The organism is Micromonospora sp. AMSO1212t, assembly GCF_008868145.1.
Lineage (GTDB): Bacteria > Actinomycetota > Actinomycetes > Mycobacteriales > Micromonosporaceae > Micromonospora > Micromonospora tulbaghiae.
Window position 1 is genome coordinate 1 of sequence record NZ_WBKS01000040.1, and the last position, 41203, is coordinate 41203.

Annotated in this window: 40 protein-coding genes and 1 tRNA gene; 15 read left to right on the forward strand and 26 right to left on the reverse strand. The window is 72.7% G+C overall.

The features are described 5' to 3' along the window. Positions 1-154: 154 nt before the first annotated feature. Complete coding sequence (locus F8279_RS13180) at positions 155-1789, forward strand: glycoside hydrolase family 13 protein (protein WP_151500076.1); 1635 nt, start codon at positions 155-157, stop codon at positions 1787-1789. A gap of 150 nt (positions 1790-1939) precedes the next feature. Here the strand turns inward: F8279_RS13180 and F8279_RS13185 are convergent, their stop codons facing one another. The 6 genes from F8279_RS13185 to F8279_RS13210 form a co-directional block, all read right to left on the reverse strand. Next, entirely contained in the window at positions 1940-2383 is a 444-nt protein-coding gene (locus F8279_RS13185; RefSeq protein WP_175438614.1) for a hypothetical protein, read from the reverse strand. A gap of 73 nt (positions 2384-2456) precedes the next feature. Continuing rightward, complete coding sequence (locus F8279_RS13190; protein ID WP_013283968.1) at positions 2457-2831, reverse strand: GntR family transcriptional regulator; 375 nt, start codon at positions 2829-2831, stop codon at positions 2457-2459. After that, positions 2828-3769, reverse strand: coding sequence for a YhjD/YihY/BrkB family envelope integrity protein (locus F8279_RS13195; protein WP_151500078.1), 942 nt, complete (start codon positions 3767-3769; stop codon positions 2828-2830). The genes F8279_RS13190 and F8279_RS13195 overlap by 4 nt, the downstream gene beginning before the upstream one ends. 56 nt (positions 3770-3825) lie before the next feature. Beyond that, on the reverse strand, positions 3826-4401 hold the full coding sequence (locus F8279_RS13200) for a 2'-5' RNA ligase family protein (RefSeq protein WP_225853260.1): 576 nt from the start codon (positions 4399-4401) through the stop codon (positions 3826-3828). 34 nt (positions 4402-4435) lie between these two features. After that, positions 4436-5461: a tryptophan--tRNA ligase gene (gene trpS, locus F8279_RS13205; RefSeq protein ID WP_151500080.1), complete on the reverse strand. Its 1026-nt coding sequence runs from the start codon at positions 5459-5461 to the stop codon at positions 4436-4438. Positions 5462-5494: 33 nt separating this feature from the next. After that, positions 5495-6511, reverse strand: a complete 1017-nt coding sequence (locus F8279_RS13210; protein WP_192580690.1) for a hemolysin family protein — start codon at positions 6509-6511, stop codon at positions 5495-5497. Positions 6512-6688: 177 nt separating this feature from the next. Here F8279_RS13210 and galE point away from each other — a divergent pair, with 177 nt between their 5' ends. Then, complete coding sequence (galE, locus tag F8279_RS13215; RefSeq protein WP_151500081.1) at positions 6689-7675, forward strand: UDP-glucose 4-epimerase GalE; 987 nt, start codon at positions 6689-6691, stop codon at positions 7673-7675. Further along, positions 7672-8826 (forward strand): galactokinase, encoded by a 1155-nt coding sequence (gene galK, locus F8279_RS13220; RefSeq protein WP_151500082.1) that lies wholly within the window; start codon positions 7672-7674, stop codon positions 8824-8826. The genes galE and galK overlap by 4 nt, the downstream gene beginning before the upstream one ends. Positions 8827-8874: 48 nt before the next feature. On the opposite strand, the gene F8279_RS13225 is transcribed toward galK, so the two are convergent. The 9 genes from F8279_RS13225 to F8279_RS13265 all read right to left on the reverse strand — a co-directional run bounded on the left by F8279_RS13225 (position 8875) and on the right by F8279_RS13265 (position 17734). Continuing rightward, positions 8875-10176 carry a sulfate adenylyltransferase subunit 1 gene (locus F8279_RS13225; RefSeq protein ID WP_091415305.1) on the reverse strand — a complete coding sequence of 434 codons (1302 nt, stop codon included), beginning with the start codon at positions 10174-10176 and terminating at the stop codon, positions 8875-8877. Next, positions 10176-11087: a sulfate adenylyltransferase subunit CysD gene (gene cysD, locus F8279_RS13230; RefSeq protein ID WP_151500083.1), complete on the reverse strand. Its 912-nt coding sequence runs from the start codon at positions 11085-11087 to the stop codon at positions 10176-10178. The genes F8279_RS13225 and cysD overlap by 1 nt, the downstream gene beginning before the upstream one ends. A 79-nt stretch (positions 11088-11166) precedes the next feature. Then, positions 11167-12000 (reverse strand): inositol monophosphatase family protein, encoded by an 834-nt coding sequence (locus F8279_RS13235; RefSeq protein ID WP_151500084.1) that lies wholly within the window; start codon positions 11998-12000, stop codon positions 11167-11169. A gap of 59 nt (positions 12001-12059) precedes the next feature. After that, on the reverse strand, positions 12060-12650 hold the full coding sequence (gene pth / locus F8279_RS13240) for an aminoacyl-tRNA hydrolase (RefSeq protein WP_091415293.1): 591 nt from the start codon (positions 12648-12650) through the stop codon (positions 12060-12062). 97 nt (positions 12651-12747) lie between these two features. Further along, on the reverse strand, positions 12748-13443 hold the full coding sequence (locus F8279_RS13245; RefSeq protein WP_151500085.1) for a 50S ribosomal protein L25/general stress protein Ctc: 696 nt from the start codon (positions 13441-13443) through the stop codon (positions 12748-12750). A gap of 288 nt (positions 13444-13731) precedes the next feature. Next, a complete protein-coding gene (locus F8279_RS13250) occupies positions 13732-14712 on the reverse strand; it encodes a ribose-phosphate diphosphokinase (protein WP_030501163.1) in 981 nt (326 codons plus the stop codon). A 115-nt stretch (positions 14713-14827) separates the two neighbouring features. Continuing rightward, positions 14828-16333 (reverse strand): bifunctional UDP-N-acetylglucosamine diphosphorylase/glucosamine-1-phosphate N-acetyltransferase GlmU, encoded by a 1506-nt coding sequence (gene glmU / locus F8279_RS13255; protein ID WP_225853258.1) that lies wholly within the window; start codon positions 16331-16333, stop codon positions 14828-14830. 62 nt (positions 16334-16395) lie between these two features. Then, positions 16396-16467: transfer RNA gene (locus F8279_RS13260), tRNA-Gln, on the reverse strand. Positions 16468-16885: 418 nt separating this feature from the next. Continuing rightward, a complete protein-coding gene (locus F8279_RS13265) occupies positions 16886-17734 on the reverse strand; it encodes a helix-turn-helix domain-containing protein (RefSeq protein ID WP_151500086.1) in 849 nt (282 codons plus the stop codon). A 72-nt stretch (positions 17735-17806) separates the two neighbouring features. Between F8279_RS13265 and F8279_RS13270 the strand changes: the two genes are divergently transcribed. After that, positions 17807-18475 carry a TetR/AcrR family transcriptional regulator gene (locus tag F8279_RS13270; protein WP_091415277.1) on the forward strand — a complete coding sequence of 223 codons (669 nt, stop codon included), beginning with the start codon at positions 17807-17809 and terminating at the stop codon, positions 18473-18475. A gap of 30 nt (positions 18476-18505) precedes the next feature. Here F8279_RS13270 and F8279_RS13275 read toward each other — a convergent pair whose 3' ends face one another. The 6 genes from F8279_RS13275 to F8279_RS13300 all read right to left on the reverse strand — a co-directional run bounded on the left by F8279_RS13275 (position 18506) and on the right by F8279_RS13300 (position 24332). Further along, the gene (locus F8279_RS13275) at positions 18506-18973 is read right to left on the reverse strand and encodes a DUF4383 domain-containing protein (RefSeq protein WP_091415273.1); all 468 of its coding nucleotides are present in this window, start codon (positions 18971-18973) and stop codon (positions 18506-18508) included. A 115-nt stretch (positions 18974-19088) separates the two neighbouring features. After that, positions 19089-19544, reverse strand: a complete 456-nt coding sequence (locus F8279_RS13280) for a DUF4383 domain-containing protein (RefSeq protein WP_091415268.1) — start codon at positions 19542-19544, stop codon at positions 19089-19091. A 97-nt stretch (positions 19545-19641) separates the two neighbouring features. Further along, entirely contained in the window at positions 19642-21441 is a 1800-nt protein-coding gene (locus tag F8279_RS13285; RefSeq protein WP_091415265.1) for an ABC-F family ATP-binding cassette domain-containing protein, read from the reverse strand. Between the two features lie 65 nt (positions 21442-21506). Next, on the reverse strand, positions 21507-22460 hold the full coding sequence (locus tag F8279_RS13290; protein ID WP_091415261.1) for a 4-(cytidine 5'-diphospho)-2-C-methyl-D-erythritol kinase: 954 nt from the start codon (positions 22458-22460) through the stop codon (positions 21507-21509). An 86-nt stretch (positions 22461-22546) separates the two neighbouring features. Continuing rightward, a complete protein-coding gene (gene rsmA / locus F8279_RS13295) occupies positions 22547-23416 on the reverse strand; it encodes a 16S rRNA (adenine(1518)-N(6)/adenine(1519)-N(6))-dimethyltransferase RsmA (protein WP_091415257.1) in 870 nt (289 codons plus the stop codon). A gap of 13 nt (positions 23417-23429) precedes the next feature. Beyond that, entirely contained in the window at positions 23430-24332 is a 903-nt protein-coding gene (locus F8279_RS13300) for a TatD family hydrolase (RefSeq protein ID WP_091416211.1), read from the reverse strand. A gap of 81 nt (positions 24333-24413) precedes the next feature. On the opposite strand from F8279_RS13300, the gene F8279_RS13305 reads away from it, so the two are divergent. Further along, positions 24414-25658, forward strand: a complete 1245-nt coding sequence (locus F8279_RS13305; RefSeq protein WP_151500087.1) for a hypothetical protein — start codon at positions 24414-24416, stop codon at positions 25656-25658. Positions 25659-25719: 61 nt separating this feature from the next. After that, complete coding sequence (locus tag F8279_RS13310) at positions 25720-26571, forward strand: alpha/beta fold hydrolase (RefSeq protein WP_151500088.1); 852 nt, start codon at positions 25720-25722, stop codon at positions 26569-26571. A gap of 58 nt (positions 26572-26629) precedes the next feature. Here F8279_RS13310 and metG read toward each other — a convergent pair whose 3' ends face one another. Next, positions 26630-28462 (reverse strand): methionine--tRNA ligase, encoded by a 1833-nt coding sequence (metG, locus tag F8279_RS13315; RefSeq protein ID WP_151500089.1) that lies wholly within the window; start codon positions 28460-28462, stop codon positions 26630-26632. Between the two features lie 127 nt (positions 28463-28589). Between metG and F8279_RS13320 the strand changes: the two genes are divergently transcribed. Further along, positions 28590-29420 (forward strand): hypothetical protein, encoded by an 831-nt coding sequence (locus tag F8279_RS13320; RefSeq protein WP_225853259.1) that lies wholly within the window; start codon positions 28590-28592, stop codon positions 29418-29420. A 13-nt stretch (positions 29421-29433) separates the two neighbouring features. Here F8279_RS13320 and rsmI read toward each other — a convergent pair whose 3' ends face one another. Further along, positions 29434-30282 (reverse strand): 16S rRNA (cytidine(1402)-2'-O)-methyltransferase, encoded by an 849-nt coding sequence (rsmI, locus tag F8279_RS13325; protein WP_091415245.1) that lies wholly within the window; start codon positions 30280-30282, stop codon positions 29434-29436. A gap of 83 nt (positions 30283-30365) precedes the next feature. Between rsmI and F8279_RS13330 the strand changes: the two genes are divergently transcribed. The 3 genes from F8279_RS13330 (at position 30366) to F8279_RS13340 (ending at position 34409) form a co-directional block, all read left to right on the forward strand. After that, entirely contained in the window at positions 30366-32036 is a 1671-nt protein-coding gene (locus F8279_RS13330) for a dolichyl-phosphate-mannose--protein mannosyltransferase (RefSeq protein ID WP_151500090.1), read from the forward strand. Positions 32037-32340: 304 nt separating this feature from the next. Then, positions 32341-33633 (forward strand): VWA domain-containing protein, encoded by a 1293-nt coding sequence (locus F8279_RS13335; RefSeq protein WP_151500091.1) that lies wholly within the window; start codon positions 32341-32343, stop codon positions 33631-33633. Positions 33634-33635: 2 nt separating this feature from the next. Then, positions 33636-34409, forward strand: coding sequence for a peptidase (locus tag F8279_RS13340; protein WP_151500099.1), 774 nt, complete (start codon positions 33636-33638; stop codon positions 34407-34409). Positions 34410-34461: 52 nt separating this feature from the next. On the opposite strand, the gene F8279_RS13345 is transcribed toward F8279_RS13340, so the two are convergent. Beyond that, on the reverse strand, positions 34462-34737 hold the full coding sequence (locus F8279_RS13345; protein ID WP_091415228.1) for a hypothetical protein: 276 nt from the start codon (positions 34735-34737) through the stop codon (positions 34462-34464). Positions 34738-34864: 127 nt separating this feature from the next. Here F8279_RS13345 and F8279_RS13350 point away from each other — a divergent pair, with 127 nt between their 5' ends. The 5 genes from F8279_RS13350 (at position 34865) to F8279_RS13370 (ending at position 38583) form a co-directional block, all read left to right on the forward strand. Next, complete coding sequence (locus tag F8279_RS13350; protein ID WP_175438612.1) at positions 34865-35521, forward strand: 4'-phosphopantetheinyl transferase; 657 nt, start codon at positions 34865-34867, stop codon at positions 35519-35521. Between the two features lie 75 nt (positions 35522-35596). Further along, positions 35597-36814: a DUF4352 domain-containing protein gene (locus tag F8279_RS13355; protein ID WP_151500092.1), complete on the forward strand. Its 1218-nt coding sequence runs from the start codon at positions 35597-35599 to the stop codon at positions 36812-36814. Between the two features lie 128 nt (positions 36815-36942). Beyond that, the gene (locus F8279_RS13360; protein ID WP_151500093.1) at positions 36943-37659 is read left to right on the forward strand and encodes a VOC family protein; all 717 of its coding nucleotides are present in this window, start codon (positions 36943-36945) and stop codon (positions 37657-37659) included. Between the two features lie 151 nt (positions 37660-37810). Then, entirely contained in the window at positions 37811-38002 is a 192-nt protein-coding gene (locus tag F8279_RS13365) for a general stress protein CsbD (RefSeq protein ID WP_151500094.1), read from the forward strand. Between the two features lie 116 nt (positions 38003-38118). Continuing rightward, positions 38119-38583, forward strand: a complete 465-nt coding sequence (locus tag F8279_RS13370; protein WP_151500095.1) for a hypothetical protein — start codon at positions 38119-38121, stop codon at positions 38581-38583. A gap of 36 nt (positions 38584-38619) precedes the next feature. Here the strand turns inward: F8279_RS13370 and F8279_RS13375 are convergent, their stop codons facing one another. Beyond that, a complete protein-coding gene (locus F8279_RS13375; protein WP_151500096.1) occupies positions 38620-39483 on the reverse strand; it encodes an alpha/beta fold hydrolase in 864 nt (287 codons plus the stop codon). A 110-nt stretch (positions 39484-39593) separates the two neighbouring features. Beyond that, the coding region (locus F8279_RS13380) for a cellulase family glycosylhydrolase (RefSeq protein ID WP_151500097.1) at positions 39594-41203 on the reverse strand (1610 nt) is incomplete at its 5' end.

Below are 41203 nucleotides of genomic sequence, written 5' to 3' on the forward strand. Positions count from 1 at the left end.
GGTCCCGGGATTCGGGAGAGGGTTTCGGGGCGAGGGCGGGTGATGGCTGTCATTTCTTGCGCAAGGAATGCTTGACTCTTGCAGTGCAATGGCGGCATTCTGCTCAGACACCCTGCGCCGCACCAGAAGCCGCCACAGAACGGGATCGACAGCGATGACCTCCGCCCCCAGCACCACCCCACGCACCGCCGACGACGACTGGTGGCGGTCCGCTGTCGTCTACCAGGTGTACGTCCGCAGCTTCGCCGACGCGAACTCCGACGGTGTGGGTGACCTCCAGGGCATCCGGCAGCGTCTGCCGTACCTGCGCGACCTCGGCGTGGACGCGCTCTGGCTGACGCCGTTCTACACCTCGCCGCAGGTCGACGCCGGCTACGACGTGGCCGACTACCGCGACGTCGACCCGCTGTTCGGCAACCTGACCGACTTCGACGAGATGATCACCGACGCGCACGCGCTCGGCCTGCGGATCATCGTGGACATGGTGCCGAACCACACCTCCAGCGCGCACCCGTGGTTCGCCGCCGCGCTCGCCGCCGGACCGGGCTCACCGGAGCGCGAGCGCTACCTGTTCGCCGACGGCAAGGGCGAGCAGGGTGAGCTGCCGCCGAACGACTGGGAGAGCATCTTCGGCGGCCCGGCGTGGACGCGCGTGGTCGACGGCCAGTGGTACCTGCACCTGTTCGACCCGGCCCAGCCCGACCTGAACTGGCGCCATCCGGAGGTGCGGGCCGAGTTCGAGGACGTGCTGCGCTTCTGGCTGGACCGGGGCGTGGACGGCTTCCGGATCGATGTGGCGCACGGGATGATCAAGGCGGAGGGCCTGCCGGACGTCGGCTTCAACTCGATGACCACCGGCCAGCGCCAGTCCGAGCTGCTGGGCAAGGGCCGGCTGCCGTACTTCGACCAGGACGAGGTGCACGACATCTACCGCGCCTGGCGGCCGATCCTGGACAGCTACCCGGGCGGCCGGATGGCGGTCGCCGAGGCGTGGGCCGAGACGCCGCAGCGGCTGGCCCGCTACATCGGCCCGGACGAACTGCACCAGGCGTTCAGCTTCGACTTCCTCGACGCCACCTGGTCGGCCGACTCGTTCCGCAAGGTGATCGACACGGCGCTGGCCGAGTCCACGATCGTGGGCGCGCCGACCACCTGGGTGCTCTCCAACCACGACCGGCAGCGGCACGTCACCCGGTACGGCGACGGCGAGGTCGGCCTGCGCCGCGCCCGCGCCGCCGCGCTGCTGATGTTCGCGCTGCCCGGCTGCGCGTACGTCTACCAGGGCGAGGAACTGGGCCTGCCGGAGGTGCTGGACCTCCCCGACGAGCTGCGCCAGGATCCGGCGTTCCGGCGTACCGGGGAGAGCCGGGACGGCTGCCGCGTGCCGATCCCGTGGGGCGGCGAGCTGCCCCCGTACGGCTTCGGACCGGACGGCAGCGAGCTGAGCTGGCTGCCGGCGCCGGCGACCTGGCGGTCGCTGTCGGTGGCCGCCCAGACCGGGATGCCCGGCTCGACGCTGGAGCTGTACCGGACCGCGCTGCGCATCCGGCACGAGCACCCGGCGCTGGCCGGACTGGACGGCATCACCTGGCTGGAGACCGAGCCCGGTGTCCTGGCGTTCCGCCGCGCCGCCGGGGACGCCGAGGTGACCTGCGTGGTGAACATCAGCGGCGCCGACGTGACGGTGAGCGGCCACGGCCGTCCGCTCGTCGCCAGCGCCGACCTCACCGAGCGGGGCGACGGGTACGTCCTGCCGGTGGACGCGGCTGCGTGGTTCGAACGGCGCTGAGCCGGGTAACCCGCCAACGACCTGGCCGTCCGTTGTGCCCCGCGCCGACGGGCGGCTGGGCTGCCGACCCCTTGTGGTGGGGGGTGAGGTGGTCCCGGCCCCTCGGGAGTGCGCTCCCGGGGGGCCGGCGTCCATCGGGACCGAGCGTTCTCAGCCGCCCTTGGCGGTGAGCAGCGCGGCGATCCGGGCGAACCCGGCCCGGATCTCCTCCCGGTCGGGCGCCTTCGCCGGCTCGGGCTCCGGCTCGCGCTCGGCGGCCAGTTCCAGCTCCTCGTCGATGACGTCCTCGAAGTCGCCGTAGAGATCCGCCTGGTCGACCTGGGCCGCCTCGTCCTCGGCGGCGATCTGCGCGGCCGCGATCTCGCCGCGGATCTCCTCCGGCGTGAGCGCCGGCAGCAGCGGCTCCACCACCGCCATCAACTGCTCGTCTGCCACCACCGCCTCGGCCAGCGCCAGCGCGTGCGGTCGCTCGTACGGGCCGCAGACCACCGGCTCCCAGTCGTCCTCGGCGCCGAGCGGGCCGAACGTGATGATCCACGGCAGGCCCCGGATCGGGGAGTCGTCCGGCAGGTCCAGTGTCACGAGTGCGCCCACCGGCCCATCATGGTCGTCGCGCGTCGGCTCGGGGAACGCAAACATCGGACTCTCCCCGCTTCGGGGACCGCACTCAGCCACGCGTGCCGGCGTCCAGCGCCGCACGGACCAGGGCGACCGCCCGCTCCGGCGCGACGCCCAGGCGACGCGCCTCGGCGGCGTACTCGGCGGCGGCCCGGTGCAGCCGGTCGGTGGCGTCGTCCCGGCCGGGGGCGACCACGGTGCCGTGCCGGCCGCGCGTCTCCACCAGGCCGGCGCCCTCCAGCTCCCGGTACGCCCGCGCCACGGTGTTCACCGCCAGCCCCAGGTCGGCGGCGAGCTGCCGCACCGCCGGCAGCCGGGTGCCCACCGGCAGCCGCCCGTCGCCGATGCGCGCGGCGAACTGCGCCCGCACCTGCTCGTACGGCGGCACCGCCGACTCGGCGTCGATCCGGATGCGCGCGCTCATCCCGCTCCCCCCGGTGTGCCCGGTTCGGTCTCCTCGTCGAGCACGTCCGCCTCCACGTCCACCTCCCGGGCACCGCCCTCGGCCAGGTCCACCACCCGGCCGTACCGGCTGGTGGCGGCCAGCGCGGCGCCGAAGAGCACCAGCTGGTTGAGCAGGTAGAGGTAGAGCAGCAGGCCCACGGCGGTGGCGACCACGGTGTACGCGGGGTTCCGCTCGGTGCGTACCACGTAGTAGCGCCCCACTGTGTTGAGCAGGGTGATCCCGACGGCGATGGTCAGCACCGCCGGGCGCAGCCGGCGCCGGCTCATCCGCAGCCGGGGCACGGCCAGCAGCAGCGCGGCGGCGAGCACGGCGTTGACGAGCACGCTCAGCACCGCGCTGACGGTGGTCAGGCCCACCGAGCCGGTGCTGCGCAGCAGGAAGCGCAGCAGCGACTCCAGCGCGTCCACGGCGGCCACCGAGACGAACAGCAGCACGAAGACCGCAACCAGCACGCCCAGGTCCACCAGACGCCGCACCACCAGGTTGCCGGGCTGCTGGTTGAAGCCGTACATCAGCCGCTGCGAGGAGCGGATCGCCTCCACCCAGCCGATGCCGGTGAAGACCAGGATGACCAGGCCGACCACGCCGACGGTGCCGCTGCTCTCGGCGATCTGCGCCGGGTCGAGGAAGGGCAGGTTCTCCTCCAGGAAGTGGGCCGCGCCGCGGCTGACCTCCTCGTTGTCCCGGAGCACCGCGCCGAAGATCCAGTACGCGACGAGCGCGAGCGCGAACACGGCGAAGAAGCCGTAGTACGCGATGGCGGCGGCGAGCCGCCCGGCGAGCAGGTCGGCGTAGAGCGTCCCGGCCCGCCAGACGTGGTCGAAGACCGACGAGCGGCTCCGGGCCGCGTCGATGCGGCGCCCCACCGCCGCCTCGATCCGGCCGAAGACGTTCACCCCGTCATCCTCGCCGATCTCCGCCCGTGGCGGAGGGGCCCCGGCCGGTCGGATGTTCAGCTCGGGCCGCCGAGCCGGAAGTCGCGGCGGGGCTGCCACCGGGTCGCCCCGCTGTGCGAGAACAGCGTGAACGCGTCCACCTGGAACAACGCGGAGAAGTCGGCCAGATCCTCGTACGCCTTGTCGAGCACCTCGGGCGGCACGTCCTGCGCCACCGTGACGTGCGGGTGGTACGGGAAGCGCAGCTCGCGCCGCAGCTCGGGGGCCGAGTTGATCGCGGCGGCCAGCAGTTCGCACTCGCTGATCCCGGCCGCCACCGCCACGAAGACCACCTGGGTGACCGGACGGAACGTGCCGGTGCCGCGCAGGTGCAGCGTGAACGGCAGGTGCGTGGCGGCGACCCGGCCCAGGTGATCCTCGACGGCGGGCAGTGCGCGTACCGGGATCTCGGTGGGCCCGAGGAGGGTGACGTGTGCGGGGACGGCGAGCGGGTCGCCGGCCTCTACCCTGCGGCGGGTGAGCATCCCGCCCCAGGGCTCGGGGACGTCGACCGCGATCCCGATCTGGATCGTGTCCGCGCCGCCCGGCGCCGTGTCACTGCCCGCCACGTCGCGCGCCACCCCTCCGGCCACCGGCTGCGTCACCCGTTCCCGCCCGTCCGGGCCGTTACTCGAACCGCACGGGCGGGAAGAAGCCGACCCGCTCGTACGCGTCCCGCAGCGTCCCGGCGGCCACCACCCGGGCCTTCTCCGCGCCCCGCACGAGCAGCTTGTCGAGCTGCGCCGGGTCGTTCAGGTAGGCGTTCGTGCGTTCCTGGATCGGCGTGACGAACTCCCGCACCACCTCGGCGAGGTCCTTCTTCAGGTCGCCGTAGCCCTTGCCGTCGTACGCGGCGACCAGGTCGTCGATGCTCCGGCCGGAGAGCGCGGAGTAGATCGTCAGCAGGTTGGTGATGCCCGGCTTGCCCTCGGCGTCGAAGACGATCTCGCGGCCGGTGTCGGTGACCGCCGAGCGGATCTTCTTGGCCGAGCGGGCCGGATCCTCCAGCAGGTCGATGATGCCGGCCGGGGAGGACGACGACTTCGACATCTTCGCCGTCGGATCCTGCAGGTCGGTGATCTTCGCGGTGTCCTTCACGATGTGCGGGGAGGGCACGGTGAAGGTGCGGCCGAACAGCGAGTTGAACCGCTGCGCCAGGTCGCGGGAGAGTTCCAGGTGCTGTCGCTGGTCCTCGCCGACCGGCACCGCGTTCGCCTGGTAGAGCAGGATGTCCGCGGCCTGGAGGATCGGGTACGTGAACAGGCCGACGCTGGCCCGCTCGCTGCCCTGCCTCTGCGACTTGTCCTTGAACTGGGTCATCCGGCCGGCCTCGCCGAAGCCGGTGATGCAGCCGAGCACCCACGCCAGTTGCGAGTGCTCGGGCACCTGCGACTGCACGAACAGCGTGCTGCGCTCCGGGTCCAGGCCGAGCGCGAACAACTGCGCGGCGGCGACCCGGCTGCGGCGCTTGAGCACCTTCGGGTCGTGCCCGGCGGTGATCGCGTGCAGGTCGACGACGCAGTAGTAGGCGTCGTGGCTGTCCTGCAACGCCACCCAGTGCCGCAGCGCGCCCAGGTAGTTGCCGAGGTGGAACGAGTCGGCCGTCGGCTGGATGCCGGAGAAGACGCGCGGGCGGGCGGGTACGTCGGACATGGCGGCAATTCTGTCAGCAAGCCCCGGCGTCCGTCATGACGGGCCGGTGGATCGGGCGGGTACGGGCGGAAGCGGACCGTTCACCTCACGCCGGGGCTCGGGCAGCCGTGCGGCGGAGACCGCCAGGCGGGACACCCGCCGGCCGTCGAGTGTGAGCACCCGCAGCAACCAGCCGGCCGGATCGGCGGGAACCGATCCGGTGGCCGGGTCGACAGCCACCGGCACCTCGTCGCCGGCCACCGGCAGCCGGCCGAGGGCGGCCATCACGAACCCGCCGACCGTCTCGTACGGCCCAGCGGGCAGCGGCACCCCGGTGCGCTCGGCGAAGTCGGTCAGGTTGAGCCGGCCGTCGACGACCGCGGGCAGGCCGGCGGGTTCCGGTTCGAGCGGGCCGTGCTCGTCGTCCCGGATCTCCCCGACCAGTTCCTCGACCAGGTCCTCGCAGGTGACGATGCCGGCGGTGCCGCCGTACTCGTCGACGACGACGGCCAGGTGGTGGCCCTCCCGGCGCATCTCGGTGAGCGCCGCCAGCACGCGTTTGCTGTCCGGCAGGCGCTTCACCTCCCGGATCAGGTCGCCGACCAGCAGCGGCCGGTCCGCCTCCGGGCGCAGCAGCACGTCCCGCAGGTGCACGAGGCCGACCACGTCGTCGTGGGTGCCGTCGACCACCGGGTAGCGGGTGTGCGGGTCGGCCCGGACCAGCCGCTGGGCCTGCGCCAGCGGGAGCGCCGCGCTGAGGAAGACCACCTCGGTGCGGGGCACCATCACCTCGCGGACGAGCCGGGCGCCGGCGACCAGCACCTCGTCGATGATCCGCCGTTCGTCCGGGTCGAGCAGCGTGTTCGCCGCGACCAGGTCACGCAGCTCGGCCTCGCTGATCCGTTCCCGGCCGGCGGTGGGGCTGGCCCCGAGCAGGGCGGTGACCAGGCGGGTGGCGCCGTCGGCGCCGCGCACCACGAGACGGGCCACGGTGCGGGCCAGCGGGCCGGGTTCGCGTCGGGGCCGCCCCGACGGTTTCCGCCGGGGCCCGGGACCACCACCCTCCCGCATGAGAAGGATGGTAGACAGCGGCCACCGCACGCTCGGTCCAATGTTCGGATCTGTTCAATCGTGAAGGATTATGATGGAATAGAGGCGGATTCAACTCGACAGCCGCAACACCACCCCCGGCCGTAGGGTGATCACGGGACGGCCGCCGCGGGACGCGGCCCAGGCAGGAGGACCGACGTGAAACTGCTCGTCACCGGCGGCGCCGGCTACATCGGCAGCGTGGTGACCCGGATGCTGCTCGACCACGGCCACCAGGTGACCGTGCTGGACGACCTGCGCACCGGTCACCGGGAAGCCCTCGCCCCCGAGGCCACCCACGTCGAGCTGCCGGTGCACGAGGCCGCCCGGGTGCTCACCCCCGACGCCGGCTTCGACGGCGTGCTGCACTTCGCCGCCCTGATCGCCGCCGGCGAGTCGATGATCCGTCCCGAGCTGTACTGGCACACCAACACGGTCGGCTCGATCGCGCTCATCGACGCGGTCCGCGCCGCCCGGGTGCCCCGGATGGTCTTCTCCTCCACCGCCGCCGTCTACGGCAACCCCACCGAGCTGCCCATCCCGGAGACCGCCGTCAAGGCCCCCACCAGCACCTACGGCGCCACCAAGCTGGCCGTCGACATGGCGCTCACCTCCGAGGCGATCGCGCACGACCTGGCCGCCGTCTCGCTGCGCTACTTCAACGTCGCCGGGGCGTACCTGCGCGACGGGCTGGCCATCGGCGAGCGGCACGACCCGGAGACCCACCTCATCCCGATCGCGCTCGACGTGGCCGCCGGGCGGCGGGAGAAGCTCCAGCTCTTCGGCGACGACTACCCCACTGTCGACGGCACCTGCGTACGCGACTACATCCACGTCGAGGACCTGGCCCGCGCCCACCTGCTCGCGCTGGACGCGGCCACCCCGGGCCGGCACCGGATCTACAACCTGGGCAACGGCAACGGCTTCACCAACCGGCAGGTGGTCGACGTGGTCCGCGAGGTCACCGGGCACCCGGTGCCGGTCGAGGTGGCCGCCCGCCGCGAGGGCGACCCGGCCGAGCTGGTCGCGTCGTCCGCGCTGGCCCGCGACGAGCTGGGCTGGACGCCGGCCAAGCCGACCCTGCACGACATGGTCGGCGACGCCTGGGCGTTCTACCGCGAGCACGTCGCGGGACAGCCCTCATGAACGTCGCCGACCGCGCCACGGCCGGCTTCCGGCAGCGGTACGGCGCCGAGCCGGCGGGCCGCTGGGCGGCTCCCGGGCGGGTCAACCTGATCGGCGAGCACACCGACTACAACGACGGCTTCGTGCTGCCCTTCGCGCTGCCGCTGCGTACCGTGGTCGCCGCCGCGCCCGCCCCCGACGGACGCTGGACCGTCTGGTCGGAGCTGGACGACGAGCCGGTCGAGTTCGGCGCGGCGGAGGCCGACGAGCCCGGCCGGGTGGACGGCTGGGCCGCCTACGTGGCCGGGGTGGTGTGGGCGCTGCGCGCCGACGGCCACGACGTGCCGGGCGCGCGGCTCGCCGTCGCCTCCGACGTGCCGGTCGGCTCCGGGCTCTCCTCGTCCGCGGCGATCGAGTCGGCGGTGCTGGCCGCCCTGGTCGACCTCGGCGGTCTCGACCTGCCCGCCGGGCGGTGGCCGCGGCTCGCCCAGCGGGCCGAGAACGACTACGTCGGCGCGCCCACCGGGATCATGGACCAGTCCGCGGTGATCCGCGGCCGGGCCGGGCACGCCCTGTTCCTCGACTGCCGCACCGAGGAGATCGAGCAGATCCCGTTCGACCTGGACGGCGCCGGGCTGGCCGTGCTGGTGATCGACAGCCGGGCGCCGCACCGGCACGCGGACGGCGAGTACGCGGCCCGCCGCAAGAGCTGTGAGCGGGCCGCCGCGACGCTCGGGGTGAGCGCACTGCGTGACGTGACGGTGGCCGACCTCGACGCCGCGCTGGCCCGCCTCGACGACGACGAGACCCGCCGCCGGGTGCGGCACGTGGTGACCGAGAACCAGCGGGTCCTCGACACCGTCGCGTTGCTGCGCGCCGGCCGGGTCCGCGACACCGGTCCGCTGCTGACCGCCTCGCACGCCTCCATGCGCGACGACTTCGAGATCACCGTGCCGGAGATCGACACCGCGGTCGAGGCGGCGCTGTCCGCCGGGGCGTACGGCGCGCGGATGACCGGCGGCGGTTTCGGCGGCTGCGTGCTCGCCCTGGTCGACGCCGGCGCCGCCGACGCGGTGGCCGCCGCCGTCACCGACGCGTACGCCCGGGACGGCTTCACCGCCCCCGGCACGCTCACCGTCCTGCCGGCCGGCGGCGTCACCCGCCTGGACTGACCGCGAAAGGCCCCCGGCGTCGCGCCGGGGGCCTTCTCGTCACGTGCGTCAGCCGGCCTCGACGATCATGCCGGCGCCGACGGTACGGTTCGTCGACTCGTCGATGATCACGAAGCCGCCGGTGGTGCGGTTACGGCGGTACTCGTCGGCGAGCAGCGGAACCGTGGTCCGCAGCCGGACCCGGCCGATCTCGTTGAGCTTCAGCTCACCGGCCGTCTCGTCGCGGTGCAGCGAGTTGATGTCCAGCCGGTAGTGCAGCCCGCGCACGATCGCCCGCGCCGAGCGGGTCGTGTGCTTGATCGCGTACCTGCCGCCGACCTGCAACGGCCGGGTCTCGTCCATCCAGCAGACCATCGCCTCGATGTCCTGCACGGCCATCGGGGCGTTGTTCGGCCGGCAGATCATGTCGCCGCGGGAGATGTCCAGCTCGTCGGTCAGCCGGACCGTCACCGACATCGGCGGGAACGCCTCGTCCACCGGGCCGTCGGCGGTCTCCACCGCCGCGATCCGGCTGGTGAAGCCCGACGGCAGCACCATCACCTCGTCGCCCGGCTTGAGCACGCCCGAGGCCACCTGACCCGCGTAACCCCGGTAGTCGGTGACGGTGGTGGACTGCGGCCGGATCACGTACTGCACCGGGAACCGCACGTCGACCAGGTTACGGTCCGAGGCGATGTGCACCCGCTCCAGGTGGTGCAGCAGCGACGGGCCCTCGTACCACGGCATGTTCTCCGAGCGGGTGACGATGTTGTCGCCCTGCAGCGCGGAGACCGGCACCACCGTCAGGTCCGGCACGTCGAGCTTCGCGGCGAACGCGGTGAACTCGTCCGCGATCCGCTCGTAGACCTCCTGCGACCAGTCCACCAGGTCCATCTTGTTCACACACAGGACCAGGTGCGGCACCCGCAGCAGCGAGCAGAGGAACGCGTGCCGGCGGGACTGCTCCACCAGGCCCTTGCGCGCGTCCACCAGGATCAGCGCCAGGTCGGCGGTGGAGGCGCCGGTGACCATGTTCCGGGTGTACTGGGTGTGCCCCGGGGTGTCGGCGATGATGAACTTCCGCCGCGGCGTGGCGAAGTAGCGGTACGCCACGTCGATGGTGATGCCCTGCTCCCGCTCGGCGCGCAGGCCGTCGGTGAGCAGCGCCAGGTTGGTGTACTCGTCGCCCCGGGCGGCGCTGACCGCCTCGACGGCGGCGAGCTGGTCGCTGAACAGCGACTTGGTGTCGTAGAGCAGACGGCCGATCAGCGTCGACTTGCCGTCGTCGACGCTGCCCGCGGTGGCGAACCGCAGCAGGTCCATCGGCCGGGCGGTCTCACTCTCGGCCGGGGCCAGGGTCTCGACGCTCATCAGAAGTAGCCCTCTCGCTTGCGGTCCTCCATGGCGGCCTCGCTGACCCGGTCGTCACCGCGGGTCGCGCCGCGCTCGGTGATCCGCGTGGCGGCCACCTCCTCGATCACCTTCTCCACCGTGTCGGCGTCCGAGCTGACCGCCGCGGTGCAGGAGGCGTCACCCACGGTCCGGTACCGCACCTGGGCCTTGAACGGCTGCTCACCGGCGCGGGCCCGGAAGAACTCGTTGACCGCGTAGAGCATGCCGTCGCGCTCGATCACCTCGCGCTCGTGCGCGTAGTAGATCGACGGCAGCGGGATCCGCTCCCGCGCGATGTAGTGCCAGACGTCCAGCTCGGTCCAGTTCGACAGCGGGAACACCCGGATCGACTCGCCCGGGTGGTGCCGGCCGTTGTAGAGCGCCCACAGCTCCGGACGCTGGTTCTTCGGATCCCACTGGCCGAACTCGTCGCGGAAGCTGAACACCCGCTCCTTGGCCCGCGCCTTCTCCTCGTCGCGGCGGGCGCCGCCGAACAGCGCGTCGAAGCGGTGCTTCTCCACCGCCTCCAGCAGCACCGGCGTCTGGATCCGGTTGCGCGTGCCGTCGGCGGACTCGCGGACCAGGCCCTTGTTCAGCGCCTCCGGCACGCTCGCCACGATGAGCTGAAGGCCCAGCTCGGCCACCCGCCGGTCGCGGTAGTCGAGCACCTCGGGGAAGTTGTGCCCGGTGTCCACGTGCATCACCGGGAAGGGGATGTTGGCCGGCGCGAACGCCTTCTGGGCCAACCGGAGCATCACGATCGAGTCCTTGCCGCCGGAGAACAGCAGCACCGGCCGTTCCATCTCGGCGACGACCTCGCGCATCACGAAGATGCTCTCCGCCTCGAGCGCGTCGAGGTGCGACACCTGGTACGCGGCGGGGGACGTCATGACACGAACTCGATTCGCACGGATCCGTACATCGGATTCCAGACCTTTCAGGTCGGAGTCGTGAAGAAGAACGCTCAGGTTACCCGGAATGCCGCTGCAACGCTGCAAGCAACCGACTCGCGAGATCCTTGCGGCAGACCAGCAGATCCGGTAGACGCGGGTCGGCCCCGTTGTATTTCAGCGCAGAACCGTCGATCCGGGAAGCATGCAGACCGGTGGCCGTCGCCACAGCGACCGGAGCGGCCGAATCCCACTCGTACTGACCGCCCGCGTGGATGTACGCGTCGACCTCACCGGTGACCACGGCGGCGATCTTCGCGCCCGCCGAGCCCATCGGAACCAGATGAGCGCCGACGTCCTCTGCCAGGTCGGTCAGGAAAACCGGCGGACGGCTACGGCTGGCCGCCAACCGGATGACCCGCGCGCCGCCCCCGGTGGCCGCCTCCACAGTCATCGGCGGGTACGCCGGCGGGTGGTCGGTGCCGAGCACCCGGTGCTGGGCCGGCAGGGCCACCGCGCCCGCCACCAGACCGTGCGGCGTCGACGCGTTACGCGACCAGAGCGCCACGTGCACCGCCCAGTCCGCGCGCCCCTCCTCCGCGTACTCGCGGGTGCCGTCCAGCGGGTCGACGATCCAGACCCGGTCCGCGGTCAGGCGCGACAGCGCCTCGTCGGTCGCCTCCGCCGTCCAGGCCAGCCGCGAACCCTCGTCCTCCTCCGACAGCACCGCGTCCGCCGGCCGCCACTTCGCCAGCTCGGTCCGGATCAGGTCGTGCGAGACCTTGTCACCGGCCGACCGGAGCGCGCCCGCGTCGGCGAAGCCCATCTCCGCGCGCAGGGCCGTCAGCGCCTGACCAGCCCGGGACGCCAGCCACCGGGCGAACCCGCCGTCGATCATCGGAGGACTGCCCATGCTGCTCCCGTCACCCGCCTTCGCTCCCGTCACCCGAGGCGCAGACTACCGACCGCCCGTCAGGCCCCGTGGTAGAGGTTCTGCGTCGGCTCCACGCCCTTGAGAACCACCGACTCCACCACGTCCGCCGCGCGGTCCACCAGGAACTCCAGCTCCTTGCGCTCCGCCGACGAGAAATCCGAGAGTACGTAGTCAGCCGGGTCCTGCCGGCCCGGCGGCCGGCCGATGCCGAACCGCACCCGTACGTAGTCCTTCGTGCCGAGCGACTTCGACATCGAGCGCAGGCCGTTGTGCCCGCCCTCGCCGCCGCCGCACTTCACCCGCACCTGCCCGTACGGGATGTCCAGCTCGTCGTGCACCGCGATCACGCGCGCCGGCGGGATCTTGTGGAACTGCGCCAGCCCGGCCACCGGACCACCGGAGAGGTTCATGTACGTCAACGGCTTCAGCAGCACCAGCTTCGGACCGCCGAACCCCAGCCGCCCCTCGGCGGCCTCGGCCATCGCGCGCTTGTGCCGCCCGAACTTCGCGCCCACCCGGGCCGCCAGCAGGTCCGCCACCATGAACCCGACATTGTGCCGGTTGTTCGCGTACTCCCGGCCGGGGTTGCCCAGGCCGACCACCAGCCACGGCCCCGCCTCGTCCGTCACCCGACGCCCCTTCCCGCTCGCTCGCCCGACCAGTCCCGATACGCCGACAGGCGCCCCCGGGAACCGGGGACGCCTGTCGCACAGCCTTGCGGACCGGTCAGGCCTCGGTCTTCGCCTCGGCCTGGGCCTCCTCGCCCTCGGCGGCCGGAGCGCCCTCGGCACCCTCGGCGGTCTCCTCGCCGACCTCGGCCTCGGCCTCCTCGGCGGCCTCCTCGACCTCGGGGAGGGTGGCCTCGAGCTGCTCGGCGGTCGGAGCGGCGGTCACCGAGGCGACAGCGGTCTCCTCGTCGGTGGCCAGCTCGACGCCGGACGGCAGCTCGACGTCGGCAGCGGTGATCGTGGTGCCCGGCTCGGCGCCCTCGATCGACGCCTCCAGGTGGTCCGGCACCTTGGTCGCGTCGGCGGTCACCGACAGCGTGTCGTGGTCGTGCACGATCAGGGTGTCCTTCGCGGCCTCACCGGTCAGCTGGACCGGAACCTCGACGGTGACCTTCTCGCCCCGGCGGACCAGCAGCAGGTCCACGTGCTCGAAGGTGTCCTTGATCGGGTCACGCTGGATCGCCTTCGGCAGCGCCAGCACCTGGGTGCCGTCGCTGACCTCGATCGCGAAGAGCTGGTTCGCACCGCCCTTACGGATCGCGGCGGCGAACTCCCGCGACGGGAGCGCGATGTGCTTGGGCTTCTCGCCGTGGCCGTACAGCACGGCGGGCACCTTGCCGGCCCGGCGGGTACGACGGGCACCACCCTTGCCGAACTCGGTACGGGGCTCGGCGCTGATCTTTACCTCGGACACGGGGAAACTCCTGATGCTTCGCTGCGGCGGCTTGTCGTCTGGCGGTGCTGGGGCGAGGGGCTCGCTGGGGCTAGGGTCATGAACGACCGCCCGGAGCACCGCGTCGATGACGGCGCCTCCGTGCGGTGCTTGTCAGCAGCCCGCCGGGCACCCTCGCCGTGGCAACCGCACCAGTCTACCCGAGGGAATTCCCGGCTCTCCGGCAGTCCCCCGTTATCACCGCCGGGCCGGTTCCGCAGGGCATCGGCCCGGTCGCCGGAGAACTCCCCGGCGACCGGACCGGCGTGCTCAGCTCAGGCCACCGAACAGGGTGGTCACCGACCCGTCGTCGAAGACCTCCCGGATCGCCCGGGCCAGCAGCGGGGCGATCGACAGCACGGTCAGCTTGTCCAGTTGCTTCTCCGACGGCAGCGGCAGCGTGTTCGTCACCACGACCTCGCTGATCGGGCTGTTCTTCAGCCGCTCCGTCGCCGGGTCGGACAGCAGCGCGTGGGTCGAGGCGACCACGATCTCCGCCGCGCCCTGCTCCTTGAGGATGTCAGCCGCCTTGGTGATCGTGCCGCCGGTGTCGATCATGTCGTCCACGATCAGGCACACCCGGCCCTCGACCTCACCGACCACCCGGTTCGCCACCACCTGGTTCGGCTTGAGCGGATCGCGGGTCTTGTGGATGAACGCCAGCGGGCAACCGCCCAGCCGGTCCGTCCACCGCTCGGCCACACGTACCCGGCCAGAGTCCGGCGCGACCACCGTCATCGGCCGGCCCGCGTACTTGTGCTCCACGTACTCGGCCAGCACGTCCATCGCGAACAGGTGGTCCACCGGGCCGTCGAAGAAGCCCTGGATCTGCGCGGTGTGCAGGTCCACGGTCAGGATCCGGTTCGCACCCGCCGTCTTGAGCAGGTCGGCGATCAGCCGCGCCGAGATCGGCTCCCGGCCGCGGTGCTTCTTGTCCTGCCGCGCGTACGGGTAGAACGGCAACACCACTGTGATCCGCTTGGCCGAACCACGCTTCAGCGCGTCGACCATGATCAGGGTCTCCATGACCCAGGTGTTCACGCCGTGTGTCACGGACTGCACCACGAAGGCGTCCGAACCACGGACCGAGTCCTTGTACCGGACGAAGATCTCGCCGTTGGCGAAGTCGTACGCGTCGGCCGGCGTCGGCGCGACGCCGAGCACCTCACCGATCTCCTTGGCCAGCTCCGGAAAACCCCTCCCGGAGAAGAGCATCAGGCTCTTGCGGTTCTCGGCGACGATGCTGCCCATGGGCCCGTCTGCTCCCGTATGTCGGTGGTGCCCGGCGGCGGTGGGCCGGGGACTGTTCGGTTGCAGTATGCCCCCGGTTCAGCGATCCACCCACGGCCCGGCGATCGCCGTGGAGTCAGTCACCTTCGCTTGCGGCGCCGCCCGTGTCCGACGCACCCTCACCGGCCCGCCGCGCCGCCTCCGCGGCGTCCGTGCCGGCCCGCTTGCGCAGCACCCAGCCCTCCACGTTGCGCTGCTGACCACGCGCCACCGCCATCGCGCCCGGCGGCACGTCACCGGTGATCACGGAACCCGCAGCGGTGTACGCGCCGTCGCCCACCCGCACCGGCGCCACGAACATGTTGTCCGCTCCGGTACGCGCGTGACTGCCGATGGTGGTGTGGTGCTTGCGTACCCCGTCGTAGTTGACGAAGACGGTCGCCGCGCCGATGTTGCTGTGCTCGCCGATCGTCGCGTCGCCCACGTACGACAGGTGCGGCACCTTCGACCCGTCACCGATCGACGCCTTCTTGGTCTCCACGAACGTGCCGACCTTCGCCTTGCGGCCCAGCCGCGACTCCGGCCGCAGGTACGCGTACGGGCCGACGCTCGCCTGCGGGCCCACCTCGGCGCCGAGCGCGTGGCTGCGCACGATGCTCGCGCCCGCGCCCACCACCGTGTCGACGAGCGTGGTGTCGGGGCCGACGAGCGCGCCCTCGCCGACCGTCGTGGCGCCCTGGAGCTGCGTGTTCTGGTCGATCACCGCGTCCCGCTCGACGGTCACCGTCACGTCGATCCAGGTGGTGTGGGGGTCGAGGATGCTGACCCCGGTACGCATCCAGCTCTCGTTCACCCGGTCGCGCAGCAGCCCGCGCAGCGCGGCCAGCTCGACCCGGTCGTTGCAGCCGAGCGTCTCCACGTGGTCGGCGGCGCAGTGCACAGCCACCGGCTCCCCCGCGTCGCGCAGCAACGCGAAGACGTCGGTCAGGTACTCCTCGCCCTGGTCGTTGTCGGTGGAGAGCTTGCCCAGCGCCTCCCGCAGGCGAGCCGCGTCGAACGCGTAGATGCCCGCGTTGATCTCGCGCAGCGCGCGCTGCTGGGGGGTGGCGTCGCGCTCCTCGACAATCTGCTCCAGCTGCCCTTGCACGTCCCGCACGATCCGGCCCAGGCCGGTCGGGTCCGGCACCTCGGCGGCGAGCACCGTGGCCGCCGCGGCGGCCTCCTCGTGCGCCTCGACGAGCGCCTGGACCGTCTCCGGCCGCAGCAGCGGCACGTCCCCGTTGATCACCACGACGGTGCCGGAGGCGTCCGGCACCGCGTCCAGCGCGATGCGGACCGCGTGCCCGGTGCCGAGCTGGCGCTCCTGGAGCACCGGCGTGGCGCCGGGGGCGACCTCGGACAGGTGCTCCCGGACCTGGTCGGCGCCGTGGCCGACCACGACCACGGTGCGGTCCGCGCCCAGCGGGCCGGCCGCGGCGAGGACGTGACCGAGCAGGGTACGGCCGAGCAGCGGGTGCAGAACCTTGGGCAGGGACGACTTCATCCGCTTGCCCTCACCGGCGGCGAGCACGACAACGGTGCGGAGGTGGGGCTGGGACACGACGTGGCTCTCCCGTCGGGACGGCGACAGTCTCGCGGTCATGCTAACCAGAGCAGCCCGCAGGTTGCCGCGTACCCCAAGAAGGACACCTATACCTGGATTTGCTCGGCCGCCAGGATTCGAACCTGAAACACAAGAACCAAAATCTTGGGTGTTGCCAGTTACACCACGGCCGAAGGGACGCAGACAGCTTAGCGGGTGCCGTCCGCCTCCGGAGGTCTCGGATCGGGGGCAGACGCCGCGACCATGCCCTCCACCGCGCCGGTCATCCACAGGTACAGGTCGCGCGAGCGCGGCACTCTCACGACGAGACATCCGGTACTCCGCCCCGACGTCGGTCCGCGTGGTCCGGGGATGGTGTCTCTTCAACGTCTTCGTGGATGGCCACGCGATATCTCAGCCCATGGCGGCTTCGCCCTGTCGTCTCGACGAAGCGGACGAACAGTTCCACCAGGCGGATGTCGCTGTTGGTGAACGTCAGGTCGTAACGGGGGTTGCCCGGTTTGCTCTTCGTGCCAGCCCTCCTCGCGCAGCCGATTTGCGGCGCCCTTCAGCGCCCCACGCCGACCGCGGCCGCCGGTGGCATCCGGCTGATCACCCATCTCGCTCCTGTTCCACCGCGCGCCCGACCCCGGCCATCACGCCCTCGATGCGCCAGTAGAGCCACCGGCTGCGCGGAACGGTGATCACCAAACAGCCGCGGTAGTCCGCGCCGTTGTTCCGCCGTACCGTCGCCGGGTTGTGCCGTTTGAGGGTCGCCCGGCCGAACCGCTCCGGCGGAAGGGCCAGCCGTTCCACCCACCAGCGTTCCGCCGCAGGGACATCGGCGGACTCGTGGATCAGGAGCCGATAGGCCGGCACGTCGCGTCCGATCCCGCAGGAGGCCAGGAACGCGAGGAACAGGGCGAGCAGCCCGGGATCGCTGTTGACGAACTCCAACCGGCCCTGGGGCCGCCAGGGCTTGGACTTGGCTCCCTCACACCAGTAGATCGCGGCGCCCAGCATCAGCAGATCCCGCTCGCCGAGACCGCCGACCACACCGGCGGCGCGGGCCTGCTCTGCGGCCTGGGCGGCGTCCCGCGCCTCCCGGTACGCGCTCCAGCGCGCCTCCGTCATCGCCTTCGAGTGCTCGCGGCGCCGCTCGGCCGTCTCATCGTCCGGGTCCAGCGGCAGGTGCCGCACCCACTGGTAGGCGGTCGACTTCGCCACCCCGAGGCGCGCCGCGATCTCGTTGACCGACCGGCCCGCCGCGCGCAGCCGCAGGGCCTCGACACGGGCGTCGTCCCGGGCTCGCGGCCGGCGGGTCCACTCCGGCGGCGGGATGCCGCGCAGCAGCGCGTACACCCGGTCGCGGCCGATGCCCAGGCGAGCCCGGATCTCGGCGACGGAGAGCTGCTCGTCCACACGTAGGCGCCGCGCCTGGGCGGCGAGGGGGTCGGTCACGGGCACACATTAGAACGCGCGTACGACAGCGGCCGGTCTGACCGCGAGCGTCGCGCCTGGCAGGATGGACGGGTGACCGACGTTTCCGGCAGCGAACGCGCCCGTCGGCGGCCCGCGCCGGCGGCGAAGCCCTCCCGGGTGCGGATGTCCGCGACGCAGCGGCGCGAGCAGCTGATCTCGATCGCCCGGCAGATCTTCGCCGAGCGCGGTTTCGACGCGACCTCGATCGAGGAGGTGGCGGCGCGCGCCAAGGTCTCCAAGCCGGTGGTCTACGAGCACTTCGGTGGCAAGGAGGGGCTCTACGCGGTGGTGGTGGACCGGGAGGTCCGCGCCCTGCTGGACCGGATCACCACGGCGTTGACCGCGGGCAACCCGCGGGAGCTGCTGGAGCAGGCCGCGCTGACGCTGCTGACCTACATCGAGGAGGAGACCAGCGGGTTCCGGGTGCTGGTCCGGGAGTCGCCGCTGATGTCGGCGACGGGCAACTTCAGCAGCGTGATGAACGACGTGGCGCACCAGGTGGAGCACATCCTGGCGGGCGAGTTCTCCATCCGGGGGTACGACCCGAAGCTGGCGGAGCTGTACTCCCAGGCGCTGGTGGGCATGGTGGCGCTGACCGGCCGCTGGTGGCTGGAGGTGCGCGAGCCGCGCAAGGAGACGGTGGCGGCACACCTGGTGAACCTGGCCTGGAACGGGTTGTCGCACCTGGAGTCGAAGCCGGGGCCGATCCCCCGGGGCTGACGCCGCTCCGCCACGCGACGGCAGCCGCGCTCAGCGCTCGCCGATGGGGTGGTAGCGGCGCTGCCGTTCCTCCTCGGCGTGCTCAGGTGTGCCGACCTTGTCGTACAGGCCGGTGGCGAGCAGGACCAGCCCGAACAGCAGCGACACGATGACTGTCGACATCGAGAAGTTGAGGAAGTTCGCGGAGGTCTGGAGCACGGACATCATCAGGATGCCGGTGACCAGGAAGACCGCCCCGGCGGTGAGGTTCATGTAGTGGCCGAGGTTGTCGCGGCGGGACGCGCCGACCAGCAGGACCGCGCCGAAGACCACCGAGACCAGCGAGAACGCCAGGTTGGTACGCAGGCCGAGAGCCCAGTCGCTGTCCCGGCCGAACAGTCCTTCGCCCCAGGTCTGGAAGACGCCGAAGACGCCGAAGACCAGGATGTAGAGGCCGATGAGCCCGGACAGCACCCGGTAGAGCGGCCGCGCGGGGTGGTTCACCGGGAAGTGCGCCATGATGCCCTCCAGCCGTGTGACTGATTCGGGGCAATTGTCGCCTGCGGTGTCCGCTCACGTCCGGAAAACACCGAAGGCCCGGCGCGCTGCGCCGGGCCTTCGGTAAGAGGCGGGATCAGAGCACCAGGCGGGCCTTCTGCCAGGCCTCGTGCTCGTCGTCGGAGCCGACCTTGCCGTACATGCCGACCATCAGGAGCACCAGCGCCAGGGTCAGGACCACGACGTCGGTCATGATCGAGAAGTTGAAGATGTTGGCGTCGGTCTGCAGGAACGCCAACGCGGCCAGGCCGATCACCATCAGCGTGTAGGCCAGCCACTGGTTGATCGCCACGTCGAGGTTGCGGCCGATCGCGGTGCCGACCAGGATCACGACGCCGACCAGCACCGACAGCAGCGAGAACGCCATGTTGGTGCCCTGGCCCAGAACCTTGGTGTCGTCCTGGGCGAGGAAGTCGTTGCCGGCGCTGGCAATGATGCCGAGGCCGCCGAAGACGACGAAGTACAGACCAACGATCCCGCCGATCGCCCGGTAGATCGGCCGCGCGGGGTGGTTGACGGGGGTGTGGGCCATCTCTGCGTCTCCAAAAGACCGTTCGGACGAGGGTTCCACCGGTGATTGTCCCGTACGCCGGTCAGTGACGCCGCACACCCCCCACCCCGGCGGCAGGTCAGCCGGCCGGAAGCTCCTCGGCGAGAGCCAGCCAGGTCTCCTCGGTGCGGTCCCGCTCGGCCCGCACCTCCTTGAGCTGGGCGTCCAGCTCGGCGACCCGGGCGTAGTCGGTGGCGTTCGCGGCGAGCTGCTCGTGCAGGCCCGCCTCCTTCTGTTCGAGCTTGGCGATCTGCCGTTCCAGCCGGTTGAGTTCCTTCTTCGCGACGCGTACCTCGGCGGCGGACATGCCCTCGCGCGCCGGGGCCGCCGTGGCCGGGGTGAGGTCGGCGGGCGCCGGGCCGCCGGCCGCGGCGGCGCGGGCCAGGTACTCGTCGACGCCGCCGGGCAGGTGCACCAGCCGGCCGTCACCGAACATGCCGTACGCGACGTCGGTGACCCGCTCGATCAGGTAACGGTCGTGGCTGGCCACCACGATCGTGCCGGGCCACGAGTCGAGCAGGTCCTCCAGCGCGGCGAGCGTGTCGGTGTCCAGGTCGTTGGTGGGTTCGTCGAGCAGGAGCACGTTGGGTTCCCCGGCGAGCAGCCGCAGCATCTGCAGGCGCCGGCGCTCGCCGCCGGACAGATCGCTCACCGGGGTCCAGAGCCGCCTGTCGTCGAAGCCGAAGATCTCGGCGAGCTGGGAGGCGCTGATCTCCCGGTCGCCGAACTGCACCCGGCGGGCGACCTCCTCGACCGCTTCCAGCACACGCAGGTGGCCGGGGAGTTCGGCGAGTTCCTGGGACAGGAACGCGGGCCGGACGGTCTGCCCGGCGGCGAAGCGCCCGCTGTCGGGGCCGGTCACTCCGGCGAGCATCCGCAGCAGGGTGGTCTTGCCGGCGCCGTTGCGGCCGAGGATCGCGACCCGGTCGCCGGGGCCGACCTGCCATGTGGTGTCGTGCAGGATCTCCTTCGGGCCGGCGTGCAGCCGGACGTGTTCGAGGTCGTACACCTGCTTGCCGAGGCGGGCGGTGGCGAGCCGTTGCAGCGACGTGGTGTCGCGGGGTTCCGGCACGTCGGCGATGAGCGCGTTGGCCGCGTCGATACGGAACTTGGGCTTGGAGGTACGCGCCGGCGCGCCGCGGCGCAGCCACGCGATCTCCTTGCGGAGCAGGTTCTGCCGGCGGGCCTCGGTGGCGGCGGCGACGCGTTGCCGCTCGACGCGGGCCAGCGTCCACGCGGCGAAGCCGCCCTCGTACGCCCGGACGGTCTGGTCGGCGACCTCCCAGGTGCTGGTGCAGACGGCGTCGAGGAACCAGCGGTCGTGGGTGACCACCACGAGCGCGCCCTTGCGGGTGACCAGGTGCCGGGCCAGCCAGTCGACGCCGCCGACGTCCAGGTGGTTGGTGGGCTCGTCGAGGACGAGCAGGTCGGCGTCGCGGACCAGCAGGGCGGCGAGCGCGACGCGGCGGCGTTCCCCGCCGGACATCGGGCCGACCGGCGTGTCCAGGCCGAGGTGGGGCATGCCGAGGCCGTCGAGGATGGCGCGCACACCCGCGTCGCCGGCCCACTCGTGCTCGGCGCCCATGCTCTCGCCGAGCCAGGCGGTGCCGAGCACCACGTCCCGCACGGTGAGGTCGGGGGCCAGGTCCAGGCGCTGCGGCAGCCAGGCCACCCGCAGGTCGCGGCGGTGGGTGACGCGGCCGTCGTCGGGTTCCTCGGTGCGGGTGAGCAGCCGCAGCAGCGTCGACTTGCCGGCGCCGTTGAGGCCGACGACGCCGACCCGGTCGGCGTCGTCGAGGCCGAGCGAGACGTCGGTGAGCAGCGGCCCCGCGGCGCCGTACCCCTTGGACACCCGGTCCAGGTTGACGATGTTGGCCACTGACCCACCCTTCACGACTCAGGCGTCCCGGGGGCCCGGGACGCCTGAGTCAAGGGTACGGGGCGTCAGACGACGCGGGCGCCGGCGACCGGGCCGTGCGCGACGCGGGCCTCCCGGCACACCCCGGCGGCGGTGATCTCGGCGGCGATCCGGACGGCGTCGGCCCCGCCGGTGGCGAGGAAGACGCAGGTGGGACCGGAGCCGGAGACGATGCCGGCGAGCGCGCCGGCCGCCTCGCCGGCCTTGAGCGTCTCGGCCAGCGACGGGCGCATGGTCAGCGCGGCGTCCTGGAGGTCGTTGCCGAGTGTGGCGGCGAGCACCCGCGGGTCGCGCTGGCGCAGCGCGGCGAGCAGCGCGTCGGTGCTGCCCAGCGGCGTGCCGGCGGTTCCGGCGTCGCGCAGCCGGTCCAGTTCCCGGTACGCGGCCGGGGTGGACAGGCCGGCGTCGGCGATCGCCACCACCCAGTGCCAGGAGGTGGGGCGGGCCAGCACCGGGCTGACCGCCTCGCCCCGGCCGGTGCCGAGCGCGGTGCCGCCGTGGATGAGGAACGGCACGTCAGAGCCGAGGTCGGCGGCGATGCCGGCCAGTTCGTCGCGGGACAGCCCGGTGCCCCAGAGCGTGTCGCAGGCGACCAGCGCGGCGGCGGCGTCGGCGCTGCCACCGGCGAGCCCGCCGGCGAGCGGGATCTGCTTGCGCAGGTGCAGCCGGGCGTGCGGGGCGACGCCCGCGTAGCCGGCGAGCGCGTGCGCGGCGCGCAGCGCCAGGTTGGTGTCGTCCAGCGCCAGCTCTCCGGCGCCCTCGCCCTCCATGGTGAGGGTGAGCGTGTCGCCGCGGCGGGCGGTCAGCTCGTCGTAGATGGAGATCGCGTGGTAGACGGTGTTCAGCTCGTGGTAGCCGTCACGCCGCAGCGGCCCGACACCGAGATGCAGGTTGACCTTGGCGGGCACCCGCACCTTGACCGGCCCGCTGGCGCCGCGCCGCTGCCCGTCCTCGTCCTCCGGTCGCCATGCCTCGGTCACCGGGTGGACTCCACCGGACGTGGGCGGATGTCGAACGGCTTCGGCACGGTCAGCTCCTCGGCGCAGGGGCGGGCAACGGCGCCAGCCTACTGCTCGGCGCCGGGGGCGTCCGGGGCCGACGCGGCGATGGCGGCGAACTGCTCGACGGTGAGCGATTCGCCCCGGGCGCCCGGGTCGACACCGGCGGCGGTGAGCGCGGCGGCGGCCCGGTCGGCACCGCCGGCCCAGCCGGCCAGGGCGGCGCGCAGCGTCTTGCGGCGCTGCGCGAACGCGGCGTCGACCACCGCGAAGACGGCCCGCCGGGGTACGTCCGGCCGGGGCGGCTCGCGCCGGGTGAACGCGACCAGGCCGGAGTCGACGTTCGGCACCGGCCAGAACACGTTCGGCGGGACCTTGCCGGCGGCGCGGGAGCGGGCGTACCAGGCGAGCTTGACCGACGGGATGCCGTACACCTTGGAGCCGGGACCGGCGACGAGCCGGTCGGCGACCTCCTTCTGCACCATCACCAGGCCGTGGCGCAGCGTGGGCAGTTCGGCGAGCAGGTGAAGCACGACCGGCACGGCGACGTTGTAGGGCAGGTTCGCCACCAGCGCGGTCGGCGCCGGGTCGGCCAGGTCGGCGGCGGTGACCCGCAGCGCGTCGGCCGGGTGGACGGTGAGCCGCTCGGCGGCCGTCCCGGCGAAGCGGGCGGCGGTGTCCGGCAGCGCGGCGGCGAGCGCCGGGTCGAGTTCGACGGCGTGCACGTGCGCGGCGACCGGGAGCAGGGCGAGCGTGAGCGAGCCGAGCCCGGGGCCGACCTCCAGCGCCACGTCGTCGGGGGTGAGCCCGGCGGTGGTAACGATCCGGCGCACGGTGTTGGGGTCGTGCACGAAGTTCTGGCCGAGCTTCTTGGTCGGCGTGACGCCGAGGCGTGCGGCGAGTTCCCGGATCTCCGCCGGGCCGAGGAGTCCGGTCACGCCGGGCATCCTCTCACCACGGCCCGAACGCGCGGTCGCCGGTCGCGGAGATGGTGGCGCAGAGTTCGTCCAGGTCGGTGCCGGTGGTCTCGGCGAGGAAGCGGACGGTCAGCGGGATCAGGTACGACGCGTTGGGCCGTCCCCGGTACGGCATCGGGGTGAGGTAGGGCGCGTCGGTCTCGACGAGCATCTGCTCCGGCGGGGTGACGGCGGCGGCCTCGCGCAGCGCGGCGGCGCTGCCGAACGTGACGGTGCCGGCGAAGCTGAGCAGGAAGCCGCGCCGGACGCACTCACGGGCGAAGTCGGCGTCGCCGGAGAAGCAGTGCATCACCACGGTGTCCGGGGAGCCCTCGTCGTCGACGACGCGCAGCACGTCGGCGTGTGCGTCCCGGTCGTGGATGACGAGCGCCTTGCCGTGCCGCTTCGCGATGGCGATGTGCGCCCGGAAGCTCTCCTCCTGCGCGGCCCGCCCCTCGTCGCCGGTACGGAAGAAGTCCATGCCGGTCTCGCCCACGCCCCGGACGCGGTCCCGCCCGGCGAGCGTCTCGATCTCGCGCAGCGCCTCGTCCAGGTCGGCCAGCCGGGGCGCCTCGTTCGGGTGCAGCGCGACCGTGGCGAGCACCGGGGCGTACCGGTCGGCGACGTCGGCGCTCCACCGGGACGAGCCGACGTCCACCCCGACCTGGACGAGCCGGTCCACGCCGGCCCGGGCGGCGACGTCGATCGCGGCCGCCACCGGGTCGTCGCCGGGGCTGCCGCCGGGAGGCGTGCCGAACTCGCCGACGGTGATGTCGAGGTGGGTGTGGCTGTCCAGCACGGGCACGGGCAGCGGCTCGGGGGCGGGCGGGAACTCCCCGGCCCGGCGGGCGGCGCGCTGCTTGCGGGTCTCGGTCTGCTCGGTCATCGCGGCCAGCATCACACACCGGCCCGGTGCGGCGTTCCCGGACCGCCACCGGCTGTTCACGTGCCCCACATCCGGCGGGCTTAGCGTCCTGGAGTGACCGTCACCGACCAGGCCGGCGGGCCCGCCTCCGACCGGGCCGGGTTGCGCGTGACGTACGGCGGCCGGGTGCACCCGGCCGAGGAGATCGCCCGGGGCGCGGCGTACGAGTTGTTCAGCGCCGACGAGGCGCCCGGCTTCGAGTGGTGTCCCCGGCCCGGTGGCGGCTACCCGTGGCGCCGGTTCGTGCACGCGACCGAGGTGGACGCGGTGCACGGCGCGACCGGGCCGGGCGACGAGACGGACGCGCCGCTGCTGATGCCGCTGCACCGGGACCGGGGCTGGGCGTACGTGCACCGGCTCAGCCAGCAGCCCGGTGCGGCGGCCGACCCGGCGCTCGCCGCGGTACGGGCGTCGGCGGTGATCCGGCCCGGCACCCGGATGGTGAAGGTGCTCTCCGCCCGGCAGCTCGCCGGCCACGTGCGCGGCGTGCTGCCGCACGGCTTCTGCTACCGGGAGCACGACGTGGCGCACCTGCGGACGCCGGCCGGGATGGCGGTGCTGCGGGGCGACTCCGAGGGCGGCGACGTGGCGTACGCGCTGCGCTGGCGGGCCGCCGACCCGGCCGACTACGAGATGCCGGTGGGCGCGGCGCACCGGGGCCTCATGGCGTTGCCGCCCCGGGACCGGCAGGGGCCGCCGGTGCTGGGCACCGGGTTCGTGCCGAGCAACGGGCAGCTCGTACCGGAGTTCGTCACCCGGGAGTTCGCCGACCTGCCGATGCCGGCGAACGCGACGCTGCTCGCCTATCCAGCCGAGGCGGTGGAGGTGGTGCTCTACACCTACCAGGCGGAGCAGCGGGGCTGGCTGCGCCTGGCCGGGCCGCAGTGGCGGCACCTGCTCGCCGCGGTGCCCGGTCTGGCCGCCGACCAGGAGTACGTGCCGACCGGCGAGACGCCGCTGTCCACCCGGCTCGTCGGCACGTACGCGGGTTCGGAGTACGAGGCGGTGGCCGACCAGCCGGGCGGGTTCCGGGTGCTGGCGATGACCCGGGCCGCCCGGTATCCGGTGGAAGCGGCGGCCCGGCGGCTGCGCACGGCGGCCTGGCGCGGGGTGCCGTGCCTGGTGCTGCGGGAGGAGGGCGGCTGGCTGCGGCTGCGGCTGCGCCGCCCGGATCCGGACGCGGTGGCCGCGACCGGCGCGCACTGTCTGGAACGGGGTGTCTACGAGGTCTGGGCGCCCGGCGCCGAGCTGACCGACGACCGGGTGGTGGATCTGCCCTATCCGGCCGGGCACGAATAGACGGGGGCGGCTGGGGAAGGCGTGGGGCGTCCGAGAAGCCCGCGCGAGGGGGAATCCCGACATGCCTTTCGTCACCGTCGGTACGGAGAACTCCGCACCCATCGACCTGTACTACGAGGATCACGGTTCCGGTCAGCCGATCGTGCTGATCCACGGTTTCCCGTTCAACGGGGCGACCTGGGAGAAGATGAGCGGTCCGCTGCTGAACGCCGGATACCGGGTGATCACGTACGACCGGCGCGGGTTCGGCAACTCCGCGCAGCCGGCCATGGGCTACGACTACGACACGTTCGCCGCCGACCTGGACGTGCTGATGACCGAGCTGGACCTGCGCAACACGATCCTGGTCGGGCACTCCATGGGCACCGGCGAGGTGACCCGCTACCTGGGCGCGTACGGGTCGGACCGGGTGGACCGGGCGGTCATGATGGCCCCGTTGGCCCCGTACCTGCTGAAGGCGCCCGAGGATCCGGAGGGCGTCGACAAGAGCATGTTCGAGGGGTTCCAGAAGGCGATCATCCAGGACCGGTTCGCCTACCTGACCCAGTTCTGCGACGCGTTCTTCAACGCCAGCGAGAACCGGGGGAAGCTGGTCAGCGACGAGGCGTACCACGCGCACTGGCAGATCGGCGCGCAGGCGTCGGCCAAGGGCACCCACGACTCGGTGGACGCCTGGCAGACCGACTTCCGCGCCGACCTGCCGAACATCGACGTGCCGGTGCTGATCATCCAGGGCGACAAGGACAACGTGCTGCCGTACCCGGTGACGGGCCAGCGGCTGGTGAACATGCTGTCCGACGCCAAGCTGGTCACGCTGAAGGGCGCGCCGCACGGCACGCCGTGGACCCATCCCACCGAGGTCAACAAGGCCATCATGGAGTTCATCGGCAAGCCGAGCATGGCGACCGCCTGACCTGGCGGACGACCGCGGCCCCGGGGAGATCCCCGGGGCCGCGGTCACGCGTGCGTGGTCAGCCGGCCAGGCGGGCCAGCTCCTCCTCGACGATGGACGGGTCGAGCTTGCGGAACACCGGCTTCGGCGCCGCGAGCGGCCGGCCCACCTCCAGGGGTACGGACTCCCAGCGCGCCCCGACCGTGTAGTCACCGGTCAGCACCGGGTACGACGGCCCGCCGTCGAGGTCGTCGACCTCCTCGATGACGGGCATCGGCGCGTGCACGCCGGTGCCGCCGAGCAGCTCGTGGATCTTCTGGGCGGAGTGCGGCAGGAACGGGGTCAGCAGCGTGTTGGCGTCGCTGACGACCTGGAGCGCGACGTGCAGGATGGTGCCCATCCGGGGCTTGTCGTCCTCGCCCTTGAGCTTCCACGGCGCCTGCTCGGAGAGGTACTTGTTGGCCTCGGCGACGACCTTCATGGCCTCGCCGATGGCCTGCTTCTGCCGGTGCCGGGCGATCAGGTCGCCGACCACCGTGAAGCCCGCCTTCGCGGTGTCCAGCAGCGCCTGGTCGGCCTCGGTGAGCCCGGCCGGGTCGACCGGCGGGATGGCGCCGAAGTTCTTCGCGGCCATCGAGACGGACCGGTTGACGAGGTTGCCCCAGCCGGCGACCAGTTCGTCGTTGTTGCGGCGCAGGAACTCGGCCCAGGTGAAGTCGGTGTCGTTGCTCTCCGGGCCGGCCACCGCGATGAAGTAGCGCAGCGCGTCGGCGTCGTAGCGCTCCAGGAAGTCCCGGACGTAGATGACCACCTTGCGGGAGGAGGAGAACTTGCGTCCCTCCATGGTCAGGTATTCGCTGGAGACGACCTCGGTGGGCAGGTTGAGCCGGCCCAGCTCGCCCGGCTCGCCGTCGCGGGCGCCCGCACCGGAGTAGCCGCCGAGCAGCGCCGGCCAGATCACCGAGTGGAAGACGATGTTGTCCTTGCCCATGAAGTAGTAGGAGCGGGCATCACCGCCAGCTCCGCTGGCAGAGACGGCGGAGCCCTCGCCGTCCGTTGGATTCCAATACTTGCGCCACGCCTCCGGGTCGCCGGTGCGGCGGGCCCACTCGATGGACGCGGACAGGTAGCCGATGACCGCGTCGAACCACACGTAAATCCGCTTGTCCGGGCGGTCGCGCCAGTCGTCGAGCGGGATCGGCACGCCCCACTCCAGGTCGCGGGTGATGGCCCGGGGCTGGAGGTCGTCGAGCAGGTTGCGGGAGAACCGCAGCACGTTCGGGCGCCAGCCCTCGCGGGTGTCCAGCCACTGCCGCAGCGCGTCGGCCAGGGCGGGCAGGTCGAGGAAGAAGTGCTCGGTCTCGACGAACTCCGGCGTCTCTCCGTTGATCTTCGACTTGGGGTCGATCAGGTCGACCGGGTCGAGCTGGTTGCCGCAGTTGTCGCACTGGTCGCCGCGCGCGCTGTCGTAGCCGCAGATCGGGCAGGTGCCCTCGATGTAGCGGTCGGGCAGCGTGCGGCCGGTGGACGGGGAGATCGCCCCGGTGGTGACCTTCGGGACGATGTAGCCGTTGCGGTGCAGGCCGGTGAACAACTCCTGCACCACGGCGTAGTGGTTGCGCGTGGTGGTGCGGGTGAACAGGTCGTACGACAGGCCCAGCGCCCGCAGGTCCTCGGCGATCACCCGGTTGTAGCGGTCGGCCAGCTCGCGCGGGGTGACCCCCTCGGCGTCGGCCTGCACCTGGATCGGGGTGCCGTGTTCGTCGGTGCCGGAGACCATGAGCACGTCGTGGCCGGCCATCCGCATGTACCGGGAGAAGACGTCGGAGGGAACGCCGAATCCGGATACGTGGCCGATGTGGCGCGGGCCGTTGGCGTAGGGCCAGGCGACCGCGGCGAGAACGTGACTCATGAGCAGCAAGCCTAGTGATTGCCGTGGGTGCGCCGCGAACCAATGGGGTGTGCGCTCCGACCGTACGTCCGATTTGTCGCCGACACGCGGCGTGAGCTGCCCAACAAGCCAGACGTACCGGTGTGAAATGAACATCGTGACCAGCAGACCAGCGGCGCCCGAGCCGTCGGCGGCCGCCACCCGGCGTGCGGCGCGGCCCACGCCGCCCGGCGGGCCCGTCGCCCCGCAGCCCCGGCTCGACCCGGCGGACCCGCCGGTGGAGGTGGAGCCGACCACCGGAGCGCCGGTGGACGCGGTGCCGAACCGGGTGCCGGTACGCCAGCCGCGCTGGCAGCGCGAGGCCGCCCCGTCCGGCGGCTGGGCGCCGATCGAGGAGGTGCACTGGGACGGCACGCCGCTGCGCGACGAGCCGGGCCCACGCCCCGGGCGGGCGCCCGCGCGGCGGGAACGCGCCCGCCCGGCCGTGCCGCCGAGCCCGCCCGCCGGGCTGGCCGTACTGCTGACGCTGAGCCTGCTCGCCGCGTTCTTCGCCTGGGTGAGCGCCGGGCCGTTCTGGCTGGCGGTGGGGCACTCGACCGGCGGCACCGTGATGATCACGCAGTGCGCGGGCGGCGGGCTCACCCAGCGCTGCCGGGGCATCTTCTCCGCCGACGGGGACCGGTTCCAGGCCCACGGGGTACGCGTCAGCGGTGTGCCGGCCGGCCGCACCGACACCGGCAGCTCGCTGCGCGCGCGGATGACCGGGCCGGCCGGGTCCACCGCCTACGCGGACACCGGCGCCGGACGGCACCTGCGCTGGCTGCTGGGGTTGGCCCTGGTGGCCGGCTGCGCCGCCGGGATCGCCAGGTGGACCGGGGCGACCCGGCTCGCGGAGGAACGGCAGCGGCGCTGGGCGGTCGGCCTGGCGCTGGCCGGGCCGGCGTTGATCACTCTGGGTTTCCTGGCCGCCACCTGGTGAGGTGCCCGGCGCCTCAGCTGTGCACCACCGCGTACACCTCCCGCCGCCGCAGCCCGTACGCGGTGGCGACCTCGGTGATCGCGTCCCGGCGGGACAACCCGGCCGCCTCGCGCTCGGCCACCGCGGCGCGCAGCGTCTCGTCGTCCGGCCGGACCGCGGGCGTGGCCGGGGCACCGGCCACGACGAGCGTGATCTCGCCCCGGGGGTCGCCCTCGGCGGCCCACTCGGCCAACTCGCCGAGCGGCCGGCGGACGACCTCCTCGTAGGTCTTGGTCAGCTCACGGCAGAGCGCGGCTGGACGGTCCCTGCCGAACGCCTCGGCCAGGTCGGCGAGCGCCCCGGTGATGCGGTGCGGCGCCTCGAAGAACACCAGCGTGCGGTCCTCGGCGGCGAGCGCGCGCAGCCGGGAGCGGCGGGCGCCGGGGGTACGCGGCAGGAAGCCCTCGAAGCAGAACCGGTCGCAGGGCAGCCCGGACAGCGCCAGCGCGGTGGTCACAGCGCTCGGCCCGGGCGCCGCGGTGACCGGCACCCCGGCGTCCAGCGCGGCCCGGACCAGCCGGTATCCGGGGTCGGAGACGCTCGGCATGCCGCCGTCGGTGACCAGCGCGACCGTGTAGCCGGCGGTGAGCACCTCGGCCAGTTCGGGGGTACGCCGTTCCTCGTTGCCCTCGAAGTACGAGACGATCCGGCCGGGCACCGTCACGTCCAGGTCGCGGGCCAGCCGGGTGAGCCGCCGGGTGTCCTCAGCGGCGACCACGTCGGCGACGGCCAGCACCTCGCGGAACCGGGCGGACGCGTCGGCCGGGTTGCCGAGCGGCGCGCCGAGCAACACGAGCCGCCCTACCTCGGACATTTCCCCCACGGCGTGCGCTCCTTCATCGACGGTCGTACCAATTTCGGAGACGACGGACGCCACCGGGCACCCTCGCAGCCTACGATCGCCGGGTGACGAGTGCGTCGACAGCACAGAGCGCGAACCCGGACCCTTCCACCACCGACCGGGGCGACGGCGCCGGGCGCGGGCTCCCCGCCGCCGTGCGGCGCCGGCTCGCCACGGTCGACGACCGCATCGGCCGAGGTCAGGCGTGGCTGGCGACAGCGGTGGTGGTGGCCATCGCCGCCATCCTGCGCTTCGTGGGGCTCAGTTTCCCGCCCGGGAAGATCTTCGACGAGACCTACTACGCCAAGGACGCGTACGGGCTGATCGACCGCGGCTTCGAGTGGAACTACAAGGACAACGGCCCCTCGTACGTGGTGCATCCGCCGCTGGGCAAGTGGATGATCGGCATCGGCGAGTGGGCCTTCGGCTACCAGGACGCGGACAGCGGCGTCTCGGTGCCGGGTCATCTGATGACCACCTCGCCGGAGTTCGGCTGGCGGTTCGGCGCGGCGGTGGCCGGCACGCTGTCGGTGCTGCTGCTGGTCCGGATCGGGCGGCGGATTTTCCGCTCCACGGTGCTCGGCTGCGCGGCGGGCCTGCTGCTCGCACTCGACGGCTACCACCTGGTGCTGTCCCGCACGGCCATCCTCGACATCTTCCTGCTGCTGTTCGTGCTCGCCGCGTTCGGCGCGCTGGTGCTCGACCGGGACGCCCGGCGGCGGCGCTGGGCCCGGGCGCTGGAGGGCGGGCTCGACCCGACACAGCCGGGTAGGGCCGGGCGGCCGTCGTCGGGCTGGCGGGACTGGCCGTGGTGGCGGCTGGCGGCCGGGGTGCTGCTCGGCTGCGCCTGCTCGGTGAAGTGGAGCGCGCTCTACTTCGTACCGGCGTTCGCGTTGCTGGTGCTGCTCTGGGAGGTGGGCGTCCGCCGCTCGTCCGGGGTACGCCGGCCGTGGCGCGACGCCGTGCTCGACGAGTTGCCGTGGCTGCTCGCCGCGGGCGTGCTGATGCTCGTGACCTACGTCGCGACCTGGTCTGGCTGGCTGCTCGGGCAGGACGGCTACTACCGCCTGGCGGAGCGCTACCCGAACAACCCGGAGCTGAGCGACACCCCGTTCGTCGGGGCGCTGATCAACCTGTGGGAGTACCACAAGGCCGCGTACGGCTTCCACACCCAGCTCGACGACCCGCACAAGTACCAGTCCTGGCCCTGGCAGTGGCTGCTGCTCGGCCGCCCGGTGGCGTTCCACTGGTCCGGGGACGGCAGTTGCGGCGCGCCGAGCTGCGCCTCGGAGGTGCTGCTGCTGGGCACGCCGCTGCTGTGGTGGTCGTTCCTGCCGGCGCTGGCCGCGACCGCCTGGCTCGGCCTGGCCCGGCGGGACTGGCGGGCGGGCGCGATCCTGCTCAGCGTCGCCGCCGGCCTGCTGCCCTGGTTCTGGTTCGCCCTCGACGGCCGGACGATGTTCTCCTTCTACGCCGCGCCGGCGGTGCCGTTCCTGGTGCTCGCGGTGGTCTACGTGCTCGGCGCGATCGCCACCCCGGCGCCGGTGACGAACACTGCCGCGCCACCGGACCCGCAACAGGTCCACGACCGCCGGTTGGTGGGCGGGATCATCGCGGGCGCGTACGTGTTGCTCGTGGCGCTCTGTTTCGCGTACTTCTACCCGATCTTCGTGGGCCGGGTGCTGCCGTACGCGGACTGGTCGGCGCGGATGTGGCTGGACGGCCGCTGGATCTGACGCGGGGCGCCGGGCACTGCGCGGCGCCGGGCACAGAGAAGCGCGCCCCGATCGCCTGCCACGGGGGAAGCGGGCGATTGGGGCGCGCAAGACAGAGCTTAACCACACTCCGGCAACCGCACAACGGGTGCGGGCCGGTCAGATTTCCGACGGGTGCACCACCGGCCGAAAGGTTTACATGGTGCAGCTGACGGTGGGTCGCGGCGCGCGACCGTGACGGGTCCGGCAGGCGCCGGAAAGATCCCCCGCCGGGGACCTCCGACCCGGATGATCTTCCAAAGTGGATCTCACTACACTTCGCCCGGTGATCAACAAGAGACGATCGACGGCCGTCCTCATCGGACTGCTGGCGGCGGCCGCGATGATCGGGCCGAGCCCCGCCGGGGCCGACGACGAGACCACCGAGCCCGTCGCCGAACCACCCAAGGTCGAGCTGGTCCTCGACGTCAGCGGGTCGATGCGGGCCCGCGACATCGACGGCCGCAGCCGGATCTCCGTCGCCCAGCAGGCGTTCAACGAGGTGGTCGACGCCCTGCCGGACGAGACACAGCTCGGCATCCGGGTGCTCGGCGCCACCTACCGGGGCAAGGACAAGAAGCAGGGCTGCCTGGACACCCAGCAGATCGTGCCGGTCGGCCCGGTGGACCGCACCCAGGCCAAGGCCGCCGTCGCCGGGCTGCGCCCGACCGGCTTCACCCCGGTCGGGCTGGCGCTGCGGTCCGCCGCGCAGGACCTCGGCACCGGCAGCACCGCCCGCCGGATCGTGCTGATCACCGACGGTGAGGACACCTGCGCGCCGCCCGACCCGTGCGAGGTGGCCCGCGAGCTGGCCGCCCAGGGCACCCGGCTCGTCGTGGACACGCTCGGCCTCGCGCCCGACGAGAAGGTACGCAAGCAGTTGCTCTGCATCGCCGGCGCGACCGGTGGCACCTACACCGCCGCGCAGAGCGCCGACGAGCTGACCGGCCGGATCAAGCAGCTCGTCGACCGCGCCCGGGACACGTACACGGCCGCCCCCGCGGTGGTCGGCGGCGGCACGGCGTGCGAGGGCGCGCCGCTGCTCGCCCCCGGCGTCTACAGCGACCGGGAGGCGTTCTCCGAGCACCGCTGGTACCGGGTGCCGGTGCGGCCCGGGCAGGAGCTGCGCGCCTCGGTGAGCGTCGCGCTGGACCGCCCGGTCAACCCGGACTACGGCGTGCTGCTGCGCGCCACCGCGCCGGACGGGCGGGAACTGGTCCGGGGCGTCGACGCCGGCAGCGGGCGTACCGACGTGGTCTCCGCCGGGCTGCGCTGGTCGGCCGCCGAAGAGGAGCAGGACGGCCCGAGCGCCGAGCCGACGCCGGGCGCCGAACAGGCCGTACGGACCGTCTGTCTGGTGGTCAGCAACTCGTTCGCGGCCAAGCCCGGCACCCAGGCCCGTCCCGGCATGCCGGTCGAGCTGACGGTCGACGTGGTGGCCGCCTCCCCCGCGCCCGACGGGCCGGACCTCGGCCGCGGCTGGGTGCTGCTGCTCCTGCTCACGCTCGCCGGACTGCTCACCGGACTGCTCGCCGGACTGCTCACCCGCTGGTGGGTGCACACGTGGAGGACGAACTGAGCATGCGTACGCTGATCCGCGCCGCGGCGGCGACCACCGCCGTCGGACTCGCCCTCACCCCGGCGGCGGCCCTGGCCGCGCCCAGCCCGTCACCGGGCGCGACCACGGTGACCAAGGCCGGCACCTCGTTCCTCACCGCCACGACCGTCACCGCCGGTCAGCCGGTGCAGGTGGGCGCGTCGACCGGTGACCACCTGTACTGGTCGTTCCGCGCCGACGCCGGGCAGGTGCACGAGGTCACCGCCACCGTCACGTTCCCGAAGTCACGCAGCGGCGCGTCCACCTGGACCGTCGACGTCTTCGACGGGCTGCGCCGCCGGCAGGCGTGCACAGCGGGCGCGCAGACCCCCACCGCTGACGCGTCGGCGACGAGCGTCGCGCTGGACTGCACGCTGCGGCGGGTACGGCCGTGGGCCGAGCCCTGGTCGGGCGACCCGCTGCCCGGCACCTACTACATCCGGCTCTCCGTCACCGACCTGCCCGAACCCGACCTCGGTCTGCCGATCGACGTGGAGATGCTCGTCGGCGCGACCGACGAGGGCGGCGCGTCCGGCGACGACGGCGAACTGGCCGCGCCGCTGGTGCCGAACACCCGCGCCGGAACCGTGCTCACCGCCGAGCCGACACCCGAGCCGGTGGCCGACGAGGAGTACGACCTGACCGGCTGGCTCCCCGAGGCCGGATCGCGCTGGGTGTGGACCACAGTGGGCGGCGTGCTCGCCGCCGTGGCCGGCGTGGTCGGCTTCGGGCTCACCCGGCGGCCCCGCCGCCCCTGAGGACCGCAACCGGTGGCCGCCGCGAACCCGACGCGGCGGCCACCGGACGCGCTCACGCCTCGGCGGTACGCGGGCCGCGCGGCACCCAGCCGATGAACCGGTCCTGGAGCGCGGTGACCGGCACGGAGCGCAGATCCTGCGCCGCCGCGGCGAGGCAGGACCCGAGATAGACGCTCAACGACGCCCGGTCCACCTGGTACTCGCGCAGCAGGTGATGACGTTTCGTGGTGCAGGGCCAGTCGTCACCGCACGAGCCGCAGGTCCAGTGGGGGGTCACCGGCACGTGCTCGCCGCCGGTGCTCCCCGAAACCTCCGCGCCAGGCGTCATCGGCCGCTCCTTCCGAGTCGGGAATGGGTGGTGATGGACCGGTTGCCTCCCCGCAACGTTCCTTCAGCGCAGCGGCACGCCCAAGCGTTACGGTACGTTCACCGCGTGTCCCCGTCATCCACCTCTCGTGCGTGATCTGCTTCCGGCCGAGGTCGCCGTGGCGGTGGCCGGCCCCGCCGACTGGGCCGGTGACCTGCTCCCGGCCGAGCTGGCCGCCCTGGGTGAGCGCGCAGTGCCCGGCCGTCGCCGCGACTTCACCGCCGGGCGGGTCTGCGCCCGCCGGGCGCTCGGCGCGCTCGGCCTGCCCGCCGCGCCGGTTCCCGCCGGCGCCGACCGGGCCCCGATCTGGCCGCCCGGCGTGGTCGGCGCGATCACCCATACCCGCGACTACTGCGCGGCGGCCGCCGCCCGCGCCACCGACGTGCGCGCCGTCGGTATCGACGCCGAGCGCTACCGGCCGCTCTCCCCGGGGGTACGCCGGAAGGTGTGCCGCCCCGACGAGGAGGCGGACCTGGTCCGGCTGCCGTCCGGCACGCCCTGGCCCACCGTGTTGTTCAGCGCGAAGGAGACCGTCTACAAGGTCTGGCACCCGCTGGTCGGGACGTGGCTGGGCTTCGCCGACGCGCGCGTCGTGCTCGACCCGGAGGCGGGCACGTTCCACGCCCTCATCGCACCGGCCCGGCTCGCTGCCGCCCCGGTGCCCGATCCGCCGTCAGCGGTGACCGGGCGGTTCGCCGTGGACGACGACCTGGTCCGAACCGCGGCCGTCCTGCCACATCGATGAGGCACTGCCGGGCGGGTTGTGCCCGGCTTGTACCGTCGTTCCGACTGAAAATTCCGAAGGCGCCCAAGGAGTACGGTGAGCCACCCTCAGCCTCCGTCCGGGTCACCGGACCCGAACCAGCAGCCGCAGGAACCGCCGACGCAGGCGTTCCCCACCGCCCCGATGCCGCCGGTGCCGGGCAACCCGTACGCGCCCCCACCCGCTCCCCCCTCGGGTGCGCCCTACCCGCCGCCTTCGGACGCGCCGCAGCCGCCCGTCTCCGGTGCGCCACCCGTCTCCGGTCCGCCGCAGCCGCCGCCGACTTCCGGGGCGCCCTATCCGCCGCAGCCGGGTCCGGGCGAGCAGTACCCGCCCGCGCCCACCACGGCGTTCCCGCCGGCACCGCCCACCTCGGGCGCGCCCTACCCGCCGCCGGGCAGCGAGTACCAGCCCTCGGCCGGGGCGTACCAGCCGCCGGGGTTCGAGTACCAGCCGCAGGGGTCCGAGTACCAGCCGCCGGGCGGGGCGTACCCGCCGCCGGGGTCCGAGTACCAGCCCCCGGGTGCCGCGTATCAGTCCCCGGGCAGCGAGTATCAGCCGCCGGGCGGGGCGTACCCGCCGCCGGGCGGTTACCCGCCGCCGGGTGGTGGCGCGTACCCGCCGCCGCCCGGAGCGCCGTTCGGGCCGCCGGCGAAGAAGTCGAACAAGAACGTCTGGATCACGGTCGGCATCGTCGCGGTGATCCTGCTGCTGCTGTGCTGCGGTGGCGGCATCTTCGCCATCTACAGCGGCGCGAAGAAGACCCAGGAGGCGATCGACTCGCTGCCCACCCCGGGCGTCACCTACGGCCAGCCCACAGGTGACACCCCGACGGGCGCTCCCACCGGCACGTCGCAGCCGGGCAACACCGACGACAAGACGTTCAACATGCCGGCCGGCGACAAGCTGGTCGTCAACGACGACCGCGGCACCATCGAGATCACCGTCGGCAACTTCCGGACCAGGAACGCCGCCTGCAGCGAGGTCATGCCCGGCCCGAAGAACGGCATGTTCCTGATCGCCGACGTGACCGCCGAGATCACCAAGGGCACCGGCTCGATCAACCCGTTCTACTTCACCTGGGTCGCCGCGGACGGCACCGAGGAGAGCGGGATCGGCGGCGCCTTCTCCGGCTGCGGCAAGCTGATGACCTCGGGCACCAACCTGCCCGAGGGGTCCAAGCGCAGCGGGCAGCTCATCTTCGACGTGAAGGACCAGAACGGCGTCGTCGAATACAAGCACCGCTTCCGTTCCGCCGGGTCCTGGAAGCCCTGACCTGACGCGAAACCCCGCACGGGGGCCGGTCCACTGCGGACCGGCCCCCGTGTCCGTTCGGGTGGCACCGGCAGCCGTTCGGACATTTCCATGTGCGCGTGCCGGCACCCGGTCGCCAGGCTCGGAGCATGGCGAACGAGACGACGATCCCGCTGCTGCCGTGCCGCTCCCTGGACGACGTGGCGCCCTTCTACCAGGCCCTCGGCTTCGAGGTCACGTACCGGCAGGAGCGCCCCAACCCGTACCTCACGCTGCGGCGGGAGGATCTCCATCTGCACTTCTTCGGGATGCCGGGGTTCGATCCCGCCGACTCGTACGGCTCCTGCCTGGTCGTGGTGGACGATCTGGTCGACATCCACCGGGCCTTCGCCGACGGCATGCGTGCCACGTACGGCAGGGTGCTCGTCTCCGGCGTGCCCCGGATGACCCGACCCCGGCCCCGCCGCAACCAGGATGGCCACTTCGGGTTCAGCATCGTCGACCCCGGCGGCAACTGGATCCGGTTCGTCGGCCGGGCCGAGCCACCCCGGGCCGACGACAAGGGCGGCCTGGCCCGCACGCTGGGCAACGCGGTGGTGCAGGCCGACTCGCGCGGCAATCCCGGACAGGCCGCGCGGATCCTCGACGGCGCGCTGGCCCGCCCGGAGGCCGCCGACGACCCGGCCGTCCAGGTGGAGGCGCTGGTCTACCGGGCGGAGCTGGCGCTGCAACTCGGCGAGCCGGAGTCCGCGCGGGAGCTGGTGCGGCAGGCCCGCTCGATCCCGCTGGACGACGGTTCGCGCCAAGCGCTGGCAGACACGCTCCGGCACGCCGAGGACCTGACCGCGAGCATGCCGCCCGCATAGCCGCCCGGCGCGGCCGGCTGAGTCGCGGCGCGCAGCCGGCCCGGGTCGTGCGGCGGAGCCGGGCCCGGTGGCGGCGGTTTGCCGGCCGGGCCAGCGGGGACGCGACGCGGCAGGCGGCGAGGGCCGCCACGCGACGATCCGGGGAGGCGGCATGAGCGTCGAGCGCGCGAAGAACGACCTGGAGGACCTGGCCGGTCCGGCCCGGGCGCGGCTCGGTGACCTGAACCAGGACGAACACGCCGAAGCGGACCGGGTACGCGAACAGGACGAGATCCGGGGCAAGCGCCCCGGCGAGCACATCCAGGCGGACGCCCACGACGCCGACGACAACTTCTCCGCCTGACCCTGCCCCGCCGGAGATCTTGGTGGCAAACGGCCCTCATAGGGGCCGAAATCTTCCAAGATCTCCCCGGATCGGCGTGGAAGGGCAGTGTCGGGGGTGGTTCCTATTCTGTGGCGATGGTTCTCACCGACGTCACCGGGTCCTGGGTAGGCACCAACGGCTTCCGGCTGATGCCCGCCGATCCGCTCGCCGAGTCGCCGGCCGCGCTCACAGTCGCCACGGCGGCCGGCGGGCACCTGACCACCGTGTCGTACTCGTGGGACCACCCTGACGACGGTCCGCAGGACGGCTTGCTGGTGATCGCCGCGGGCGACCGGCCGGGCTCGCTCGTCGCCTGGTGGGGCGACTCGTGGCACCAGCAGCCGACACCGATGACGCTCACCGGCTCGGCGGGCGGGTCGTCGGCGGTGGAACTGACCGCCGAGTACGGCGGCGGCTGGGGGTGGCGGATCGTCCTCGACACCGCCGAACCGGCCCTCCTGCGGCTCCGGATGGAGAACGTCGTCCCCGCGGACCAGGCCGGGCCCGGCACACCGCCCGGGCCCTACGCGGCGATGGTCACCGACGTGCGCCGCGCCTGAGCCGTCGCGGGCACCCGCGTCACGGCGCCGCCGCAGTCAGGCGTCGAGGATCTCCCGTAGCCGGCGCGCGAACGCCTCCGGCTGCCCGGCGTAGCCCGTCCCCTCACCGAGGAACCCGCCGTGGTGGCTCGGGAAGACCGCAGGCTGCCCGCCGAGCAGCTCCGCGGTGGCCACCGACGTCCGCGCGGTGAGCGTTTCCGCCGACTCCTCGCCCACCGCCACCACGACCCGGGTAGGCGCGGCGCGCAACGCGTCGAGGTCCGGCCGGTAGACGGTGACCGCCGCGGACCGGTCGGAGAGCAGCGGGTCGTCCCGGCTGCCGTCGTCCTCGGCCGGCATCCCGAACGCTGCGGGGTCCGGCGCGGGCTGGGCGAAGTAGTCGTCGGTGAACTCGCCCCGCCACGACGTCATGACGATGAACGTCGCCATGCCGGCGCCCCAGCCGTTCTTCCGGTACGCCTCCTGACAGGCGGCCATGGCCCGGCCGGCCGCCTCGGCGTCGGGGAGCAGCGTGGTCAGCGGCGGCTCGTGCGCCACGAGCGTGGTCACCACGTCCGGGTACGCGGCCACCAGGGCGAGCGCGGTCACCGCGCCGCCGCTGCTGGCGAACATGTCGACCGGGCCCACGCCGAGGGCGTCGACGATGTCGCGTACGTCCCGGGCCTGCACCTCGGGCAGTGAGTCGTTCCGGCCGTCCTTGCGGACGCTCCGGCCGAGCCCGCGCGGGTCGTACGTGATGACTGTGCGGTCGGGGAAGTACGACGCGAGCGTGGTGAAACCGTCGGCGCACATGGGCTGGCCGATCATGAACAAGGGGCGGTGCCCGGCCTCGGTCGCCTCGGGGGCGTGGACGTCGTAGACCAGGTCGACCTCGGGCGTCTGGAGAGTGAGCGTCTTCATGCCTCTGTCGACCGGCGCCGGCCGCGGAAGTCATCGGTCCAGCGGAAACGTGTTCGGGGCACGGCTCGCGACGGTGTCGACGCCCACCGCCGCGAGCCGTGCCGTCGCCGTCAGCTCACCGTGCCGGTCACGCTGCTGCCGGACTTCGTGACGTAGTAGGTCAGCTTCGTGCCGCTCCAGAAGTGGAACGTCAGGGTGACCCGCTGGCCGTCGTTGACCTCGGCGAAGAACTCCGGCTTCAGAGCGATGGTGTTGCCGGCGTAGTCCGGCGCGAACGTCACGTCGAACTCCTTGTACGAGGTCCAGTTGTGCGGGCCGGCGTTGCTGCCGTCGGCGTACTTCGCCTCCATCGTGGCCAGCTGGTCGCCGCGGAACTGCGCCGGGAGTGTGAACGCGGCGGTGGTGCCTGTGGCGTTGGACAGCACCGGCGGGTCGTACGTGATGATGCTGATCCTCCACGGCACGCCCGTGGAGAAGCGGGCCTGGAGGTTGGCGTTCACCCCGTACGCGCGGGAGCCGACCAGCCGGGTCAGCGCCGACGCGGTGAGCGTCAGGGTGCTGCCGGAGACCGTGTAGTCGGTGCCGTTCACCAGGTCGGTGGTGCCCTGGCGCAGCCCCTGGAACATGGTGCCGTTCAGGTTGAGCGTCAGGCTCTTGGCGGTGATCGAGCCGGTACGCGGCACGTACACCTGGTCGCTGGACGCGGTGCCGGAGCGGGTGGTCCAGCTCGACTTGATCTGCGCGAACAGCTCGGGGTCCTTCCAGACGAAGGAGGTCCGGTCGAGGTGCTGGCCGTTGTCCCAGAGCTGGGTGGTCAGCTTGCGGCTGCGCGCGTAGTGGCCGAGGAACTCGAAGAACTTGAGCTTCTCGCCCTGCTCGATGGTGCCGGTGTGGCGGTCGAAGCCGAGCAGGCCGTACTCGCCGATGATCACCGGGATGTTGCGCGTGACGAAGGCGTTGTAGACGCGGTCGAACTGGTCGGTCAGGTCCTGCTGGACAGTCGCGTCGAACCGGGTGCCCCCGGCGACGTTCACGCTGAACGGCCAGTACCCGTAGAAGTGCACGGTGGCGATCAGGTTCGGGTCGTTGAGCGTGTTGAACGTGCTGACCAGCTCGTCCACCCGGGCCTGCTCGGCGGAGGTGTGCAGGGTCGGCAGGACGAGCAGCCGGGTGGCGTTGTTCCCGCCGGACTGGCGGACGATGCGGTGGAACGAGGTGTTCAGCTCGTTGAGCAGGGTGGCGTTCTGCGCGTCGCCGGAGCTGCCGGTGAACTGCGGCTCGTTGACGCTCTCGAAGGTCAGCTTCGGCGAGGAGTCCTTGAACGCGGCGGCGATCTGCGTCCAGAGCGCGTTGTAGCGGTTCAGCACGCCTGCGCGGTCGGTGGGCATCGTGTTGATCCACTGCCACGAGTCGTGGTGGATGTTGAGCACCACGTAGAAGCCGTCGGCGAGCGCCCAGCCGACCACCTCGCGTACCCGGTTCAGCCAGGCCGAGTCGATCGTGTAGTTCGGCGCGGCGCCGTGGTGGTTGCTCCAGGTCACCGGGATGCGGATGCTGTTGAAGCCCTGCGCCCGGACGTTGTCGAGCAGCGCCTCGGTGACCCGCGGGTTGCCCCAGGCGGTCTCGTCGGCGCCGACCGCGTCGAAGGAGTTGCCGAGGTTCCAGCCGGGCTGCATGGCGGCGACCGCGGCCATGGCGTTGCCGGCCGGCGGCGGGGTCG

Excerpts from the sequence above, each read along its gene's own strand:
- F8279_RS13180 (WP_151500076.1), top strand. The coding sequence starts at position 155 with ATGACCTCCGCCCCCAGCACCACCCCACGCACCGCCGACGACGACTGG.
- F8279_RS13190 (WP_013283968.1), bottom strand. The coding sequence starts at position 2,831 with ATGAGCGCGCGCATCCGGATCGACGCCGAGTCGGCGGTGCCGCCGTAC.
- trpS (WP_151500080.1), bottom strand. The coding sequence starts at position 5,461 with ATGTCCGACGTACCCGCCCGCCCGCGCGTCTTCTCCGGCATCCAGCCG.
- F8279_RS13210 (WP_192580690.1), bottom strand. The coding sequence starts at position 6,511 with ATGCGGGAGGGTGGTGGTCCCGGGCCCCGGCGGAAACCGTCGGGGCGG.
- galK (WP_151500082.1), top strand. The coding sequence starts at position 7,672 with ATGAACGTCGCCGACCGCGCCACGGCCGGCTTCCGGCAGCGGTACGGC.
- F8279_RS13225 (WP_091415305.1), bottom strand. The coding sequence starts at position 10,176 with ATGAGCGTCGAGACCCTGGCCCCGGCCGAGAGTGAGACCGCCCGGCCG.
- cysD (WP_151500083.1), bottom strand. The coding sequence starts at position 11,087 with ATGACGTCCCCCGCCGCGTACCAGGTGTCGCACCTCGACGCGCTCGAG.
- F8279_RS13235 (WP_151500084.1), bottom strand. The coding sequence starts at position 12,000 with ATGGGCAGTCCTCCGATGATCGACGGCGGGTTCGCCCGGTGGCTGGCG.
- F8279_RS13250 (WP_030501163.1), bottom strand. The coding sequence starts at position 14,712 with ATGGGCAGCATCGTCGCCGAGAACCGCAAGAGCCTGATGCTCTTCTCC.
- glmU (WP_225853258.1), bottom strand. The coding sequence starts at position 16,333 with ATGACCGCGAGACTGTCGCCGTCCCGACGGGAGAGCCACGTCGTGTCC.
- F8279_RS13275 (WP_091415273.1), bottom strand. The coding sequence starts at position 18,973 with ATGGCGCACTTCCCGGTGAACCACCCCGCGCGGCCGCTCTACCGGGTG.
- F8279_RS13280 (WP_091415268.1), bottom strand. The coding sequence starts at position 19,544 with ATGGCCCACACCCCCGTCAACCACCCCGCGCGGCCGATCTACCGGGCG.
- F8279_RS13300 (WP_091416211.1), bottom strand. The coding sequence starts at position 24,332 with ATGCTGGCCGCGATGACCGAGCAGACCGAGACCCGCAAGCAGCGCGCC.
- F8279_RS13310 (WP_151500088.1), top strand. The coding sequence starts at position 25,720 with ATGCCTTTCGTCACCGTCGGTACGGAGAACTCCGCACCCATCGACCTG.
- metG (WP_151500089.1), bottom strand. The coding sequence starts at position 28,462 with ATGAGTCACGTTCTCGCCGCGGTCGCCTGGCCCTACGCCAACGGCCCG.
- F8279_RS13320 (WP_225853259.1), top strand. The coding sequence starts at position 28,590 with ATGAACATCGTGACCAGCAGACCAGCGGCGCCCGAGCCGTCGGCGGCC.
- F8279_RS13340 (WP_151500099.1), top strand. The coding sequence starts at position 33,636 with ATGCGTACGCTGATCCGCGCCGCGGCGGCGACCACCGCCGTCGGACTC.
- F8279_RS13345 (WP_091415228.1), bottom strand. The coding sequence starts at position 34,737 with ATGACGCCTGGCGCGGAGGTTTCGGGGAGCACCGGCGGCGAGCACGTG.
- F8279_RS13360 (WP_151500093.1), top strand. The coding sequence starts at position 36,943 with ATGGCGAACGAGACGACGATCCCGCTGCTGCCGTGCCGCTCCCTGGAC.
- F8279_RS13365 (WP_151500094.1), top strand. The coding sequence starts at position 37,811 with ATGAGCGTCGAGCGCGCGAAGAACGACCTGGAGGACCTGGCCGGTCCG.
- F8279_RS13370 (WP_151500095.1), top strand. The coding sequence starts at position 38,119 with ATGGTTCTCACCGACGTCACCGGGTCCTGGGTAGGCACCAACGGCTTC.
- F8279_RS13375 (WP_151500096.1), bottom strand. The coding sequence starts at position 39,483 with ATGAAGACGCTCACTCTCCAGACGCCCGAGGTCGACCTGGTCTACGAC.